We start from the raw sequence: 56,282 nt of genomic DNA on the forward strand, positions 1-56,282 counted from the left end.
AACAGCGGCTGGGTCAGTTGCGCCACCCAGGCGATGGAGGCCAGCAGGGCCAGGCGGGTCAGCAGTGCCAGCGCCAGGCCGACGCGCCGCGCGCTGTGCTGCCGTTCTGGCGGCAGCTTCGATGCCATGATCGAGATGAAGATGATGTTGTCGATGCCCAGCACGATCTCCAACGCGGTCAACGTCAGAAGGCTGGCCCAGACATTCGGGTCGGCGAGCAGGTCGAGCATGAAGGGGCGGGGCTCCGGCGGTCAAATGGGGGCAGTCGACATGGCTGCACGCCGGCACCGCGGGCGCCAGCGTGACCGCGACGACATGAGGCCGGCCGCGGCCCGCTGCAAGAGGGGCCAGTTCCATTTTTCCGCCATTCTGCCGCTTTGTTACCGCCGCTTCCCCGCCGTTCCGGGGGGTGTCCGTTTCATCTCCAGGAGGCGGCGGTCCGCTGTCCGCCCGCTGTGGCGGGGATGCGGCCGAAGGCGGCCGAATCGGTTTGCTCCCCCTCGTGCCGCTCGACGGTCCGTCGGGTTGCCGTCCTGCTGTCGGTCCGATCGCTCCAGGCACGCCGGCGGATCGCCATCTGAAGCCGGCAATCCTGGGAGCAGTAGAACGGCGCAGGGCCGCGGGCGGACGTGCGGATGAACGGCCTGCCGCAGCAGGCGCAGTAAAGCGTGGTCATGGTCGTTTCCTCCGGAACCGGCGGCCGTTTCCCGGCCTTGCCCAGGGCCTTGTGGCCGATTGCCTTGTGGCTGATCGTCCATCGGCCCTGCTGATGCTGTTGGGCGAATTGTGTCGGCTGGCTTCAGGCATCGCCAGCGATCAAAAGACATAAGCCCGACTCACTTCAAGTATTCGAGGTCGGAAATCGGAGCGGCAGCAGCAGCTTAGATGCTGAGGCGCGTCAATTCGCCGCGATGCTCTGCTGCTCTTCCGCACGGGGATTTTTCCGACCTCAGCGTCTTCCAACGAAAGCCTGACGGTGCCATCTATTCCTTTCGACCAAGAGCCCGGAAAGACGAGACACGATGACGTTGAGACGCCTCGCCACCTTCCTGAAAACCGAGAGCGCCAGCGGCGTGGTCCTGATGGTTGCGGCGGTGCTCGCCCTGCTGTGGGCGAATTCTCCGGCGGCCCCGCTGTACGACACGATCCTGGCGACGAAGGTGGCGGTGACGGCAGGTGGCGCCGGTCTGAACAAGCCGCTGATCCTGTGGATCAACGACGGGCTGATGGCGATCTTCTTCCTGCTGGTCGGGCTGGAGATCAAACGCGAGGTGCTGGAAGGCGAATTGTCCAGCCCGGCCAAGGCGATGCTGCCGGGCATCGCGGCGCTGGGCGGCATGGCGGTGCCGGCGCTGGTCTATTGCCTGTTCGCCCAGGCGGAGCCGGGCGCCCTGCAGGGCTGGGCGATCCCGGCGGCCACCGACATCGCCTTCGCGCTGGGCGTGCTGGCCCTGCTGGGCAACCGCGTGCCGGGCAGCCTGCGCGTCTTCCTGCTGGCGCTGGCGATCATGGACGATCTGGGCGCCATCGTGATCATCGCCGTCTTCTACAGCCATGGGTTGGTGCCGCTGGCGCTGGGGCTGGCGGCGGCATCGGCCGTCGGGCTGTGGCTGCTGAACCGGGCGGGGGTGCGCTCGCTGTCGCCCTATCTGCTGCTGGGGCTGGTCCTGTGGGTGTGCGTGCTGAAATCGGGCATCCACGCCACGCTGGCCGGCGTGGTGCTGGCCCTTGCCATTCCCTTGCGGGTGGAGGGCGGCGACGGCAAGCGGGCCGAAGACGCGCCGCTCTATCGCCTGGAGCATGCCCTGCATCCCTGGGTCGCCTTCCTCATCATGCCGGTCTTCGCGCTGGCCAATGCCGGCGTGCCGCTGGACGGCATCACCCCGGCCAGCCTGCTGGAACCGGTGCCGCTGGGCATCGCGCTCGGCCTGTTCCTGGGCAAGCAGACGGGCGTGTTCCTGGCCGTGTGGGTCGCCGTGCATGTCGGTGTGGTCGAGCGGCCGGCGCGCGCCAGCTGGGGGCAGATCTACGGCGTCGCCGTGCTGACCGGCATCGGCTTCACCATGAGCCTGTTCATCGGGACGCTGGCCTTCGCCGATCCGCAGCACGCGGTGGCGGTGCGGCTGGGCGTGCTGACCGGTTCGCTCGTCTCGGCGCTGGTCGGCTATGCACTGCTCCATGCGGCCGGAACCAGGCGGGCGCGGGCGGCTGTCCCTGCGGCCTGAGGGGGGCGGTGCCGGGATCATCGTCACCGGCGATGTCACGCAATATCCATCGGGCTCATGAACTTTGTGGCCGATGGCGGAACCGGCGGGGGCATCCGCGGGTTCTTTCCTTGCGGGACGTCGCGCGGCAGGCGCGGGACCGACGGATCGGGGGACATGCGATGATCGACGCCATGCGCACACGCCGGCGCGCCGTTGCCGAAGCCCCCCCGACGGAGGGAGCCGGCGGTTCCATCCCCATGGATTTCCAGCGGCTGGAGCGGCTTCGCCGCTTGGCCCGGCTGATGGACACCCGCTGGCGCATCCCCTTCACCCGCATCCCGGTCGGGCTGGACGGCATCGCCAGCCTGGTGCCGGTGGCGGGCGACACGGCGACCGCGCTGGTTTCCGCCTACATCATCGTCGAGGCGTCCCGCTTCGGCCTGCCCAAGGCGTTGGTGGCCCGCATGGTCTTCAACGTGCTGCTGGACTGGGCCGGCGGGTCGGTCCCGGTGCTGGGCACCGTGTTCGACATCGCCTTCAAGGCCAACCGGATGAACCTGAACCTGCTGCACGAGCATCTGGAGCAACGTCTGGCCGCAGCTGCGGCGAAGCGCTGAAGAGGCGGTCCCCACGGTCTTGACGTGGATCAAGGCGGGGGTAGGGGGACTGCGGCACTCTGTCGCTCATGAACGCCATCTCCGCTCTGGCCGTACAGCCGGCCCCCGCCGCCCCGTCCCTCTCCCACGGTGTCGCCCATGGCGTGGATGCCGCGCTGCTCGCCAAGTATGACGGGTTGCGGGTGCCGCGCTACACCAGCTACCCGACCGCGCCGCACTTCACGCCCGAGGTGAACGGCGACGTCTATGGCGGCTGGCTGGAAGCGATCGATCCGACGCGGTCGGGATCGCTCTATCTGCACATCCCCTTCTGCCAGAAGATGTGCTGGTACTGCGGCTGCCACACCAAGATCGTCGCGCGCTACGCCCCGATCGCCGAGTATCTCGGCCACCTGCGGCAGGAGATCGCCATGGTGGCCGACCGCATCCCCGGCCGGCTGGCGGTGCGCCACATCCATTTCGGCGGCGGCACCCCGACCATGATGGCGCCGGACGATTTCGAGGCGATGATCGCGCTGCTGCGCACCCGCTTCGACGTCGCCGCCGATGCCGAACTGGCGGTGGAGATCGACCCCCGCACCCTGACGGCGGAGATGGCGGCGGCGCTGGGCCGCGCCGGGGTCAACCGGGCCTCGCTGGGCGTGCAGGATTTCGACGAGACGGTGCAGCAGGCGATCAACCGTGTCCAGCCGCGTGCCGTCACGGAACAGGCGCTGGCCTGGCTGAAGGAGGCCGGCATTGCCAGCGTCAATCTGGACCTGATGTACGGCCTGCCGCACCAGTCGGTGGAGAGCGTCACCCGCTCCGCCGGGATCGCGCTGGAGATGGCGCCCGACCGGCTGTCGGTCTTCGGCTACGCCCATGTGCCGTGGATGAAGACCCACCAGAAGAAGATCGACGAATCGGCGCTGGCCGGCTCGCTCGGCCGGTGGGAGCAGTTCGCCGCCATTGCCGACACCCTTTCGGCCGCCGGCTACAGCGCCATCGGTCTCGACCATTTCGCCCGTCCAGGCGACGAGCTGGCGGTACAGCAGGAGGAAGGGCGGCTGGGCCGCAACTTCCAGGGCTACACCACCGACGACGCCGAGGTGCTGCTGGGTTTCGGCTCCTCCTCCATCGGCGCGCTGCCGCAGGGCTATGTTCAGAACGCCGTGCCCTTCGACCAATACGCCACGGCCATCGAGGAAGGCCGCCTGCCCACCGGCAAGGGCATCGCGCTCACCGCGGACGACACGCTGCGTCGCGACCTGATCATGCGGCTGATGTGCGACCTGTCGGTCGATACCGCCGCCATCGCCCGCGCCCATGGTCTGGCGGACTCCACCTTCGACACGGAACTGGAGGGTATGGCCGATCTGGTCGCCGACGGCGTCGCGGTGGTGGAAGGGAGGCGCGTTCATGTGCCGGAGAGCGCCCGCCCCCTGATGCGCATCGTCGCCGCCCGCTTCGACGCCCACCTGTCCAAGGGCGCCGGTCGGCACAGCCGGGCGGTCTGAGAGCAGAGCCGAAAAGTTTCGACTTTTCGGCTCTGGTACGGCCGCGACTGCGGCCGCGCGGGCACATGCCCGCGAAGCCAAGGCCCGCGGAAGCGGGCCGCCCGGCGTCTGAGGGGCCGGAAAGTGCCGCCCAAAGGTCGGAACTTTCCGGCATTGGTATGAGAGCAGGCTCTCCCCCTTTCTTGCCGAAAGGAAAAGGCGGCAAGCGACACCCGCCTGCCGCCTTTTCCCGTATTTTCCCGTAGCGCGCATCCGGACCCATGAGGCTGCGCGGCAACCTCGCTGCTCTCCGAGGGCGCCGTCGCGATGTTCGAGATGTGCGAGGCGGCCAGGACTCCGGCGCGAGACGGTGCCGGAAAAGATCGTATTTGCGCCGATTTTTCCTGATTGGGGGACGCGCCTCAAAAAGCGCATAGCGACTCCGAGTGCGCTGCGGTGGCGAAGAGGGAGCCGCGTCCTGTATGGTCGCGCCGAAGGTCCATATCCTCCCTGTCCCCCTATCCCTTCAAAGCACCGATCCATCTCAAGGTGAGCGATGTTCCGGCGTGTGCGTTCCCTTCCGCTGATGGTGGCTCTGGCCACGCTGATGGTTCCCGGCTGCATGCCGTACCAGCGGATCCCGAATCCGCCGACCGTGCGCACCGCGCCCGCTACCGGAACCGGGCTGGAGCCGATCTATGGGGAATGGCAAGTGGACAAGCCGACCCCGGCCTACGCCCAGCCGTCGGCCGGTGCCGGCGTCATCGCCACGCTGGGGACGGGGCAGGCGGTGACCACGCTGGGCCGGGTGCGCAACAGCGACTGGGTGGCGGTGAAGGCCGGCGGATCCACCGCCTATGTCCGCCTGCACCTGCTCAGCCTGAAGGGCACCACCCCGCGCGGCAGCCGCGGCACCTCCACCACCCTGGCGAAGCCGGTGGACAATGCCGGCCCGACCATCAAGGCGGCCCCGCGCGGCAAGATCGGCGCCACGCCCATCGCCAACTGAGACAGGGCCGAGAAAGCCAGGGCAATCAGTCACAGAACAAGACGGAAATCCCGGACTCCCCCTCGACATGGCTCCATGATAGAACATATCAGGAACATATGCCTGTCGAGCGGAGCCGGGTCATGCCTGTCCTGTCGCCCCTTTCCCAGCCTACGCAAGCTGAGTCACGCGACCGAGTCGGCGTGCTGGCCGATCTGCGCGCACGCATCCGCCGGATCGAGGGGGCGGGTGGCGAGGGCGGGCGGACGCTGCCGTTCGGGATCGCTTCCGTAGACGGCCATCTGCCCGACGGCGGGTTGCCGTTGGGCTGCCTGCATGCGGTGACAACGGAAGATCCGGGGGCTGGCACCGGGTTCGCCGCGGTGCTGCTGGCCCGGTTGGCGACGCCGAAGGCGCCGGCTCTGTGGATCCTGCGCGGGCGCGACCTGTATGCCCCCGGGCTGGCGGCCTATGGGCTGATGCCCGACCGGCTGGTGGCGGTGCGGGCGGTGCGGGCGGTCGATGCGCTGTGGGCGATGGAGGAAGCGCTGCGCTGCCCGGCCCTGTCGGTCGTGCTCGGCGAGGTGGAGGGGCTGGATCTCACCGCCAGCCGGCGGTTGCAGCTGGCTGCCGAGTCGTCGGGAGTGACCGGCGTGTTGCTGGAGTCGAGCGCAGGCATGCCGGGAGGCCGAATCAAGGGCGGACGGGCGGAGGGGCTCAGCGCCGCGGTCACCCGCTGGCGCCTGAACGCTGCCCACAGCCTGGATGAGGAGGATGCCGCCCCGCACCCGGCCGGAGGCCTGCCGGGGCTGGGAGCGCCACGCTGGTCCGTCGCGCTGGAGCGCTGCCGGGGCGGACGCCCGGGCAGCTGGACCCTCGCCTGGGATGGTGAGGGCTGGCGCGACGTGGGGAGCGGGAGTGGAAGCGGCCTTGGGCAAGCCGCGGATGGCGACCCGGGGCTATGGCCGGCCCGGCAATCGATGTCCGACAAGCGACAGAGTCGCCGACAGGATCGATCGTCGGATCACCGCAACCCGGCTGTCGCGCGGTGAATGCCGATCAGTAGGTGGTCGCCCAATCCGGCTCACGGCGGGCGGGCTGCTCCGCTCCGTCCGGTTCGGTCATCCAGCGCGGGTCATCCGCATCCATTGGCGCATCCAGCGGGGCGTAGAGCGGCAGCTGGCGGGCGAATTCCGCGCTGTCGGCATCGCGGCGCTGCTTCAGCAGGCGGTCGGCAAGGTGGGCGGGCAGCATGGCAGGTCTCCTTCTGAGCGCCGGATGGCACCGCGGATCAGCCTGCAAGGCCGGTCCTGGCCCACCCGTCGTCCTGTTTGCCTGGATCATAACTACGCAAGTTCCAGGCCAGCTGTTAAGCGCGTCACACGAGTTCCATGACACACGAAGAAATCTCTACAAACGGTTTATACGAAGCCACTTGAACCCACATGAACAGGGATGACACGAGGGAATCTCGGGGGGATCTGTCGTACACGCCGCGACGGCCACCGCTCTTCGACCGAGCATCGCCGCCTTCCGTGTGAGATGTGTTCCCTTCCGCAGCGTTCCAACCCATATTCGCGGTCAATCCCCTTCAAGGAATGCGTACCTCCCATGCACAGCGCCCCCGCACCCGAGTCTTGCCCGAACTGCCTAAAGCCTAATCACCTGTGCATTTGCGAGGCAGTGCAGCCGATCAAGAACGGCGTGTTCCTGCTGATCCTGCAGCACCCGCAGGAGAAGCGGGAAAATCTGGGCACCGCCCAGATCGCCCATCTGCAGTTCGCCAACTCGATGGTGAAGGTCGGACTGAGCTGGCCGGGGCTGAAGCGCATCCTGGGGCGCGAGGTCGATCCAAGGCGCTGGGGCGTGCTGTATCTCGGTCCGGTGAAGGACGGCGGCGCTCCCCGGCCGGAGGTGGGGGTGGTCGACAAGAACGGCCAGCCGCTCCGCGACAGCGCCGGGATTCTGGGCGACCTGGAAGGGGTGATCGTCCTGGACGGCACCTGGAGCCAGGCCAAGACCCTGTGGTGGCGCAATGCCTGGCTGCTGAAATGCCACCGCATCGTGCTGAATCCGCAATTCCGCTCCCTCTACGGGCAGGCGCGCAAGGAGCCGCGGCGCGACAGCGTCTCCACCCTGGAAGCCGGCGCCTTCCTGCTGTCGCGGCTGGAGGGCGACCAGACCATCATGGACACCGCGCTGAAGCCCTTCTCGCTGCTGCTGAAGAAGCTGCGCACCCGCCCCCCGCGCCCGGTGTCGCCGCCGGACGGCGAAGCCGCCGGTCCGGAGAGCGAAGAGGAGGTCGGTGGGGAGGCTTGACAGGGCGGTGGAGGAGCACCGGCGCCGATCGTGACGATCGCGTGTACGAACGGTTGGCGGGTTGACGGGGGCGGGGCGGCGGGTGCCAAATGCCGGCTCCCCGGCCCTATCGTCTTCCTACCCTGCAATCGAATGAGAGAATGATGGCCAGCGATTTCGTGCCTTTCGGCCTGACCGTCTGCGGTCTCAGCGAGCTTTGCAATTTCGGCGGCGGCAAGGTCAGCCACGTCCTGTCCATTCTCGACCCCGGGATGACGGAGCCGAGCGAGTTCGGCGCTTATGGCGAGCATGAGCGGCTGGAACTGCGTTTCCACGACGTCATCGAACCGACCCGCGGCCAGATCGCCCCGGCTCGCTCCGACGTGGAGCGCATCCTGGCCTTCGGCCGCGACCTGCTGGCCGAGCCGGCGGATTGCCGCCATCTGCTGGTTCACTGTCATGCCGGCGTGTCGCGCTCAACCGCCGCGCTGACCATGATCCTGGCCCAGGCCCGTCCCGATCTGCCGGCGGCCGACGCGGTGGGCGCCGTGGTCGCCATCCGTGCCCAGACTTGGCCCAACCTGCGCATGATCGAATTCGCCGACGACATCCTCGGCCGCAACGGCGACCTGGTCGCCGCCGTCCGCCAGCGTCATCGCACGCTCGGCAAGCAGCGCCCGGAACTGGTTCAGTTCATGATCGACAACGGCCGCATCCGCGAGGTCGAGGATCTGATCGACTGAGGGGCGCCACGGCCCCTAAGCAGGTTTTCCGAACTCCGCCCACACATGGGCGGGCTCGGAAAACCTGCAAAACCATAGAGTCCGCAGGTTTCTCCAGGCCGGGCCCGTGGCCCGATCTGGGGAAACCTGCTTAGGCCTTTCCCCGCCGATTCCGTCAATATCCCTTCGACTGGCCGCCGAAGACGCCCTTCGCCCAGGCGCCGACCCGGTGGCGCCACTGTTCGTGCCAGATATAGACGCTGCCCTTGACCCAGTTCATTTGGATCGCGCGGCGCTGGCCTTCGAAGGGGTAGTGGCCGTGCCAGGAGGTGTCGCTGCGGCGGAAGCACATCAGCGTGCCTTCCTCCGGCGGGACCTCGGCGGCATAATCCTCCAGGTTCTGGGAGCGCAGGATGCGCAGGCGGCCGCCGGCGGCCTCCCAGGGCGGGTTCATGTAGATCAGCACGGTGATGATCTTGCTGGCCGAATCCGGGTGGATCTTGCCGTCGGTCGGCCGGCACATGCCGCGCGCCGTGAACATGGTCGGGTAGGGCGACAGGTCGAGTCCGAACTTGTCGGAGAAGGCCTTGCAGACCTCCGGCCCCTTCAGTTCGTCGATCATCCGGTCGAAGCTCGGCCCCTGGGGGAAGACCCCCAGCGGGATTGAGCCGGGCCTGTCCACCTTGGGATAGTCGCGGTGCAGCTCTTCAAGGCACTCCCGCTTCACGAAGCCCGGAACGCACAGGAAATCATAGGGATCATGCTGCAGGGGGGTGGCGCGGAACTTGTCCAGATCAAGCATGGACATGGGTACAAAACTCCCAAAGAGCGTGCCGACGGTGGCTTTGCCCCCCAAAACCGGCGTCACTTAACCACGGCGGAAGTTTTATGCAACAGCTTTGTCGGGGAAGCACAATTCTTGCCGTGCTCGCCATTCGGGACCGACATAGTTCACGATGATCGATTTCCGCACGCCGTCGATCGAACGTTTCTCGAAGCCATGCCAAGTATTGCTTCCGGGGATGAAGACCAGCCCTTCATTGAAGGCGTAGGGCGCGCGGGCGACGACCGTCCGGTTCCCGTCCAGCACGTCGGTGCCCCAATGGGCGCAGTTCGGTCCCTTCGAGAGATAGATCAGCATCGTGAATTTCTTGACGCCGATGTCGGTGTGCGGCTCCAGCCAGAAGCCGTCGGTGTCCTGGCAATATTCGATGCGCAGGCTGGTGCCGGTCAGGTCGACGCTGCAGGTCTTCTGGATCGCCTCCACCACCGGGCGGCTCTGGAAGGCCTGGGCGACCGTCTCGCACACCGCGTATGTGGTGCGGTTCTCCTCGCCGAAATAGGTGCGCGATGCGTTGTTGGTCTCGCGCTTGCCGTAGGTGTCGGACACCGGGGGCGCTCCCCAGGGCAGGTCGGCGATGGCGCCGGCGGTTTCTTCCGGCAAGGCCCCGGACAGCAGCCAGTGATTATACGGCCTGTCGAACAGCCGGCTGTTCTCCAGGCAGCGCAGGAAGGAGGCGGAAACGGCGTCGGGGCTGGTCATGGCAGCGGAGGTTCCGGATGGAAGGACGGCCCGGACCGTGGTTTTGGAGACGGCCGGTCTGCCTGCGCTTATGGCATGGCGCATGCTGGAACTCCGCAGCAAACCGGTCTTGCCGGCAGAGTGCGCGCATTGGCCGCGCCGCGCCCCGCCGGCTTGTCATGCCCGCCGGCTCATCAGGACAGGCCGAAGCGCTTCCGGTGGGCCGACAGGCGGCGGCGCACCTCGTCGGCCACCACCTCCGTCTCGTTCAGCGGCGGGGAGTCCCAACGGTCCAGCGACCCGTCGAAGGGCCGGGTGATGCCGTCCTGGTACAGCCCGTCATGGAAGGCGCGGAACTTGGGCGATCCACCGTCCAGTTCGATCACATAGACCGGCTTGCCGGTGGAACAGGCTTCCGAGATCATCGACACGCTGTCGCAGGTCACCACCACCGCGTCGGCGAGACCGAGATAAGCGAAATAGGGATTCTCGCCGCTGCCGTCCCACACCTCCGCCGGCAGGCCGGACAGGCGGGCGCGCAGGATCGCCTCGTTGTCGGCGCCGGTGCGGCGCGACGGGGTGACCATCAGCCCGGCGCCATGGCTGCGCGTCAGGTTGGCCAGCCGTTCGGCCACGTCGCCCATGATGGTGGGCGTCAGCCGGTAGACGCCGTTGTCGCCGCCGATCAGCACGGCGATGCGCGGGTGCGGCAGATGCGCCAGACGGGGGCCGAAACGCTCGGCCGCGCCGGCCAGGATGGCGGGCGTCACCCGGTGCAGCGCGCCGCGCGTCACCATCACGTTGTCGCCGCGCAGCTTGTCGTGGCGCGGCACGACGATCAGGTCGAAATGACGCGGGTTCATCACCGGATCCTGGATCTGGACGGTGAAGGTCCGGCCGCCCGACTGCCGGCGCACCGCCAGCGAGACGGCGATGGACTGCCGGCCGCTGCCGATCAGCAGGTCGGGCCAGGGCGGTTCCACCGGATCGCCTTTGGGGCCGGCGGCGAAGCGGTTGCCGATGCGCCAATAGGGGGTCAACTGGCGCCACGGCGTGCGCAGGTGGACGCGCTTGACGACGGGCGTCAGGCCAAGCGACTCCGCCAGACCGATGCACTGGTTTTCCATGCCGGCCTTGCCGTCCGACACGACCCAGCAGGTCAAAGGTTGCATGAGGACTCGGATCGTTGAAGCTTCGAAGAGGGGGAATGCCCCGGGCGGAAGGGCTGCGGCGAAAAGACCGTTATCCGGGTTGCTCGCCCTTGCAGGGGTTTCCGTCTTGGCGTAGACACCATGCCCGTGTAATATCCTTTCTTCAAATCACCCCCGGAGCGACCGAGTAAACCATGCGGCGGGTCAAACTCGACCGAATTGACCGTCGGATTCTGCGCGATCTGCAGAACGACGGCCGGATGACCAATGTGGAGCTTGCCCGACGTGCCGGCATCTCCGCTCCGCCCTGCCTGCGCCGCGTCCGCGCGCTGGAGGAGGCGGGATTCATCCGTGGCTACCACGCCGACGTCAACCCCGACGCACTGGGGTTCGGCGTCACGGTGTTCGCCCAGGTCGGCCTCAGCAGCCAGGCCGAAGCGGACCTAAAGAAATTCGAGGAGCTCGTCAACAGCTGGCCGCTCGTGCGTGAGTGCAACATGCTGGCCGGCGAATATGATTTCGTCCTGAAGATCGTGGCGGAGGACTGGGACGACTACCAGCGCTTCCTGACCACCAAGCTGACGGCGGCGCCCAACGTCGCCCATGTCAAGTCGGCCCTGTCGATCCGCACCAGCAAGCACACCCCCGGCGTTCCGATAGACGTCGACTCGCCCGACATCCCGGAAGGGACCGAGGACGACGAGGACGAGGATTTCGTCGAGGACGAGACGCCCGCCCGCGCCACCCGGCGCTGACCGGGATCGGCGTTTCGCTTTGCAGCTTCGTGCGTTCACGATGGAACGCACGAAGCTGAAGCCTCTATTCGGCGATCGGATTCACGCTTCGAATCGATTCCGATTTTACGCGATCCGATCTAGAGGGAAGATGCGGCGAGCGCCTGGAGAAGGCCTGCCGCCGCTCCCCCCAGGACCACCCAGTGGATCGCCGCGTTGCGCCGTGTCAGCGCGTAAAGCGCCGCCAGCATGATCGCCCAGATCCAGATCCTGTGCCCCGCCGTCTGTCCGTCCGGCAGCAGCACCGCGATCCCCAGATAGACGCCCAGGTTCAGGATCACCCCCACCACCGCCGCGGCGATGGCGGCCAATGCCCCCGCGGCCGGACGGTTGTGGATCAGCCGCTCGACATAGGGGGCGCCGGCGAAGATGAACAGGAAGCAGGGCAGGAAGGTGACGTAGGTCGTCAGCGCCGCCCCAAGCATCCCTGCCAACCCCGGCGGCAGAACGCCCGGCCGGTTCCAGCCGGCGAAGAAACCGACATATTGCGTGACCAGGATCAGCGGCCCCGGAGTCGTCTCGGCCAGCGCCAGGCCGTCGACCATCTCCCGCGGGCTCAGCCAGCCATAGGCGTCCACCGCCTGTCTGGCGATGTAGGGCAGCACGGCATAGGCGCCGCCGAAGGTGACGAAGGCCGCCTTGGTGAACAGTGCCGCGATGCCGCGCCAGGGGTCGCTGCCGAAGGCCAGCAGCACCGCCCCGACCGGCACCGCCCACAGAACGACGAACAGGCCGGCAAGGGCGAGCAGCCGGCCAAGCCTGGGGGCCGGCTCCTCCAGGGTGGCGGCATCGCCCTCCGACAGCGGGTGCGGGTGGGCGAACCAGTGGCGGCCGGTGTGCGCCGTTACGCCGCCGACGACCGCCGCGGCGCCGATGACCAGCGGGAAGGGCAGGTGCAGCACGAACAGCGCCAGGAAGGCGGCGGCGGCCATGGCGACGGCCGCCGGCCCCTTCAGCGTGCGGCGGCCCATCCGCCATACCGCGGCGGCGATGATCGCCACCACCGCCGGCTTGATGCCGTCGAACAGGGCGCCGACCAGCCCGGTGCTGCCATGGGCGGCGGCGATCCAGGACAGAGCCAGCAGAACCAGCGCGCCCGGCAGGACGAACAGCCCGCCCGCCACCAGCCCACCCCGCACCCCATACTGCCGCCAGCCGATGTAGGTGGCGAGCTGCTGCGCCTCCGGCCCCGGCAGCAGCATGCAGAAGTTCAGCGCGTGCAGGAAGCGGGTCTGATCGATCCAGCGGCGGCGGTCGACCAGTTCGCTCTGCATCATCGCGATCTGCCCGGCCGGCCCGCCGAAGCTGGTCAGCCCCAGCCGCAGCCAATAAAGGCAGAAGGCGCCGAAGGGCGGGATGGGGGACGGCTGCGGGGGCGGGGCGGGGGCATCGGTCATGGGACCGCACCCTAGCGCAAACGCCACGGCAAGGCAGCCGTCGCCATTGAGCGGGGCGGTCCTTGGGGACAATTGCGGGCCACCCATGGCCTTCCGCATCGCGGAGGTTTAATATTGCAACCGCGAGCGCCGCCGTCCCGGCCGGCGCCGGCAGTCGGGGACGTTGCAGAATGAAGGCTTCCGCCCGCGGGCGCGCGGCTGTGTTGGGCGCGGTGCTGTGTGCCGGTGCCGGGTTGATCGGTCTTGAGGAGCTGGCCCTGACGGGGACCGCGCAGGCCGCCGTCGGCGTCCATGCCGAGGAGATCGTGCGTTTCCCCTCCATCGACGGGGATCTGACCGGGGGGGCGCCGACGATGCTGAGCGGTCGCCTGTTGCGTCCCGCCGGGAACAGCCCGCATCCGGCGGTGGTCATGCTGCATGGCTGCGGCGGCCTCTATGCTCGCAACGGCCGGGTGTCGCCACGCCATGTCTGGTGGGCCACCCACCTGCAGCGCCAGGGCTACGAGGTGCTGATGGTCGACAGCTTCGGGCCGCGCGACGTGGAGGAGGTCTGCACCACCGCGCTGAAGGACCGCACCGTCCGCGCCACGGCCGAGCGCAAGCGCGACGCCTGGGGGGCACTGGCCTTCCTGCGCAAGCGGCCGGAGGTCGATCATGACCGCATCGGCCTGATCGGCTGGTCGCAGGGGGCGAGCAGCGTGCTCGCCGCCTATGGCGCCGGCGAGGATGGCCCGGCCGGGACGGAGGAGGGCGGCTTCCGCGCCGCGGCGGCCTTCTACCCCGGCTGCAAGGCGTCGCTGAGCAACGACGACTGGCAGCCCGACGGTCCGCTGCTGCTGCTGGTCGGCGGCAAGGACGACTGGACCCCGCCGGAAAGCTGCGTCGAGCTGGCCGGCCGCGCCGGGGTCAAGGAGAAGGTCGACCTGGTGGTCTACCCCGACGCCTATCACGGCTTCGACGCCCCCGACGCCCCGGTGCGCAAGCGCAAGGATCTCGCCACCGCCCCCGGTGGCACCGCCCATGTCGGCACCGACGAAGACGCCCGCTCGGACGCGATCCGGCGGGTGATGGACTTCTTCAAGGAGAAGCTCGGGGGGTGATGGTCGCCTGATGTCCCCTCTCCGGCGTGAGGAGAGGGGACAATCCGGAGGAGTGGGTCAGAGCCTCAACGGAACTCGACCGATACGATCTCGTACAGCTTGGAGCCGCCGGGGGTGGACACTTCGACGCTGTCGCCGACGGACTTGTTGATCAGGGCGCGGGCCAGCGGTGCCTGGATCGACAGCAGGCGGTTCTTGATGTCGCTCTCGTCCTGGCCGACGATCTGATAGGTCGTCTCCTCGTCCGTGTCCTGGTCGGCCAGGGTCACGGTCGCACCGAACTTCACGGTACTGCCCGTCAGCTTGGACGGGTCGATGACCTCCGCCCGGCTGATCTTGTCCTCAAGCTCCAGCACGCGGCCTTCGATGAAGCTCTGACGTTCGCGCGCCGCGTGGTACTCGGCGTTTTCCGAAAGGTCGCCATGTTCGCGGGCTTCCGCGATGGCTTTGATGACCGCCGGGCGTTCGGTGATCTTAAGGTGCTTCAATTCCTCCTGGAGGCGGTTGAAGCCCGCCGCTGTCATCGGAACTTTTTCCATGTTCGGTCCATCACCGCTTGCAGTCGTTCGACCTGTCCAGAGAGCGACATTAGGGACGAAGACGGCGCGGAGGAGGTCCGCCGCGCCGTCGTCCGTCCTTAATACGATCCGCTAAGGTACGACTGCAACGGGGCGACTTCAAGGCTGCCGTTCCGGAGTGCGGCGATCGCTTCCACTGCCGCGCGTGCTCCCGCCACCGTGGTGTAATACGGAATGTTGTAGGTCAGTGCGGTGCGACGCAGACTGAAGCTGTCGGACAGCGCCTGGGCGCCTTCCGTGGTGTTGATGACCAGATGCACGTCGCCGTTGATCATCGAATCGACGATGTGCGGCTGGCCTTCGACCACCTTGTTGATGGTCTCCGCCGGCACGCCGGCATCCTTCAGCACCTTGGCGGTGCCGGAGGTGGCGAGCACGCGGAAGCCCATGTCGTGCAGCTTCTTGGAGATCACCGCCAGGGCCGGCTTGTCGCGGTCCTTGACCGAGACGAAGACGCTGCCCTTGACCGGCAGGGTGACGCCGGCGCCGAGCTGCGCCTTGGCGAAGGCCAGCGCGAAGTTGTGGTCGAGGCCCATCACCTCGCCCGTCGACTTCATCTCCGGGCCCAGGACGATGTCGACGCCGGGGAAGCGGGCGAAGGGGAAGACCGCTTCCTTGACCGCGGTATGCGGCGGCGTCGGGCCGTTCAGGGTGAAGGAGGACAGCTTCTCCCCCGCCATGACGCGGGCGGCGATCTTGGCGATGGCGGTGCCGGTGGCCTTGGCGACGAAGGGCACCGTGCGGCTGGCGCGCGGGTTGACCTCCAGGATGTAGACGGTGCCGTCCTTGACCGCGAACTGCACGTTCATCAGCCCGACCACCTTCAGCGCGTGGGCGAGCGCGTCGGACTGGCGGTTGATCTCGGCGATGATGTCGGCCGGCAGCGTGTAGGGCGGCAGGGCGCAGGCGCTGTCGCCGGAATGGATGCCGGCCTCCTCGATATGCTCCATCACGCCGGCGACATAGACTTGCGCGCCGTCGCAGACGACGTCGACGTCGACCTCGATGGCGTCCTGCAGGTAGCTGTCGATCAGCACCGGGTTCTTGCCCGACACCTGCACGGCGGTGCCCATGTAGCGCTGGAGCCCGGCCATGTCGTGGACGATCTCCATCGCCCGGCCGCCCAGCACATAGGACGGACGGATGACGACGGGGAAGCCGATGCGGGCGGCCACGGCCTGCGCCTCTTCCAGCGAGCGGGCCAGCCCGTTGGCCGGCTGCTTCAGGTTCAGATCGACCAGCAGCTTCTGGAAGCGCTCGCGGTCCTCGGCCAGGTCGATGGCGTCGGGCGAGGTGCCCAGGATCGGAATGCCGGCGGCCTCAAGGGCGGCGGCGAGCTTCAGCGGGGTCTGGCCGCCGAACTGCACGATGCAGCCCAGGACATTGCCCTTGCGTTGCTCGACCCGCACCAGCTCCACCACGTCCTCGGCCGTCAGCGGCTCGAAATACAGGCGGTCGGCGGTGTCGTAGTCGGTGGAGACGGTCTCCGGATTGCAGTTGACCATGATGGTCTCGATGCCGGCCTCCTGCAGGGCGTAGACGGCATGGACACAGCAATAGTCGAATTCGATGCCCTGGCCGATACGGTTCGGGCCGCCGCCGAGGATGACGACCTTCCGCGATTCGGTCGGGTCGGACTCGCATTCCGCCTCGCCGGTCCCGTCGGTCTCGTAGGTCGAGTACATGTAGGGCGTGGCTGAGGCGAATTCGGCGGCGCAGGTGTCGATGCGCTTATAGACCGGGGTGACGCCGGCCATGCGGCGGGCCGCCGCGACCGCCGCCTCGCTGGTCTTGGCCAGCTCGGACAGACGGGCGTCGGAGAAGCCCATCTGCTTCAGCTTCAGCCAGCCGGCCTTGCCGGTCGGCAGGCCGTCGGCGCGGATCGCCGCCTCGCGGTCGACGATCTCCTTGATCTGCTCCAGGAACCACGGATCGTATTTGGAGACGGCCTGCACCTCGTCCACGGTGAAGCCGTGGCGGAAGGCCTGGGCGATCACCAGCAGGCGGTCGGGCGTCGGCGTGGCGAGCGCGCCGCGGATGGCGGTGCGGTCCGGGTTCTCCTCGCCGCCGATCTTCAGCTCGTTGAAGCCGGTCAGGCCGGTCTCCATCGAGCGCAGCGCCTTCTGCACCGACTCCTGGAAGGTGCGGCCGATCGACATCGCCTCGCCCACCGACTTCATCGAGGTGGTCAGCAGCGGCTCCGACCCCTTGAACTTCTCGAAGGTGAAACGCGGCATCTTGGTGACGACATAGTCGATCGTCGGCTCGAAGCTCGCCGGCGTGGTGCCGGTGATGTCGTTGGTCAGCTCGTCCAGGCGATAGCCGACGGCCAGCTTGGCGGCGATCTTGGCGATCGGGAAGCCGGTCGCCTTGGAAGCCAGTGCCGAGGAGCGCGACACGCGCGGGTTCATCTCGATCACGATCAGGCGGCCGTTGGCCGGGTTGACCGCGAACTGGACGTTCGACCCGCCGGTGTCCACCCCGATCTCGCGCAGCACCGCGATCGAGGCGTCGCGCATGATCTGGTATTCTTTGTCGGTCAGCGTCAGCGACGGCGCCACCGTGATCGAGTCGCCGGTATGGACGCCCATCGGATCGATGTTCTCGATGGCGCAGACGATGATGCAGTTGTCGGCGCCGTCGCGCACGACCTCCATCTCGTATTCCTTCCAGCCCAGCACCGATTCCTCGATCAGCACCTCGCCGACCGGGCTGGCGCGCAGACCGCCGCGCACGATGTCCTCGAACTCCGCCCGGTTGTAGGCGATGCCGCCGCCGGTGCCGGCCAGGGTGAAGCTGGGACGGATGATCGCCGGCAGCCCGACGAGGTCGAGGGCGTCCGTCGCCTCGGTCAGGGTGCGGACCATGCGCGACTTCGGCGATTCCAGGCCCAGCTTGTCCATGGCGTCGCGGAACAGGATGCGGTCCTCGGCCTTGGCGATGACGTCGCGCTTGGCGCCGATCATCTCCACGCCGAGCCGCTCCAGCGTGCCGTCGTCGGACAGCGCCATCGCCGTGTTCAGCGCGGTCTGGCCGCCCATGGTCGGCAGCAGGGCGTCGGGACGCTCCTTCTCCAGGATCTTGGCGACGACCGCCGGGGTGATCGGCTCGATGTAGGTGGCGTCGGCCAGACCGGGATCGGTCATGATGGTGGCCGGGTTGGAGTTGACGAGGATGACCCGGTAGCCTTCCTCGCGCAGTGCCTTGCACGCCTGGACGCCGGAATAGTCGAACTCGCATGCCTGTCCGATGACGATCGGACCCGCGCCGATGATGCAGATGGATTTGATGTCGGTGCGTTTGGGCATGGGTCCGCTTCTCTGAAATGTGGTCAGCCGAAAACCCCCCGGCGCCGGGGGACCGGAGACGGAGAGCGGGATGGGCATGTCGTGCAAGGCCCCCTTATAGGGGGTTCGGGGCCGGGGGGGAAGGGGTGGCATGGATGTCACCCTCGCATGACTGAATCTCGGACAGGGCACTGCCGGGCTATGCGGCCCTTGAACCGCTGGGGAAAGGGAGGCATCAATTCCCATTCTCCCTTTTCGGATCCCCTTTGGAGATACGCCCCGATGAGCCACGCCTTCGCCAAGGACAGCCGCGCCTGCGCCGCCTGCGTGTCGTGGGGTGGCGAGCGCGCCCTGTCGGAGGACAACACCCTGGTCCATGTCGCCCGCCACGGGGTGGAGGGGGAGTGCCGCACCGCCAGCAGCCAGGACTACCGGCGCGTCACCAAGGGCTATCACACCTGCGGCGCCTGGGCGCCGCTGCCGATGCTGAAGAAGCATGGCGGCCGGATCGGCCACACGCCGGCCGGACAGGGGCATATGCTGGTCACCGCCGCGGCCTCGCGGCCGGTGACCCAGCCGGTCTCGCAACCGGTGCCGCCTGCCGCCGCCTTCGCCGCGGCGCCGGTCGCCACCCCGGTGATCGACGCCCCGCCGCCGCCCTGTCGGGCCGACGTGATCGACGCGGAGCAGACGCCGCAGGTCCGTGCCCTCTACACCCATTGGGTGAGGCTGAAGCGCAAGCGCCGCATGCCGCTGGCAACCGAGATCGACACCGCCCAGGTGCGGGAAAGCGTGCCGCGCATCGCCCTGATGGAGCCGACCGCCGAGGGTGGCGACTTCGTGTACAAGTCCTGCGGCCGGGCCCTGCAACGCCGGCTGACCGGACGGCCGACGACGCGTCGGGTGACCGACTGCCACCCGGAACAGGCGGCCAAGCGCTGGCTGTCCGACCTGCACGCCTGCCTGGAGAGCGGCGAGCCGCGTTGCCTGCTGGTGCGCGACGACCCGATGCTGCCGGGGGCGAAGTTCGTCGAGCTTCTGTTGCCGCTGGCCGATGTAGAGGGCGGTCCGGCGACGCGCGTGCTGGTCTACCGCCATGTGCCGGGCGGCTGAGGAGGCGGCGATGGGCAAGGGGAGCGATGACCCGAAAGGCGCTGAGCCAAAGGGAGAAGGCCCCGGTCCGGAGATCGTCGGCGTCTGGCCGGCTGCGGTGTGGATCATCGTCGGCGCCGGGCATTACCTGAACGATCCCGACCATTTCGCCGGCTGGAAGGGTGCCTTGTATTTCGTGCTGGGCACGGGATTGGTGGCGCTGGTGGGCGGCATCGCCAGCCTGTCGACGCGGCGCACCGTCGCCGGCATCCAGGAGCGCCTGCTGAAGGAGGTTCGCCACCGCCGCGACCTGACCACCTGGGTGATCGCGCTGGGGCTGCGCGGGTTGGTCGGGCTGGGGGAGGCGGTGCTGGTGACGCTGCTGGCGCTATCCGCGGTGGCGATGCTGGGATGAGGAGTTTCGGCTTCGACTGCCCCCACCCCGACCCTGCCCCGCTGGGCGGGGGAGGGAGATTGGCGCTTGTCCGGGAGAGCGGCGGCAGTCCCTCCCCCGCCCAGCGGGGGAGGTTAGGTGGGGGCATTCGCCAGCCGACCGTTTCCCGTGAAACGCAAACAGCCCCGCTCCTTCCGGAGACGGGGCCGATGCAGCATTGCAATCCTTACTTGGCGCTGGTCTTCATGTTCCAGCCCGGCTCGATCCCCTGCATGTCGGGCAGGTGGTGGGCGATGCCCTTGTGGCAGTCGATGCAGGTGTTCTGCCCGGTGAACAGATAGGTCTCGTGCATCTTGGCGGCGCGCGGGTTCTGCTTGGTGATGTCCATGGAATCGGCGCTGTGGCAGTTGCGGCATTCCAGGGAATTGTTGTTCTTCAGCCGCGCCCATTCGTGCTCGGCCAGTTCGCGGCGCTTGTCCAGGAACTTCTCGCGCGTGTCGATGGTGCCGAAGATCTTGCCCCAGACCTCCTTCGACGCCTGCATCTTGCGGGCGATCTTGTCGGTCCACTGGTGCGGGACGTGGCAGTCCGGGCAGCTGGCGCGCACGCCCGACCGGTTGGTGAAGTGGATGGTCTGCTTCAGCTCCTCATAGGGATTGTCGCGCATCTCGTGGCAGCTGATGCAGAAGGCCTCCTTGTTGGTGGCTTCGAGCGCGGTGTTGAAGCCGCCCCAGAACACCACGCCGGCGATGAAGCCGCCCAGCGTCAGGAAACCCAGGCCGAAATGGACGCTGGGACGGGCGAACAGCCGCCACAGGCACAGCACTGCGTCGCGGATTTTCATTTCTGGCCGCCTTGGGCATGGCCCAGGACCGAGTCGAAGTCTTGGAAGCTGTTGGGAACGATCGGCTGGGCGTCGGTCTGCGGCACATGGCACTGGGTGCAGAAGTAGCGGCGCGCTGCCACCGTGCCCAGGGTCTGGCCGTCACGGTCCTGGAAATGGGTGACCGACAGCATCGGCGCCTGCGAGCCGGCCGTGTTGCGGCGGTCGTGGCAGGTCAGGCACTTGTTGATGTTCAGGTCGATCTGGTAGTCGCGGATGGCATGCGGGATCAGCGGCGGCTGGTCGGCATAGTTGCGCACGCGCTTCTGGTCGTCGGTGATGTCGCGGTGGGTCGCCTCGGCCGGTACATCCGTGGTGATCGGATGGTTGGCGGAGGGGACCTTGATCCCCCCCACCGTGCCGGTGCCGGTCGCGGTGGCGATCGGCTTGTCGGCGGCCACGACGCCGGTGGCGACGCCGATGGTCAGGGCCGGGACGCCGGCCAGCAGGGCCAGCGCGGCAATCAGGAAACGGGTCTTCATGATGCCGGCACTCCTCAGGCGTTCGCGACGGGCGTGATCTTGACCGCGCATTTCTTGTAGTCGGTCTGCTTGCTGATGGGATCGGTGGCGTCGAGCGTCACCTTGTTGATGAGGACCGTGTGGTCGAAGAAGGGGACGAAGACCAAGCCGCGCGGCGGCTTGTTGCGTCCGCGCGTCTCGACCCGCACCCGGACCTCGCCGCGCCTGGAGGTGACGCGCACCTCCTGCCCGCGCCGGACGTTCAGCTCCTTGGCGTCGTCGGGATGCATGAACACCACGGCGTTGGGGAAGGCCTTGCGCAGTTCCGGCACGCGCAGCGTCATCGATCCGCTGTGCCAGTGCTCGATCACGCGCCCGGTCGACAGCCAGAACGGGTAGTCGGCGTCGGGGGCTTCGGCCGGCGGCTCGTAGGGCAGGGCGAAGACGTTGGCCTTGCCGTCCTTGTTGCCGTAGAAGCGCATGCCTTCGCCGGCCTTCACGTAGGGATCCGATCCCTCGCGATAGCGCCACTTGGTCTCCTTGCCGTCCACCACCGGCCAGCGCAGGCCGCGCTCCTGGTGGTACTGCTCGAAGGGCGCCAGATCGTGGCCATGGCCGCGGCCGAAGGCGGCATATTCCTCGAACAGGCCCTTCTGGACGTAGAAGCCCGCTTGGCGGGCTTCGAAGTTGTTGTAGGCCTGGTCGAGGTCGGACAGCGGGAAGCGGTCGACTTGGCCGTTGCGGAACAGCACGTCGTAAAGGGTTTTGCCGCGCAGCTCCGGCTTCTTGTTCAGCAGCTCTTCCGGCCAGACCTCTTCCACGGCGAAGCGCTTGGAGAACTCCATGATCTGCCACAGATCGGACCGCGCGCCGTCGGGCGCATCGACCAGCTGGCGCCACAGCTGGGTGCGGCGCTCGGCGTTGCCGTAACCGCCCTCCTTCTCCACCCACATGGCGGTGGGCAGGATCAGGTCGGCGGCCAGCGCCGTCACGGTGGGGTAGGGATCGGAGACGACGATGAAGTTCTCCGGGTTGCGGTAGCCGGGGAAGGTCTCCTTCGCCGTGTTCGGGGCCGTCTGCATGTTGTTGTTGCACATGACCCAGTAGGCGTTGAGCTTGCCGTCCTTGAGCATGCGGTCCTGCTGGACGGCGTGGTAACCGACCTTCTCGGGGATGGTCCCCTCCGGCAGCTTCCAGATCTCCTCGGCGTGTTTGCGGTGCTCGGGGTTGGTCACCACCATGTCGGCCGGCAGCCGGTGCGAGAAGGTGCCGACCTCGCGCGCGGTGCCGCAGGCCGAGGGCTGGCCGGTCAGCGAGAAGGGGCCGCAGCCGGGCTGCGAGATCTTGCCGGTCAGCAGATGGATGTTGTAGCAGAGGTTGTTGGCCCAGACGCCGCGGACATGCTGGTTGAAGCCCATGGTCCAGAAGGACACGACCTTCACCTTCGGGTCGGCATACAGCTCGGCCAGCGCCTCCAGCCGGTTCTTCGGCACGCCCGACAGCTCGTGCGCCTTGTCCAGGGTGTAGGGCTCGACGAACTTGGCGAACTCGTCGAAGCTGATCGGGTCGGAGTCGTTGGCCTTGTCGGCGTTCTTCGCCTTCTTCTCCAGCGGGTTGTCGGGACGCAGGCCGTAGCCGATGTCGTCGCGGCCGCGCTTGAAGTTGCAGTGCTTCTCGATGAAGTCCTTGTTCACCCGGCCGGTCTTGATGATGTGGTTGGCGATGTAGTTGAGGATCGCCAGATCGGAGCCGGGGGTGAAGACCAGGCCGATGTCGGCGAGGTCGAAGCTGCGGTGCTCGTAGGTCGAGAGGACGGCGACCTTGCAGCCGGGATGGCTGAGGCGGCGGTCGGTGACGCGTGTCCACAGGATGGGGTGCATCTCCGCCATGTTGGAGCCCCACAGCACGAAGGCGTCGGCCTGCTCCATGTCGTCGTAGCAGCCCATCGGCTCGTCCATGCCGAAGGTGCGCATGAAGCCGGCCACCGCCGACGCCATGCAGTGGCGGGCGTTCGGATCCAGGTTGTTGGAGCGCAGGCCCCCCTTCATCAGCTTGGAGGCGGCATAGCCTTCGTAGATGGTCCACTGGCCGGAGCCGAACATGCCGACGGCGGTCGGCCCCTTCTTCTTCAGGGTCTCCTTCCACTTCTCGGCCATGATGTCGAAGGCGGCGTCCCAGGTGATCGGCTCGAACTCGCCTTCCTTGTCGTATTTGCCGTCCTTCATGCGCAGCAGCGGCTGGTTCAGCCGGTCCTCGCCATACATGATCTTGGACAGGAAATAGCCCTTCACGCAGTTCAGGCCGCGGTTCACCTCGGCCTTCACGTCGCCGTGGGTGGCGACCACGCGGCCGTCCTTGACGCCGACCATCACGCCGCAGCCGGTGCCGCAGAAACGGCAGGGCGCCTTCGACCAGGTCAGCTTGGCGCCTTCGCCGGTCAGGATGTTGGCGGCGGACGCGGGCAGCGAGATTCCGGCCGCCGCGGCGGCGGCAGCGGCGGCTTGCGCCTTCAGGTAATCGCGGCGGGAGAGGAACATGGCGGGCAGACTCCAGTCTTGGAGGAAATTCATTCGGGAAAGGGCGGATGCGGCGCGCCTGGACGGGGAACCCGATGAAGGGGCGTCAGGCTGCGTCGATCGCGTCCGCGGGTTCGTAGTGGTGGTAGACCATGGTCGTGGTGTGCACGCCGGGGATGGCGTTCAGCAGGGCGATGCGGTCGACGACCTCGGCCGCGCTGGCGGTGACCAGCGTCACCACCGCCTTGCCGTTCTCCGCCGCGCACCATTCCAGCCCGGCGACGGATGCCGCCGCCTCGCGCACCGCGTCGGTGCGGTCGGGGCTGTGCTGGATGACGAGGCTGGAGATGTGGATCTCGGGGGCGCGGGGCATAGGGCGAGACTCAGTGGGTGAGGAGCTGGTACATCCAGATCGAAAAACCGTAGGCGGAGACGGTGCCAACGGCGATCACCGGCCAGACCAGCACCGCCAGCCACAGGAACATCAGCCCTTCGGCCCGGCGGGTCGGTGCCGGCGCGGAGTCGGTGGCCTTCCGGTCGGAGGGATGGGACAGGACGGGGGAGGTGATGGGCCTCATGGCGGCACTCTCGGTCGGAGCGGGAACAGTTCGAGCCGGCCGGGATGCCAGCCATTAAGGCTGGTCCTTAGGTACCGGTTTTCGACCCTTAGTATCGGTACTTTCCGACTGACTGCAATTGATACAGGTCAAGCGGGGCCGTTTGCGGCCTGTGACGGATTGGTGCCGCGCGCCACATAGGCGCTGGCGCTCCGGCTGCGCTAGACTGGCATCAGGGCCGTGGTGGGAATTTCCAGCCGGGAGTGGGATGGGTCATGGATTTGCTGCGCTCCTACTGGTCCCCGGCCGAGCTGGCGACCAACGGATTGATCCTCCTGCATCTTTTGGGAGCTTTGGCGGTCGGGCTGCTGCTGGGATACGAGCGCAGCTATCACGGGCGGGCGGCCGGGATGCGGACCTACGGGCTGGTCTGCCTGGCGTCGGCCGCGCTGACGGTGGTCAACGCCTTCCCCTCGATGTGGTATGGCGGCATCGGGACGCAGGGGGCGCCGCAGGGGGCCGCGCTGACCGGCGACCCGACGCGGGTGATCCAGGGCATCGTGACCGGCATCGGCTTCCTCGGTGCCGGAGTCATCATGCGCGAGGGGCTGTCGATTCGCGGCCTGTCCACCGCCGCGTCGATCTGGGCGACTTCCGCCATCGGCATCACCATCGGGCTCGGCTTCTACGCGGTCGCCGTCGCCGCGGCGGTGCTGACCATCCTGGTGATGAGCCTGCTGCGGCCGATCGAGCGGCTGCTGCCCCACCAGTCGGTGATCCACCTGACCCTGGTCTTTCCCCGCGACAAGGCACCGCAGCCGCAGGACTTGCGGCTGCAGGCGAAGAAGCACGGGTTCGAGGTGGTCGACTGGGCCTTCCATCTCGCAAGCGGCAGCGGCCAGTTCGAATGCCAGCTGGTGCTGCAGGGAAAGGGCGATCCCGATCCGATGGCGCTGGTCGGCGCTTTGGCCTCCACCGACGCCGTCGTGGAGTTCAAACTGTCTCCTTCGCGCATCTGACGGGTTGGGTAAGTGCGAGGACGAAAGGCATAGCCGCTTAATCTTTCCCTAAAACTTTATCTTTACCGATACGCTGCGATGACGAAGGACGTGAACAACGGCGGGGACGACGGCATGCCGGCCCGACAGAGCGGCAGCGCCCGGTACGATGCCGGTCCTGTGGTTTCACCATCCGTTCGTTTTCGCTGGACGGTTGTATTTCTCGTCCTGTTCTGGGTGATTCTGCTCCGGTCCGCCGGTGCGGCGGGCGCGGCGGAACCGGGTGCCCCGCCACTGCTGCTGGGACCATCCACCGCCAGCGCGACGCTGGCCGGCCATTTCGCCCGGTTGATCGATCCCGACCGCAAACTCGACTTCGCCGACATCCTCAATGCCGACGCCGAGGGGCGAATGGAGCCGCGGGAGGATTTCCGCGGCGCCGGCCAGACCCGCGACATCCATTGGTACCGGTTCGACCTGATGCGCGAAGCCGGCGCCCCGGCGGACTGGTTCCTGGAGATGGGCGAAGCCTATATCGACCATCTCGACCTGTTCATCCCCAAGGCGACCGCCGTCGCCGGCCGGCCTCGGGAGCCTGGCGCCTATCGGCTGGTCCGACTGGGCGATTTCGTTCCCTTCAGCCAGCGCCCGATGAAGACCCGGCTGCATGCCGTGGCGCTGACCCTGCCGGAAGGAAAGCCGGTTTCGCTCTATCTGCGCGTCGATTCGGTCAGCGCCATCCGGCTGTCGGCGCGGGTGTGGGCGCCCAGCGCCTATGCCGGCCACCAGACGACGGATTTGCTGTTCCAGGGGCTGTTCCTGGGGGTGCTGGGCATCCTGGCGCTGGGCTATGCCGCGCTGGGCCTGCTGCTGCGCGACGGGGCTTTGCTGGCCTACAGCGGCTACGCCGCCACCGTCTCCTGCTATTATCTGTTCGCCAACGGCATCGGCGCGGCCCTGCTGCCGGACATGCCGGGCTGGTTCATGAACATGATGGTGGGCAGCAGCGGTTTCCTGGGCTTCGCCGCCGGACTCATCATGTGGGTCTATATCCTCGACCTGCGGAACCGGGCACCCCGGCTGCGCCGTTGTTGCCAGGGGCTGGCGCTGCTGACCCTGCTGATGCTGCCGACGACGGTATCGCCGCTCTATGCCCTGACCAATCCGGTGGTGACGCTGTCGGCGCTGGTCGTGGTGGTGATCGCGCTGGTGCTGACCGCGCGGATGGTCTGGCTGAATCCCGACGACCTCACCCCGCGCTTCTATCTGGGCAGCACGCTGATCTCGCTCGGCGGGCTCCTGCTGGCTCAGATGTCCCTGCGCGGCATGCTGCCGGCCGATTTCGCCATCGCCGATCCCTACCAGATCTGCTCGATGCTGGCGGTGCTGGTGCTGGGCACCGGCCTTACTCTGCGCATCGGCCGGATGCAGTCGGAGCGGCTGCGCGCCCGCGAGGAATCGGCCTTCGCCACCAAGCGGGCGGAAGAGCAGCGCCGCTTCGTCGCCATGCTGTCGCACGAGTTCCGCACCCCGCTTGCCTCAATCGACAGCGCGGCCCAGATGATCGAGCTGTCGGGTGCGGTCGAGGTCCCGTCAGCCTTGACCCGCCTGGAGCGCATCCGCACCACCACCCGCAAGATGGCGGAATTGGTCGACCTGTTCCTGTCCGCCGATGCGCTGGACCAGGGGGCGCTGGCCTTGAAGCCGGAGCCGGTGGCGCTGGGCCAGCTGATGGAGGAGGTGCTGGGCGGCCTGACGGGAACGGAGGCGGAGGAGCGTCTGGACCTGTCCGTCGAGACGCCCGATCGCCCGCTGCTCGTCGATGCGCCGTTCCTGGGGGTGGCAATCGGCAATCTGGTGCAGAACGCGCTGCGCTACTCGGCTGCGGACACGCCGGTCCGGGTGACCGCCGGCGACGGCGGGGGCGGGATCTTCATCCGCGTCGCCGACCGTGGTCGCGGCATGAGCCCGGACGAGGTGGAGCGCATCGGCTCGATCTATTTCCGCGCCTCGTCCTCACGCGGGACCAAGGGGTCGGGGCTGGGCCTCTACATGGCGCAGAAGATCGTCGCCGCCCATGGCGGGAGCCTGGCGGTGGAGAGCGCGCGCGACCAGGGCTCCGTCTTCACCATCAGGATCCCGGACGGCGGCGGACAGCTTCAGATTGCCGAAAGCCTCGCCGCACAGTGATGGCGGTAGCTCAATAGAGAGTCCTCGGCAGTTGCTCCGCCGCCACCCGGTCATAGGACTCGCCGCCTTCGCGCCCGGCGCTGGCTTCCGCCAGCAACGTTCCCACCGATGGCAGACCGTTTCGCGCCACCTGTGCCGCCGGATCCCACAGGCGGGAACGCAGCAGGGCGCGGGCGCACTGGAAGAACACCGTCTCGATGGTGACCACCAGCACCGACTTCGGCGCCTTGCCGTCAACGGCGAAGCCCTCGCACAGCGCCGGGTCGGCGTCGATCACCGCGGTGCCGTTGACGCGCAGGGTCTCGTTCAGGCCCGGCACCAGGAACAGCAGTCCGACCCGCGGATCGGCCAGGATGTTGCGCAGGCTGTCGATGCGGTTGTTGCCGCGGCGGTCGGGGATCAGCAGGGTGCGGTCGTCCGCCACCCGGACGAAACCCGGCCCGTCGCCGCGCGGCGAGGCGTCCAGCCCGCCCGGACCGCTGGTGGCGAGGACGAAGAAAGGGGACGACTCGATCAGCGCGCGGTAGCCGGGGGTGAGCGCCGGCACTTCCTTGGCGATGGAGCGGGCGGCCGGCTCGCCATAGAGGGCTTCCAGAGCGGCGAGATCGGCGATCGGTCGGGTCATTGCGGATTCAGCAGGAAGTAGACGAAGTCGACGGACGGTGCATCCAGCCCGAACTGGCTCACCAGCGTGTGAGCCTGCCCACGGTGATGGGTCTGATGGTTGAAGACGTGGGTCAGGATTTGGCCGAAGGGCAGTTCGTGGGACGTGCCTGCCATGCTGCGGTAGGAAAGGGTCGAGTCGAACCGGTCCACCGGAATGGATGCCACGACGCGCAGGAGACGCTCGTCCTCCGCTTCGCGGGCGGCGCGCAGGCCGGCGAAATCGTCATGCAGGATTTCGTCGAGCGACGACGGCTTGGGTCCATACCCCTCGATCCGCTCCAGCCATACCCGGTCGGCGACCAGGATGTGGTTCAGCGTGCCGCGGAGCGAGCCGAAGAAGGCGCCGCGATCCTCGCGGAACTGCGCATCGGAGAGCGACGCCGCGGCTTCATAAAGGCGGCGGTTGGCCCAGCGGTTGTAGCGGGCGAGGGTCTCGAAATGAGGCTTCGGGTCCAAGGGGAACCTCTTGCTTGCTTGCCCTTTACCGGTCGGAGAGCCCTTTCCCTCTCCCTGGGGAAGAGGGGATCCTGGCGGATTGGTCAAACCCCCGCGCGTTTGGCCGACAGGCCGGCGTGGGACAGCAGGACTTCGCGCTTGCCCTGATGGTTGGCGGCACCGACGACGCGTTCGGTTTCCATCCGCTCCACCAGCCGGGCGGCGCGGTTGTAGCCGATCTGGAGCTGGCGCTGGATGAAGCTGACCGACACCTTGCCCTCGCGGACCACGAGGTTGACGGCCTGCATGTAGAGGTCGTCGCCGGTCGCGGCCGAACCGCCGTCCTCGTCCTCCACCGCGGCGGCCTCCTCCTCCTCCTCGGTGATGGCGGTGACGTAGTTGGGGGCACCCTGGGCCTTGACGTACTGGACGATCTCCTCGACCTCCGAATCGGAGACGAAGGGGCCGTGGACGCGGGTGATGCGGCCGCCGCCCTGCATGTAGAGCATGTCGCCCTGGCCGAGCAGTTGTTCCGCCCCGGCTTCGCCGAGGATGGTGCGGCTGTCGATCTTGCTGGTGACCTGGAAGCTGATGCGGGTCGGGAAGTTGGCCTTGATGGTGCCGGTGATGACGTCGACCGAGGGGCGCTGGGTCGCCATGATCAGGTGGATGCCGGCGGCGCGCGCCATCTGGGCAAGGCGCTGGATCGCCGCCTCGATCTCCTTGCCGGCGACCAGCATCAGGTCGGCCATCTCGTCGACGATCACGACGATGTAGGGCAGCGGCGTCGGTTCCTGCGGCGTCAGGTCGAAGACGTTCTCCGGCTCGCCGGGCGGGGTGGCGCGGCGCGGCATCTTCTCGCCGGCCGCGATCATCTCGGCCATGCGGGCGTTGTAGCCCTCGATGTTGCGGACGCCGAGCTTGGACATCGCCTCGTAGCGGCTTTCCATCTCGCGCACGGCCCAGCGCAGGGCGACCACCGCCTTCTTGGGATCGGTGACGACGGGGGTCAGCAGATGCGGGATGCCGTCATAGACCGACAGTTCCAGCATCTTGGGGTCGACCATGATGAAGCGGCAGCGCTCCGGCGGCAGCCGGTAGAGCAGCGACAGGATCATGGTGTTGATCGCCACCGACTTGCCCGAGCCCGTCGTTCCGGCGACCAGCAGATGCGGCATGCGGGCGAGGTCGGCGACCACCGGCTCGCCGCTGATGTCCTTGCCGAGGGCGATGGCGAGCTGGGCCGTCGTGTTGCGGAAGGCGTCGTGGTCGAAGCTTTCGCGCAGGTAGACCATCTCGCGCACCGGGTTGGGCAGCTCGACGCCGATCACGCTGCGGCCGGGAACGATGGCGATGCGGGCGGTCACCACGCTCATCGAGCGGGCGATGTCGTCGGTCAGGTTGATGACGGTGGCCGACTTGGTGCCGGGCGCCGGCTCGAACTCGTAGAGCGTCACCACCGGGCCGGGGCGGACATCCATGATCTCGCCGCGGACGCGGAAGTTCTTCAGGACGGTTTCCAGCATCCGCGCGTTACGCGCCAATACCGCTTCGTCATGCTGCTGCACCGGGCGCGGCGGCGGGGTCTGCAGCAGCGATACGGTGGGCAGCGAATAGAGTGCGGGATAGTCCATCGGCTCCGCCGGGGCGGCGGGCGCGCAAGGGACGGCCGGGGCGGCAACGGGCGCGCAGGGGGCAGCAGCCTCCGGCAAGGTCGCGGCGGGCTCCGGGGCAGCGTCGCACGGGGCGGAGGGAGCCGCGGCTTCCGCCGGGTCGCGCGCCTCATAGGCCCATTCGACTCCGGACAGGAAGGCGAAGCCGGCGACCACCGCCAGCGCTTCGTCCGACAGGTTGGTCGAATAGACGGTGCCGGCGCGCGGCGTGCCGGGCAGGACCTCCACGTCCCACATCACGCGGCCGTCGGGGCGCGGGTTGGGGACGAGGTTGAAGGGGCGGCCGTTCAGCGCGCACCACAGATTGAACTCGTCGGCGGTCACCACGCCCGCCTGGGTGGGCGGGGCGGCGAGATGCGGCATACGCGGGGTCATGCCGAGGCTCCCGGCTTCTGAACGGTGAGGGGGACTGGACCGGAGGAGCCGCCGCCCGGCCCCGGGGCCGGCCCGGGGGAGTGTGTCGGCGGACGGGCCGCCAGCTCACGCGGCGTCATTTCGTAGGCGGCGACCAGCAGCTTGTCGATGCTGGTCCCGTCGCTGGACATCGGCAGGACCAGACGTTCGAAGCTGCGGGTGCGCCCGCCGAAGACGGCGGTGTGGACGCGGGCGACGGGCAGCCGCTCGCGGCGCACCGTCTCGTATTCCGGTTGCAGGACGGCGCGCTGTTCCGGCGGCAGATCGTCCAGCGTGGCGCCGAGCCGCGACTGGCCGAAGGCGGCGGCCAATGCCCTGCCGTAATAGGAGTAGACGAAGGTGCCGGCTTCCTCCCCGATCACCTCGAAGACGGCGATGTTGTCCTTCCACGGCCGCAGATCGGCCGGGGCGATGCTGCTGGGGACCGGCGGACGGCCGGCGACGGATTTGGTGAGCCAGAATTCGAGCAGGCCGCTGAGATACGGCGTCGCCAGCTCGGTTCTTTCCTTGGTCATGACAATCGCAGCTGGACGGGCGGCGCTCCGACGGGATGATGCCGCCGGAGCTTTCAAGAGCCGCCGGAACCATACCCGCAAGGGCCGGTGCGGCGCAACCGCAAGGGCCAAGCCCGGCAGGAGCGCCACACTCAAGCTTTCATCGGCGCTTCATCATGCGGCGCAGGTCACGCCGGTGCCGCCAAGCCCGCAATAGCCGTTGGGATTCTTGGCGAGATACTGCTGGTGGTAGCCTTCCGCGAAGTAGAAGGGCGGGGCCTCGCGGATCTCGGTGGTGACCGGGCCGTAGCCGGCCTGGGCCAGCCGCTCCTGGTAGGCGGCCAGCGTCGCTTCCGCCGCCGCCTTCTGGGCGGGGCTGTGGGTGTAGACGGCGGACCGGTACTGGGTGCCGACATCGTTGCCCTGGCGCATGCCCTGGGTCGGGTCGTGCGACTCCCAGAAGACGCGCAGCAGATCCTCCGTCGTCACCATGGCCGGGTCGTAGACGACGCGCACCGCCTCGGTATGGCCGGTGCGGCCGGAACAGACCTCCTCATAGGTCGGGTTCGGGGTGTGGCCGCCCTGATAGCCGACGGCGGTGACCCAGACGCCGGGAACCTGCCAGAACTTGCGCTCCGCCCCCCAGAAGCAGCCGAGCCCGAGGTCGAGAACCTCCAGCCCCGGCGGATAGGGCGCGGTCAGGCGGTGGCCGTTGACATGATGCTGTTCGGGAACCGGGATCGGTTGGCTGCGGCCGGGCAGCGCCTCCTCCGGCGTCGGCAGCGTCGCCGGCTTGCGCAGAAAATGCCCCAGCATGGTCGGGTCTCCCATCAATGACGATCCGTGGGATCGATAACGGTGCGTTCGAGTGACCTCTTATGTCGGGTGGCGGCCGGGCCGCGGCAAGGTGGCGCAGGGAAGGGGAGGATGCAGGGGAAGAGGCTGGGCGCGTCCAGGTCATGGACCTTCCGGCGGTTCCGCGCGTTTGATCCTGTGACCCAGGAGGAACCTGAAAAAGGAGAGCCATCATGGCGAGCACCACCGACGACCGCCTGATCCAGTCGCTGATCGACCACGGCCGCCGCAACGGCAACCGCCTGAGCGCCGAGGCGCTGGGCGGCATCCTGCCCGTGGACACGATGACGCCGGAGGAAACCGCCGCGGTGATCGAGCGCGTCGAGGCGGCCGGCGTCGAGGTCGAACTGGACGATTCCCGTCTGATGCGGGGCCGCCCCAACCCGGCGCCGGCCCGGCAGACCGGCGATTACCACCGCGGCGACGGCGTGGTGGACATGGCGAACCCGGCAGCCCCGGCGGTGTCGGCTCCCGGTGCGGTGCCCTCGCGCCACGGCTGGGCCGACGACATCGCCAACGGCCATGCCGGTGGCCACCATGGCGACGTGCCGAGCTGGAAGCGGAACGGCGTGGAAATGCTGCCGCTCGCCTCCGTCGCCCTGGTGGCGGTGGTGATGATCGCGGCGCTCGGCTAAACGGCCTTGTCCGGCGGTCGTCAGCCGGTTGCCAGTGCGTGGATGAGGATGGCGGCGGTGGCGGCGACGTTCAGCGACTGGACGCGCCCGCTGCCGGGAATGGTCAGCACCGCCTCGCACGCCGCCAGCGTTGCCGACGGGATGCCGTTCTCCTCGTTGCCCAGCACGACGGCGGGCGGCTTGGTATCCTGCTTGCCCCGCCAGCCGGCCAGCGCGCCGGCATCGACCGTCGGCCGGGTCTGGTCCAGGGCCGTCCCGAACACCCGATGGCTGGCCCGCAGCCGTTTCAGCACGGCCGGCAGGGCCGGCGCGCGCTCCAGCACAACCCACTCGAACCCGCCCTCGGCCACGCGATAGGCGGCCTCCGACGGCAGGGCCTGGCCCGGATGGTCGGAGACCAGGACGCGGGGCAGGCCGAAGAAGGCGGCGGTGCGCAGGATGGCGCCCAGATTGTGCGGGTTGCCGACGCCGTCGAGGATCAGCAGCGGTTCCGAGGCCCGGCGCGCGGCCTCGGTGTCGAACAGCGGCAGCGTCCGTGGCGCCATCAGCGCCACCACCCCGCCATGCAGCACCGTGCCGGCGACCTTCGCCAGTTCCTCCGCCTCCACCATGCGGTAGGGTTTGCGGGATGCCGCCATCGCCTTGCAGAAGCCGCCGACCGCCGGCTTCAGCCGCTCGTCGAAGAACAGCCGCTCCACCCGCTCCGGTTCATGGGCGAAGATGGCCGAGACGGCGGCCAGGCCGGCGACGCGGAACAGCTTGCGCTGATCGACGCCGTCCGGGGCCGGAGCGGACGGGATGGCGGGGGCGGCGATCCGGGAGCGGGCGCGGCTGGGTTGGGGCGGACGTCCGCGCGGAGGCATGGAGAACCTGTCTGTCTGGAAGGGGGCGGCCTGGAAAGAGGCGGCCGCCTACAGCAGCTTCACCACCAGGAAGCCGCCGATCAGCGCCACCGCGAACACGCTGGTGACCAGGGTCAGCCGCTTCTCGATGAAGGCGCGGATCGGCGGGCCGAAGAAGTACAGCAGCGCCGCCACCAGATAGAAGCGGATCGACCGCGAGATGATCGACGCGCCGATGAACACCCACAGCGGCAGGTGCGCCACGCCGGCGGTGATGGTCAGCAGCTTGTAGGGGATGGGCGTCATGCCCTTGATGATCAGGATCTCCGCCCCGTACTCGACGAAGGTCAGGCGCAGCTGCTCGAACTTGTCGGTCAGGTGATAGAACTCGATCACCCAGCGGCCGATCGTCTCGTACAGGAAATAGCCGATCATGTAGCCGGCGATGCCGCCGACGACCGAGGCCAGCGTGCAGATCGTCGCCAGCTTCCACGCCGCCTTGCGGTTGGCGATGACCATCGGCACCAGCAGCAGGTCCGGCGGCAGCGGGAAGAAGGAGCTTTCGGCGAAGGACACCCCGGCCAGCCAGGCGGTCGAATCCTTCGACGCAGCCTTGGCCATCGTCCAGTCGTAAAGACGCTTCAGCATGAATGGGCCGTCCTTCGTCGCTGCCGTTGCGGTGCACGAGGCCTCTTTTAAGCGTGACGGTTCCGGTGCGCCAGTGCCCAATTCGATCGCCTCCGGACAGGGAACACCGTCCGGAGGCATTAGCCCGTTCCGGCAGGACGGTTCAGGCGGCGGCGAGACCGCCCTGCACGGGGCCACCCTGACCAGTGTCCGACACCGCATTGGCATTGGCCGCGGGCACCGCTTCCGGTGCCTTGCCCTTGCGGAACCCGCCGCGCAGGCGCAGCAGGTTGGCGGCGGCGCAGAAGGCGTCCGACGCCATGGCGAAGGGCGACATCACCAGCGCGTTGTGGCTGATCCAGAAGCCGCCGGCCACCAGCAGAAGCATGCGCATGCGCACGGCGTCCGATTGCCAGCGCGCGAGCGTGGAGAAGGTGATGCCCAGGCTGGACAGTGCCGACGGCAGGCCGGACCAGGTGAAGAGCGCGATGGCGGCGATGCCGGGCACCGTGGCGGCGAAGACCGCCGTCTGCCAGCGGCTCCGCCCTTCCGGCAGGGCGGCCAGGGCCTGAGCCACCACCAGCAGGCAGAGCGCCGCCGCGGTGTGGGCACCGAGCAGCACGTAGTGGGTGATGAACATCAGGTTGGTCGCGGCCTGCCCGGCCAGCAGGGCACGGCGCTTCTTCATCAGCGGCCACAGGCACGAACCGGCAAAGGCGGCTGCACCGAAGGCGTCGGCGGCGCTGATGGGCAGGGGAAAGGAGAGCATGGCGGGGTTCGGCTCGGAAGCAAGGCAAGGCGGCGCGGCGCCGCGGCTGCGGCCCGTCCGGGTGCCGGAGGAGGAGGTCGGGTCGGGAAAAGCGTTGTTGCCGTTCGATCACGCTGGAGCCGAGCGGCAACAGGGCCATATGTAAGGCGCATCGCCGCACCCCACCATCGGGCTTCCGGTTGCCCTGGGCTGCACCGCGCGCATGGAAGAAAAAACGGACGGCAATGCTTCGCTAAGTTTTGCCGGCGACTTGGATCGGCCGTGCCGGTGACTTGAGCGGCAAATCGGCTGGCAAATCAGGGGAGGGTTCAGCCGGCCGTCGGCTTCGTCCCGGCGGCCCCCGTCGCGGCTTTCGCTTCCGGCGCCTCCTCCTTCAGCACTTCGTCCAGCCAGCGCAGGTGCGGCTCCGCAACCTTGCGCGCCTCTTCCTGCGTCCGGCGGTAACGGGCGACGACCTCCTGCCCCAGCGGGGTCAGGCCGGCCCCGCCGCCCTCGCGTCCACCGACGCTGGTGCGGATCACCGGGTCGCGGAAGGCGGTGTTCATCGTCTCCACCAGGAACCAGGCGCGGCGGAAGGTCATGTCCAGCGAGCGCGCCGCGGCGGAGATCGAGCCGGTGCGGTCGATGGCTTCCAGCAGCGCGATCTTGCCGGGGCCGATGGCGCCCGTCGGGTGCAGGAAACGGACGCGGAGGTCGACAGGCATGGTGTTCCGAAGCGAATCCGAAAGGGTTGGGAACAACCATGTGCGGGCCGCCCTGCCGGTTCAAGCAGCAAGTCGGGCAATAGGGGGAAGCACCGATGGGGTGCGCGATCGGTCGCACCCCCGCCGGCCGAGCGTCACTCCGTCCCGGCAGCCTCGGCCAATCCCAGGAAGGCGGGCAGTTCGTGGGTGACGACATAGGTGGGGACCGGGGCCAGGAAGTCGCGCATCCGGCCCTTCTCCATGAAGTGCATGCGGAAGCGGGAGTGGGTGAACAGCGTTCCCAGCTTCGGCACGATGCCGCCGGCGACATAGACGCCGCCGCGCGCGCCCAGCGTCAGGGCCAGATTGCCGGCGACGGTGCCGAGCATGGCGCAGAACATCTCCACCGCCTCCACGCAATGGGGATCGCTGCCGCTCAGGGCATTGTCAGCCACCTGGGCGGGGGTGAGGGCGGCCGGCCCGCGTCCGTCCAGGGTCGACAAAGCGCCGTAGAGGTTGACGAGGCCCGGCCCGGACAGCACCCGTTCGGCCGAGACATGCTCGAAGCTCTTGCGCAGCTGGCCGAGCACGGCGCTCTCGCGGTCGCTGGTCGGCGCCATGGTGACATGGCCGCCCTCGCCCGACAGCGCGGTCCAGCGGCCGTTGGCGCCCGGTACCAGCCCCGACACGCCGAGCCCGCTTCCCGGTCCCAGCACCGCGACGACGGCCCCCGCCTGCGGCGCGCCGTCGCCGATCTGGCGCCTGTCCTCGTCGGCCAGGCGCGGCACCGACAGGGCGACGGCGGTGAAATCGTTGATGACCACCAAGCCCTCCAGCCCCAGGGCGTCCCGCACCCGGCTGACGGAGAACTGCCAGACCAGATTGGTCATGGCGATGGTGTCGCCGGTGACCGGACCGGCCACCGCAAAGGCCCCGCGCCGCGGCCGGCCGGGGCTGCCGGCCGCCGCCAGCCCGACCGCCGCCAGATAGGCGGTCGCCGCATCCTCGATCGAGGCGTAGTCGGCGCAGCGCAGCACGCGGGTGTCGCGCACGACCCGGCCGTCGATCAGGCCGAAACGGGCGTTGGTGCCGCCGATGTCGGCGACGAGAATGGGGGAGCCGGCGGTGCCGGGAGCGGCGGGGGCGAGGTCGACGGCCATGGATCCGGATCTGCGGTGTTGGTGGGCCGAGCGGATGCTCAGGTGACCGGAAAGTCATACGGTGCGCGGGTCAACGCGTCCACATAGCTTTCACGCCACCAGCCGATATCATGACGCCGCAAGGTCTGCATCAGGGCGGCGTGGCGTTCCTTGCGCTCGCCCAGCGGCATGGTCAGCGCCCGTTGCAGCGCATCGCCGACGCCCTCGATGTCGAAGGGGTTGACGATCAGCGCCTCGCCCATCTCGTGTGCGGCGCCGGCGAACTGGGACAGCACCAGCACGCCCGGATTGTCGGCGTCCTGGCAGGCGACATATTCCTTGGCGACCAGATTCATGCCGTCGCGCAACGGCGTCACCAGACCGACATTGGCCAACCGGTAGAAGCCGGCGAGAATGCGCTGACCGAAGCTGCGGTTCAGGTAGCGGATCGGCTGCCAGTCGAACTCGGCGAAGCGGCCGTTGATGCGCCCGGCCATCTCCGACAGTTCGCGGCGGATGGCGATGTATTCCGGCACGTCCTCGCGCGAGGGCGGTGCGACCTGCAGGAAGGAGACGCGGTTGCAATGCTCCGGATAGCTTTCCAAAAGCTGTTCGAAGGCGGCGAAGCGCTGCGGCAGCCCCTTTGAATAATCGAGCCGGTCGACGCCGATGATGAGGCGGCGGCCGACCAGGCTCTCGCGCAGCCGTTCGGCCTGACGCGAGCGGCCGGCGGTGCGGGCCAGGCTTTCCAGCGCCGGAGTATCGATGCTGATGGGAAACACCTTCGCCAGCAGGGTGCGGCCGAAGGCGCGGATCATGGCCGTGCCGTAGGCGCCGCGCTGCTCCACCGTGCCGTCGGTCTCGGTGCGGATATAGTCGCAGAAGCCGCGCATGTCGGTGGCGGTGTGGAAGCCGACCAGATCGTAGGCGCACAGCTCGCGGATCAGGTCGCGGTGGTTGGGCAGGGCGGTCAGCAGTTCCGGAGGCGGGAAGGGCGTGTGCAGGAAGAAGCCCATCCGCTGCGAGCAGCCGCGGCGGCGCAACTCGTCGCCGAAAGGGATCAGGTGGTAGTCGTGGACCCAGATCATGTCGTCGGGGCGCAGCAGCGGCTCCAGCTTGTCGGCGAAATAGGCGTTGACCCGCTCATACCCCTCGCGCGTGCGCCGGTTCACCGAAATCAGGCCCAACCGGTAATGGAACAGCGGCCATAAGGTCTGGTTGGCGAAACCGTTGTAATATTCCTCGTGGTCGCGGCGGCCCAGATCCAGCGTGGCGTAGGTCAGCTTGCCGGCTTCCGTCCGGGTCGGTTCCGCCTGGGACTCGCCGTCGACGACGTTGCCGCTCCACCCGAACCAGATACCGCCGGTCTTCTTCAAGGCCGCCAGGATGGCGACGGCGAGACCGCCGGCCGCCTGTTTGCCCTCTTCCATCAGGGCCACCCGGTTGGATACGACGACGAGCCTGCTCACGATCTTCTTCTCCTTATTGGCCGCCGGCAGGGCGTTCCGCAGTCCGGACGTTCGGACCGTCCTGGCGGACACCCGACATGGGACCACTACGAAACGACCATCGACGGGCTTGGTTCCGAACGCCGGCCGTCAAGCTCAAGACGATGGTCCCAAGGTCCGGCGTCTGCTGTCCTTTGGGTCATGTCTCTTCACGAAAAGTCATGGTGCGGTGCAGCAAAACTTACTAGGCGCTATCCCGTTCGCGATACCTCGCATTCCCGTTAACTTAATGTAATGAATGATGAATTCGTTTTCCCCTTGAAGTCGGGAGGGAGCGCGATCATATTGTGCAGTGCGGCAACGGTCGCGCCTCGGCGTGGACGTTGGCGTAACGCACTTCTTGGGCGTTTCCTCCCTAGACTGAGGCCGCGGGTTCGCCCGCGGCCTTTTTTTTGGCGTGAAGGCCCGGGATACGGCACGAACGCCCACCGATGCAGGCGGGCCGCGTGCTGCCAAGCCGAAGCTTGGCAATGACGTGATGGGGGAAAACTGTGGCGGGGGCGGGGCAATGCCCCCTCCGTCGGCATCCGCCGCGTCCGTCGGTCAGCGTGGTCCCAAACCATCGGGCGGCAGCAGCCCCAGCGTGTCGACCAACTCGGTCATGTGGCGGGCCAGAACGTCCAGGTAGGGCAGGCGGGTCAGCGCGGTCTCGTCCATGTAGAGGTTGCGGGCGATCTCGATCTGAAGCGTGTGGATGCCCTGGCGAGGCCGGCCGTAGTGCCTGGTGGTGTAGCCGCCGGCATAGGGATTGTTGCGGCTGACGGCGTAGCCCAGCCCCTGCAGGTAATCCTCCGCCGCATCGATCACCGCCGGGGCGCAGGCATTGCCGAAACAGTCGCCTAGAACGATATCGGGATGGCTGCCGCCGCGTCCGCTCCCCCGTCCATTGGTGGTGGCGCTGCCCGACGGCATCGAATGGCAGTCGATCAGCAGCGCGTGGCCGAAGGCGTCGCGGGTTCCGTCCACCAGCCGGCGCAACGCATCGTGATAAGGGGTGTAGCAGCGGCTGACGCGGTCCAGTGCCTCGGCGAAGCGCAGCTTGCCCCTGTAGATGTCCTCACCGTTGGCGACCACGCGGGCGATGGTGCCCAGTCCCGCAGCCACCCGGGGCGAGCGGGTGTTGACATAGGCCGGCAGCGGATCGGCGAACATCTCCGGGTCCAATTCGTACGCTTCGCGGTTGACGTCCAGATAGGCGCGGGGGAAGAGGGCGCGGATCAGCGGGACGCCGAAGCCGGGAGCGAAGGCGAAGATTTCGTCGACGAAGCAATCCTCGGACTTGCGCAATGCGCGCGCATCCAGGCGGGAAGAGGCGAGGAAGGCGGCGGAATAGGCATTCCCGCTGTGCGGCGACGCCAGCACGAGCGGCAGCCGCTGGCTCTGCGGGGCCAGGATCTCGAAGGCCGGTGCGTTGGCCAACGGAGCGGCGGCCGGATCGGTTCCGGCGCCGGAGTCGCGCTGGGCGTCGAAGGAAGCGTCCATGGTCGAATGATGTAATGGACGCTGGCCGCTGTGTCACGGGAGCGGCGGCCGCTCCGCTGCGGACGGATAAAAAAAGCGAATGGAGCAATGAAAGGGCTTGCGTGTCGGCATGGAGGTCGGTATACACCCGCCCACGCCGGACGGAACGACGCCAAGCGCTCTTCCCCCGGTCGCTACAGTGGGCGGTTAGCTCAGCGGGAGAGCACTACGTTGACATCGTAGGGGTCACTGGTTCAATCCCAGTACCGCCCACCATTCTGAAGGCCGCGAACCGGAACGGGTTCGCGGCCTTCGCCGTTTCGGGGGTTTCGGACGCTGCATATCTGAGCCCTGCGTCTCCGGCCCGCATCCCCTCGCCAGGACCCTCGCTGCGCCGTACCATCCGGTCGGCAAACAAAGCATCGGGAGGATCTTCATGCCCATCCGTACCCTGCGCTGCAGCGGCCGGAGCCTTGCCGCCGCCGTCAGCGCGGTCCTGGCCTGTGCCGCCGTCTTCTCTTCTGGCGGCGCCGTGGCGCAGACCGTCGCCCCTGTTGCGCCGGCGGCCGGCCAAGCCGGCGACGCGTCGCGGCTGGATGCCGTTCTTTCGGGCGGCGCGCTGCGTGTCGGCACCACCGGCGACTATAAGCCCTTCAGCTACCTGAACCCGCAGACCCAGAAGTTCGAGGGCATAGACATCGACCTTGCCGAAGCCATGGGCAAGGCGTTGGGCGTGAAGGTGGAGTTCGTGAAGACCAGCTGGGGCAACCTGCTGCCCGACCTGCTGGCCGACAAATACGACATCGCCGTCGGCGGCGTCTCGGTGACGCTGGAGCGGCAGAAGAAGGCGCTGTTCTCCGATGCGTTGATGCGCGACGGCAAGACGCCGATCACCCGGTGCGAGAACAAGGACCGCTTCCAGACCGTCGCCGACATCGACAAGCCCGGCGTCCGCCTGATCGTCAATCCCGGCGGCACCAACGAGAAATTCGCCCGGGCCAACATCCACAGCGCCCAGATCGAGGTGCATCCGGACAACGTCACCATCTTCGACCAGATCGTCGCCGGCAAGGCGGACCTGATGATCACCGATGCGGTGGAGACCCGGCTTCAGCAGAAGCTGCATCCGGAACTGTGCGCCATCCATCCGGACCAGCCCTTCGACTTCTCGGAGAAGGCCTTCCTGCTGCCGCGCGACATCGTGTTGAAGCTGTGGGTCGACCAGTGGCTGCACCAAGCCGTCGCCACCGGCCAGTATCGGGCGGTGTCCGATCGCTGGCTGAAGTAGATCGGATCGCCTGCGGCGCCGTGCGTTCACTATGAAACGCACGGCGCCGTGGGGGCTTTGTCCGGCGATCGGATTCACGCTTCGGACCGGTATCGATGCCACCCGATCCGATGTGAAAATCGGACCCGATCCGACAGGATGCAAAAGCACCAAGGGCCCGGCGATTGTTCGCCGAGCCCTTGGTCGATTTGGTGGAGCCAAGGAGGATCGAACTCCTGACCTCTACAATGCCATTGTAGCGCTCTCCCAGCTGAGCTATGGCCCCTTTGTCTCTGGGGGCCGGTCGTTTCCGTCCGGCCTTGGTGGAGCGGGATAATAGTCAGGACGTGGAGTGATGCAAGCGGAAAATTCGGTCTTTCGCGCTTTTCTCATCACTTCGCCGGCCTTCGCCGCCACCACCGGGAAGGGCGCCGGTCAGCGCTCCTCCTCGTCCTCGCCCTCGACGTCGACGACCTCGTCCATGTCGTCCTCGCCCAGTTCGGACGTGTCCTCGATCAGGACGTCGTCCTCGTCCTCGGTGGTGTCGTCGGCTTCCTCGATGTCCTCGACGGCCATCTCGTCCTCGACGTCCTCCAACTCCGCGGTCTCGGTTTCCGTCTCGGCCTCTTCCTCGTCCTCAGCCACGACCGCCACCTTCTTGGTGTCGTCGGCCGGGGCCGGACGGGCCTTGCGGGACTTCAGCAGAGCCTCGGGGTCGAACTGCGCGCCACAGCTCGGGCAGACCGGCGGGTCCTTGCGCATGTCGTAGTAGCGAGCGCCACAGCTCGGGCAGATGCGCTTGACGCCCCATTCGGGTTTGGCCACGCCACGTCCTCCGTCACAAAAAATCAGGGGTTCTCAAGAGGCGCCCTTTGCCATGCCCTGCGACGCTTGTCAAAAAAAAGATGAAGGAGCCGGGTGCCGGCATCGTCGCAACGGCGGCGGGAAAGAGGTATCCCTCCTGGGCAGGGATTGCCTTTACAGGGCGTTAACCATAACTGGCTAGAACGGACCTGCACACCGTGCAACTCCTCCATTTGGTTTCCTCCTTGAACTCGGGGCCGCCTGCGGGCGGCCTCTTTTCATTTGCGCCGAACGGAACTGGTCAGGCGCGCGCCGCCGCGGCCGGCAGCTTGGCCCCTCTCGCATCGGAGCGGGGGCTGTGATAGGAACGGCGGCCACAACCGCTTCCCGTTCCGATCCGAAGGACCCGTCCCATGACGCAGGCCCCCATGACGCAAGCCCCCATGACGCATGTGCGGCCGCTGCGTTCCACCGCCACCGGTGCGATCCGGGGCGGCATCCGCGTGCCCGGCGACAAGTCGATCTCGCACCGGTCGCTGATGCTGGGCGCCGTCGCCGTGGGCGAGACGGTGATCCATGGCCTGCTGGAGGGGGAGGATGTCCTGCACACCGCGGCGGCCATGCGCCTGCTGGGGGCCGAGGCGGAACGGAACGACGAGGGAGTCTGGCGCGTGCGCGGCGTCGGGCTGGGTGCCCTGGCCGAGCCGGCGCAGGTGCTGGACATGGGCAACAGCGGCACCGCCGCCCGCCTGCTGATCGGGCTGGTCGCCGGCCATCCGATCACCTGCGTGTTCACCGGCGACGCCTCGCTGAACAAGCGGCCGATGGCCCGCGTCACCAAGCCGCTGGAGGAGATGGGCGCGCGCTTCGTCGGCCGTTCCGGCGGGCGGCTGCCGCTGACCGTGGTCGGCAGCGGCGAACTGGTCCCGATCACCTACCGCCTGCCGGTGGCCTCCGCCCAGGTGAAGTCGGCGATCCTGCTGGCCGGCCTCAACACCGCCGGCGCCACCACGGTGATCGAGGCGGAGCCGACGCGCGACCACACCGAGCTGATGCTGCGCCATTTCGGCGCCACCGTGACCACCGAGCGGCTTGCGGACGGCGCGCTGGCCGTCACCGTCATCGGCCAGCCGGAGCTGACCGGCCGTACCATCCATGTGCCGGCCGATCCCAGCAGCGCCGCCTTCCCGGTGGTCGCCGCCCTGCTGCGGCCGGGGTCGGATCTGCTGCTGAACGACGTCGGCATGAATCCGCGCCGCACCGGCCTCTACGACACGCTGGTGGAGATGGGGGCCGACATCGCCTTCGAGAACCGCCGCGACCAGGCGGGTGAGCCGGTCGCCGACCTGCGGGTTCGCCACAGCGCCCTGAAGGGGATCGTGGTGCCGGCCGACCGTGCGCCCAGCATGATCGATGAATATCCGGTCCTGGCCGCCGCCGCCGCCTGCGCGGAGGGCACCACGGTGATGCTGGGCCTGAAGGAACTGCGGGTGAAGGAAAGCGATCGCCTCGCCATGGTGGCCGAAGGGCTGACCCGTTGCGGCGTGTCGGTGGAGGTCGGCGCCGACGACAGCCTGACCGTGCACGGCACCGGAAAGCCGCCGAAGGGCGGCGCCACCGTCGCCACCGCCATGGACCATCGCATCGCCATGAGCTTCCTGGTGCTGGGCATGGCGACGGAACAGCCGGTGTCGGTCGACGACGGCGCCTTCATCGACACCAGCTTCCCCGGCTTCGTCGGGTTGATGAACGGGCTCGGCGCCGCGATCGTGGAGGCGTGAGGCGATGACGCAGCCGCTATCCAATCAGGACTCTCCGGTGAAGGCGGTGGTCGTCGCCATCGACGGGCCGGCAGCCAGCGGCAAGGGCACCCTGTCGCAGCGCATCGCCGACGCCTTCGGCTTCGCCCATCTCGACACCGGCGTGCTGTACCGCGCGGTCGGCGTGTCGGTCCTGCGGGCCGGCGGCGATCCCGCCGACAATACCGCGGCTGCGCGCGCGGCCTATGAGCTGCACCCCGAACACCCGATCCTGCAGGAGGTGGCGCTGCGCACCGACGAGGCGGCGCAGGCGGCCAGCAAGGTGGCGGCGGTGCCGGAGGTGCGGGCGGCGCTGCTCGACTTCCAGCGGCGCTTCGCGACGCATCCGCCGGGCGGTGCGCCGGGGGCGGTGCTGGACGGGCGCGACATCGGCACGGTGGTCTGCCCCGATGCCCAGGCCAAACTGTTCGTTACCGCTTCGGTGGAGGTCCGGGCCGAACGGCGACTCAAGGAGTTGCAGAGACGGGGGATTCCGGCTATATCCTCCGATGTCCTGGAGGACATGAAGGCTCGTGATGCGCGTGACAGCCAGAGAGCGGTGGCCCCGCTCCGTCCGGCTGTCGACGCTTTTGTGCTTGATACTTCCGCTCTCGATGCCGATCAGGTGTTCTCGATGGCGGTCGCTCACATCGGCTCCAAGACCGGTCTGAAGCCAGCGGCGTGACGCCGCGGCTCCGGCGGTCGGAGGCGGCGCGGGCGGGTCTGACCCCCTCCACGGAAAACCATCAACCAAGTCGCCGGGCGTGGTGCCCGGCGCGGCGGTTCGGTCGAGGTCCCACCCGTTTTGCCGCGGGCGGAACCGGAACGGGGTCGCTTTCGCGCCACCTTTAGGAGTTTCAATGGCACAGTCACTGGCCCGCACGGTCGAAAAGGAAAGCTTCGCGTCTCTGCTTGAAGAGTCGCTGGGCGCGGCCGAGTCGCTCGAAGGTACGGTCGTCAAGGGACGCGTCGTCGCCGTCGAGAACGACATGGTCACCATCGACGTCGGTCTGAAGTCGGAAGGCCGCGTCGCGCTGAAGGAATTCGCCGTTGCCGGCCAGCCGCCCGAGCTGAAGGCGGGCGACACCGTCGAGGTCTACCTCGAGAGGATGGAAGACAAGAACGGCGAGGCGATGCTGAGCCGTGAGAAGGCGAAGCGCGAAGAGGCCTGGGCCCTGCTGGAGAAGTCGTTCAACGACCAGACCCGCGTCACCGGCGTCATCTTCGGCCGCGTCAAGGGCGGCTTCACGGTCGACCTGTCGGGCGCCGTGGCCTTCCTGCCGGGCAGCCAGGTCGACATCCGTCCGGTCCGCGACATCTCCCCGCTGCTGGGCACCCCGCAGCCGTTCCAGATCCTGAAGATGGACCGCTCGCGCGGCAACATCGTCGTGTCGCGCCGCGCCGTGCTCGAAGAGAGCCGCGCCGAGGCCCGTTCGGAGCTGGTGGCCAACCTCAAGGAAGGCCAGATCCTCCAGGGCGTCGTCAAGAACATCACCGACTACGGTGCGTTCGTCGACCTGGGCGGCGTCGATGGCCTGCTGCACGTCACCGACATCGCGTGGCGCCGCATCAACCATCCGTCGGAAGCCCTGCAGATCGGCCAGACCGTCACGGTCCAGGTCATCCGCTTCAACCCGGAGACCCAGCGCATCAGCCTCGGCATGAAGCAGCTGGAAGCCGATCCGTGGGAAGGCGTCGAAGCCAAGTACCCGGTCAGCGCCCGGTTCAAGGGCCGCGTCACCAACATCACCGACTACGGCGCCTTCGTGGAGCTGGAGCCGGGGATCGAGGGCCTGGTCCACGTCTCGGAAATGTCCTGGACCAAGAAGAACGTCCATCCGGGCAAGATCGTGTCGACTTCGCAGGAAGTCGAGGTCATGGTCCTGGACGTCGATCCGCAGAAGCGCCGCATCAGCCTCGGCCTGAAGCAGTGCCTGGACAACCCGTGGGAGACCTTCACCGACAAGTTCGGTCCGGGTACCGAGCTGGAAGGCGAAGTCAAGAACATCACCGAGTTCGGTCTGTTCGTCGGCCTCCCGGGCGACATCGACGGCATGGTCCACATGTCCGATCTCGACTGGAACAAGTCGGGTGAAGAGGCGATCGCCGAGTACAAGAAGGGCGACCGCGTCAAGGTCAAGGTTCTCGACGTCGACGTCGAGAAGGAGCGCATCAGCCTCGGCATCAAGCAGCTGGCCAGCGATCCGTTCGAGTCGGCCACCGCCGGCCTGAAGAAGAACGAAGTCGTGACCTGCACCGTGACGCAGGTGACGGACGGCGGCATCGAAGTGACCGTCGGCGAGGGCTACACCGGCTTCATCCGCAAGTCGGACCTGTCCCGCGACCGTTCGGAACAGCGCCCGGACCGTTTCGCCGTCGGCGAGAAGGTCGATGCCAAGGTCACCCAGATCGACCGCGCTTCCCGCCGCATCTCGCTGTCCATCAAGGCCCGCGAGATGGAGGAAGAGAAGCAGGCGATGGCCGAGTTCGGTTCGTCCGACTCGGGCGCCTCGCTGGGCGACATCCTGGGCGCCGCTCTGAAGCGCAAGCAGCAGAACGACGAGTGATCGCCTGAGGCCGTCCTCCCCTGCGGGACCGTGGGGGAGGGGGTTTCACGATCTCCCGGAAGGGTAAGAGAAAGGCCGCGTCCCGGTTGGGGCGCGGCCTTTCTCGTCGTGGGTGGTCGATGGACGGTCAGGTGCTGCGGTGTCGGGCAAGATCGACACGGATGTCACGGATTTGAGCACGGATTACACGGATTTTTATCTTGGTGAACGGACGCCCCGCCGACTGGCGAATGTAATCCAAGCCCTGCTTCTGTTGATCGACGAAGCGGCTCTTCATTCCGCAACTGCTTCGCGACGCCACATCCGTGTAATCCGTGCCTAAATCCGTGACATCCGTGTCAAACCTTGTGCCCGATCTCCCGAGCTGCCAAGGACCTGCCGCTCACCGCCGCGGTTCCGGGCTGCGGGTCAGCGAGGTGATGCTGTCGTCGTAGCGGAATTCGGGCATGTCGCGGACGCTGGCGGCGGTCACGTCGTGCAGCCGGATTGCCTCGGTACCGGTGCGGAGGTCGGCCAGCGTCAGGTCGGCCGCGATGTCCTTGCCGCCGAAGCCCAGCAGGCCGCCCGAGTGGATGACGATGTATTGGGCCTCGCCCTTGTCGTTGAGGATCACGTCGGTGACGGTGCCGATCTTCGACCCGTCGGCTCCGACGACGTTGCGGTTCATCAACTGGTCGACACTGGGACCGGTCTTGCGCTCCACGGCGGCGCCGACGGCCGGAGTCGACCCATTGATGAAGATGGTCTGGGCGGCGCTCTCCGGCGGAGTCGCCATGCCGGCCAGCAGTGTCAGCGCGGGCAGCGTGAACCATATCTTGTGGGTGATCTTCAGCATGGACGCCTCTCCTCCCCCAAGGACCAGTAGGATCCACCTTGGCTCCCTGCGTCTCAACCGGACACGCTTGAAATAGTTGCGAGGCGGTGGGCCATACCCCTCCTCCGTGTCGGTCCGCTGTCGGTCCGCTGTCGTGCCGGTGGCGACTCGGGACTGTGCCTCGGCGGCTTTTCGAGTCGCCCCTTTGAGTCCGCCAGCATCGCTTCGAGTCGCCGTTCAGCGAATCGGTGGTGTGTGCGATGGGGCACAGGCAACAAGATGTTGATTTTCGCCGCAAGGAAGCTCTGGTGGTCCGGTGCGTTTTGCGCTCTAATCGAACGGTGCCGCGCTCCTCTCCGGCTTCGGCGGCCATCCGAGTGCCGACAGTCAGTGCCTCTCGGCCGCGATGCGGCCCAATGCCGCCGCTTCAAAAAATTCCTTGGCAGGCGGGAACAGGATCCCCGGTGACGGGTTGAACACCACAAGATCAAGGTTTTGAGGGGTTCGGTGATGTCAACCACAATATCTAGCAGAGTGGGGCTTGCTTGCCCCGGTCACGCTGGCTAGGATGCCACCCACGTGACCCGGCCGTCGAAGCGGCGGCCCCGGTCCCGGCGAGGATAGCGGCGACGGCGCGCAGTCGGGCATGAGGCCCCTGCCGTACGGCGCCCTGTCCGTTGCCGGAACCGGGTGACGGCGAGAGCCGCCAGCCGCTTTTCGGGATGGGTCGCACCATATTTCATTCGAGCCCGCCGCGGCGGGCTCCAAGCAGGGGACAGTCTCATCATGCGGATCGAGCGTCGTTTCACGCACGAAGGTCAGGACGCCTACGCCAGCCTCGGCTTCCGCCAGGCGACCAGCGAGATCCGCAACCCGGATGGGACGATCGTCTTCCAGCAGACCGGCATCGAGGTGCCGGACAACTTCTCCCAGGTCGCCAGCGACATCCTGGCCCAGAAGTATTTCCGCAAGGCCGGCGTTCCCGCCGCGCTCCGCGCCGTCGAGGAGAACACCGTTCCGTCCTGGCTGTGGCGCAAGGAAGCCGACCAGGAAAAGCTCGCCGCCCTGCCGAAGGAGAAGCGCTTCGTCGGTGAGAACTCGGCGCGCCAGGTCTTCGACCGTCTGGCCGGCACCTGGACCTATTGGGGCTGGAAGGGCGGCTATTTCGACACCGAGGCCGATGCCCGCACCTTCTTCGACGAGATGCGCTTCATGCTGGCCGCCCAGATGGCGGCGCCGAACAGCCCGCAGTGGTTCAACACCGGCCTGCACTGGGCCTACGGCATCGACGGCCCGAGCCAGGGTCACTTCTACGTCGATTTCAAGACCGGCCTGCTGACCTCGTCCGCCTCGGCCTACGAGCACCCGCAGCCGCACGCCTGCTTCATCCAGTCCGTCGCCGACGACCTCGTCAACGAGGGCGGCATCATGGACCTGTGGGTGCGTGAGGCCCGCCTGTTCAAGTACGGCTCGGGCACCGGCTCCAACTTCTCCAAGCTGCGCGGCGAGGGCGAGAAGCTGGCCGGCGGCGGCAAGTCGTCGGGCCTGATGAGCTTCCTGAAGATCGGCGACCGCGCGGCCGGCGCCATCAAGTCCGGCGGCACCACCCGCCGGGCGGCCAAGATGGTCACGGTGGACATGGACCATCCGGACATCGAAGGCTACATCGACTGGAAGGTGAACGAGGAGCAGAAGGTCGCGGCGCTGGTGACCGGCTCCCGCATCTGCCAGAAGCATCTGGTCGAGGTGATGGCCGCCGCCCAGAAGGGCCTCGACCCGAAGGAGAACAAGGAGCTCAAGAAGGCGATCCTTGCCGCCCGCAAGGATCAGGTGTCGGAGAACTACATCCAGCGCGTGATCCAGTTCGCCGGCCAGGGCTTCACCTCGATCGAGTTCAAGACCTACAACACCGATTGGGATTCGGAGGCCTACCTGACGGTCTCGGGCCAGAACTCCAACAACTCGGTGCGCGTCTCCAACGAGTTCGTGCAGGCGGTTCTGGACGATGCCGACTGGAACCTGATCGGCCGCACCACCGGCAAGGTGGTGAAGACCGTCCGTGCCCGCGACCTGTGGGACAAGGTCGGCTATGCCGCCTGGGCCTGCGCCGATCCGGGCGTGCAGTTCGACAGCACCATCAACGAGTGGCACACCTGCCCGGCCTCGGGGCGCATCAACGCCTCGAACCCGTGCTCGGAATACATGTTCCTCGACGACACCGCCTGCAATCTGGCGTCGCTGAACCTGATGTCGTTCCGTCTGAAGGACGGTTCCTTCGACGTCGAGGCGTTCGAGCATGCCTGCCGGCTGTGGACCATCGTGCTGGAAATCTCCGTGCTGATGGCGCAGTTCCCGTCGAAGGAAATCGCCCAGCTCTCCTACGAGTTCCGCACGCTCGGCCTCGGCTTCGCCAATCTCGGCGGCCTGCTGATGGCGTCCGGCCTGTCCTACGACTCGGATGAGGGCCGCGCCTATTGCGCCGGCATCTCCGCCGTGATGACTGGCGTCGCCTATGCCACCTCGGCCGAGATGGCGCAGGAGCTGGGCACCTTCCCAGGCTTCGAGGCCAACCGCGACCACATGCTGCGGGTCATCCGCAACCACCGCCGCGCCGCCAACGGCGAGATGAACGGCTATGAGGGGCTGGCGGTCGAGCCGGTGCCCTTCGTCGCCGACCTCTGCCCCGACCAGGATCTGGCGCTCGCCGCCGTCCGCGTGTGGGACGAGGCGCTGGAACTGGGCGAGGCGCACGGCTTCCGCAACGCCCAGGCCACCGTGGTCGCCCCGACCGGCACCATCGGCCTGGTGATGGACTGCGACACCACCGGTATCGAGCCCGACTTCGCCCTGGTGAAGTTCAAGAAGCTGGCCGGCGGCGGCTACTTCAAGATCGTCAACCGGCTGGTGCCGGAGGCGCTGAAGACGCTCGGCTACACCCCGGACCAGATCGAGCAGATCGCGCTCTATGCGGTCGGCCACGGCACGCTGAAGACCGCCCCCGGCGTGAACCACGAGTCGCTGAAGGCCAAGGGCTTCACCGCCGAGCTGCTGGAGCGGCTCGAGGGCAACCTCGCCACCGCCTTCGACATCAAGTTCGTCTTCAACCGCTGGACCATCGGTGCCGACTTCTGCACCCAGACGCTGGGCATCCCGGCCGAGACGCTGGACGCCCCGGGCTTCGACCTGCTGAGCCACATCGGCTTCACCAAGGCGCAGATCGAGCAGGCCAACACCTTCTGCTGCGGCGCGATGACGCTGGAAGGCGCTCCCTTCCTCAAGGACGAGCACCTCTCGGTGTTCGACTGCGCCAACCCCTGCGGCCGCATCGGCAAGCGTTTCCTGTCCTGGGAATCGCACATCACGATGATGGCGGCGGCGCAGCCCTTCATCTCCGGCGCCATCTCCAAGACCATCAACATGCCGAACACGGCGACGGTCGAGGAGTGCAAGGACGCCTACCTGATGTCCTGGCGCCTGGGCCTGAAGGCCAACGCGCTCTACCGCGACGGCTCCAAGCTGAGCCAGCCGCTGCAGGCCGCCCTGCTCGACGACGAGGAGGATGGCGAGGCGATCGAGGCGGTGATCGAGGCGCCGGCCGCCGCCCGCGCCCAGATGATCACCGAACGCATCGTCGAGAAGGTGATCGAGCGGGTGGTCGAGCGGAAGAGCAGCTCGCGCGAGCGCCTGCCGCACCGCCGCAAGGGCTACACCCAGAAGGCCAATGTCGGCGGCCACAAGGTGTACCTGCGCACCGGCGAGTATGAGGACGGCCGCCTGGGCGAGATCTTCATCGACATGCACAAGGAAGGCGCCGCCTTCCGGTCGCTGATGAACAACTTCGCCATCGCGGTATCGATCGGCCTCCAGTACGGCGTGCCGCTCGAGGAGTTCGTGGAGGCCTTCACCTTCACGCGCTTCGAGCCGTCGGGCATGGTGACCGGCAACGACACCATCAAGATGGCGACCTCGGTCATCGACTACATCTTCCGCGAGATCGCCATCTCCTACCTGAACCGCACCGATCTGGCGCACGCCACGCCGGAGGATCTCGTGCCCTTCACGGTCGGCAGCGGCGACAAGCAGGGTGACCTGCCGGATACCCAGGTGCAGCCGGCCGATATCGTCCGCCGCATCGCCTCGACCGGCTATGTCCGCAACAACCTGCGCGTCCTGCATGGTGGGCAGACGGGCGGGCAGACCCAGCGCGCCAGCGCCGCGGCGGCTTTCGCCGCCACCGGCACCGACACGGCGGCGGTGAGCGTGACCGCCTCGGCCGGCACGCAGGCGTCGGCCCAGGCTGCCATGTCGGCCAGCCCGGCGGTCGCCGCCGCCACCGCCCAGGGCCATGTCGTCGTCGCCGCGGCCACCGGCACCGCCTATGGCGGCAGCACCAGCGACCAGCGTTTCGACCGCATCCGCGAGGCCCGCGCCCGTGGCTACGAGGGCGATCCCTGCGGCGAATGCGGCAACATGACCCTGGTCCGCAACGGCACCTGCCTGAAGTGCGACAGCTGCGGGTCGACCACCGGCTGCAGCTGAGCCCTCGGACGGCTCGCCGCCTGGGAATGTCTCGACGGGGTTGAGGGGAGGGAGCGGGAAACTGCTTCCTCCCTTTTGCTTGCGTACGAACGGTTTTCTCAACGGCCGATTAGAACCGTTCTCGTCTGGCTGCACCAGGATGGCTGGAGCGTGACGGCTCTTGACCGTGCCGCGTGTGCTCATGTTAGCTGACTCTCCCGGGGTGCCGGTTCGGCGTTCCCGAAGCATGTCCGGAGGGACCAGGGTCATGGATTCGGCCGGGACCGCACTGGACGACCGTCTGCCGTCCGATCGCCTGTTGCGGGCGACCGCAGTGCAATGGAACGGGGCCCTGGTCTGGACCTCGCCCGACGGCACCATCGTCGGCGCCAATCCCGGCTTCGCCCGGCTGGCCGACAGTCCCCTGGATGCGATGATCGGCCGCTCGCTGCCGGCCCTGCTCGACCTCGGCGGGCGCGACTGGCAGGCGGTGCGGGAGGGCGTACAGGGCGGTTGTCCGCCGCCCGGCACCGGTGCCCTGCGTGTTCCCCGCCATGATCCGGTCCCGGTCGCCCTGCAATGGCAGCATCTGACCGACGGCGACGACGTCCTGCTGCTGTGCGAGATGCGCGATTTCGACGAGCGCGAACGGGCGGAGGCGGTGGCGCGGCTGCAGCAGGACGTGTTGGAACTGGTGGCCGGCGGCCGGTCGCTGCGTCTGGTGCTGGACTTCCTGTGCCGGCAGGTGGAGGCCTGTGCGCCCGAGGTCGCCTGCTCGGTGATGCTGCGCGACGATGAGGACCGCATGCGGGTGGCCGCGGCGCCGTCGCTGCCCGCCGCCTACACCGCCGCCATCGACGGGCTGGCCATCGAGCCGGACGTCGGCAGCTGCGGCAGTGCGATGACCGCGGGCGAGGCGGTGATGTCCGCCGACATCGCCGGCGATCCGCGCTGGGCCAAGCGCCGGGACCTCGCGCTGGCGCATGGGCTGGCCGCCTGCTGGTCCAATCCGATCAAGGATCGCGAGGCCCGCGCGCTGGGCAGCTTCGCCCTCTATTACCGCAAGCCGCGCGACATGGCCGCGCCCTTCCACCGCCGGCTGGTGGAGGCCTGCGTGCATCTGTGCGCGCTCGCCATCGAGCATGACCGGGCGCGGGCGGAGATCAATCGGCTGGCTTATTTCGACACGCTGACCGGGCTGCCCAACCGCCAACTCCTGGCCGACCGCGCCACCGCGGCGCTGGCGCTGGCCGGACGGACGCGCCAGCCGGTGACGCTGATGTTCCTGGACGTCGATCGCTTCAAGACCGTCAACGATTCGCTGGGTCATGCGGCTGGCGACGAACTGCTGGTGGAGGTGGCGAACCGGCTGCGGCGCCTGTTCATCGAAGGCGACACGCTGGCCCGGCTGGGCGGCGACGAGTTCGTCGCCCTGCTGCCGGGCTGCGACGCCGCCCATGCCACGCTGCTGGCCGAGCGCGTGCTCGCCGCCCTGTCGGTTCCCTTGCGCGTGGCGGACCTGACCGTGACGCCGACCGCCAGCATCGGCATCGCCGTGCATCCCGACGACGGGATGGATTTCGACACGCTGCTGCGCCAAGCCGATGCGGCGATGTACCGGGCCAAGCAGGCCGGCCGCAACCGCTGCCATTTCTTCCGCCGCGACATGAACGAGCAGGCGGTGCGCCGGCTGGAGATGGAAGCGGCGCTGCGCGAGGCGCTGGATCGCCAGGAGGCCGGCGGCCCGGAGGGCGAGGCGCCGTTCGACCTGCATTACCAGCCGCAGGTCCGGTTGAGGCCGCGCTGCCTGCACCGGGTGGAGGCGCTGATCCGCTGGACCCACCCGCGCTGGGGCGCGGTGTCGCCGGTGGAGTTCGTGCCGCTGGCCGAGGAATGCGGACTGATCGACCGGCTGGACGGCTGGGTCCTGCAGACCGCCGTGGCGCAGCTGGGGCGCTGGCGGGCGGCGGGGGTGCCGGTGCCGGGACTGGCGGTGAACGTCTCCGCCGTCCGCTTCGCCCGCGGCGACCTGCCGGATCAGGTCCGCGCCGCGCTCGCCGTCAACGGCATCCCGGCGAACGACCTGACGCTGGAGATCACCGAACGGCTGATGATGACGGAGGAGGGCGGCGTCCATGACGCGCTGGATGCCCTGCACGCGCTGGGCGTGACTCTGTCGATCGACGATTTCGGCACCGGCTATTCGTCCTTGAGCTACCTGAAGCGCTTTCCGGTCGGCGAGCTGAAGATCGACCGCAGCTTCGTCAAGGAGCTGGACATCGACGCCGCCAACCGGCCGCTGGTCCGCGCCATCATCCAGATCGGCGAAGCGCTGGGCCTGACCGTGGTGGCGGAAGGGGTGGAGCGCGAGGCCCAGCACCGCATGCTGGAGGCCGAGGGTTGCGCCATCGGCCAGGGCTACCGCTTCGCCCGGCCGATGCCGGCGGCGGCGCTGGCGGACTGGCTGGCCGGGGAAGGCAAGCACTGGGTCGAATGTCCGGGCGAGGATTGCATCAGCATCTGAAACATTTGCGGAGGAAACGGTCGCGTTCTTCTTCGGATTTACGGGGTACTTCGGCTGAAATTCACCATTCGAATCGGTCTTATGCGGATCCGCTGGAGTAAAGGGGATCCGGCCAATCCGGTATAGTCGCAACGCTCCTTTGCCGATGAAGCGCGGGTCATCCCGTTCTAGACCACGCGACTGTCTTGTGTCCCAACGTTTGGGGCGATAGAAGGTCCACTCAGCGGCATGTGCGGTCAAGCAAACTGACCACGGTGTTCCGCCTTGCGGATTTCCGCCGGGTGGAATGCCCGGGGGACACAAGGGGAGCACCCGCACGCCGGACGACCATGGGGCGAGAGGAAATCCGCGATGGCGAGCCAGGGTGAATCCAAGTGGGTCTACAGCTTCGGGGCCGGTGCCACCGAAGGACGGGCCGAGATGAAGAACCTGCTGGGCGGCAAGGGCGCCAATCTGGCCGAGATGGCCAATCTTGGCTTGCCCGTTCCGCCGGGCTTCACGATCACCACCGAGCTGTGCACCTATTTCTACGCCAACGGCCGTTCCTATCCGCCGGAGCTGACGGCGCAGGTGAAGGCCGCCATCGAGCGGCTGGAAACGGCGATGGACGCCAGTTTCGGCGACCCGGTCAACCCGCTGCTGGTGTCGGTGCGCTCCGGCGCCCGCGCCTCGATGCCGGGCATGATGGACACCGTCCTGAACCTGGGCCTGAACGACGCGACCGCCGCCGGCCTCGCCAAGCGGTCGGGCGACGGCCGCTTCGCCTACGACAGCTACCGCCGCTTCATCCAGATGTACTCCAACGTCGTGCTCGACGTTGAGCATCACCATTTCGAGGACATCCTCGACAACCACAAGCGCGACAAGTCCTACAACCTCGACACCGACCTGTCGGCCGAGGATTGGCAGGCGGTGATCGAGGACTACAAGAAGGCGGTCGAGCGCGAGCTGGGCCGGCCCTTCCCGCAGGACGTCCAGGAGCAGCTGTGGGGCGCCATCGGCGCCGTGTTCGGCTCGTGGATGAACGCCCGTGCCATCACCTACCGCAAGCTGCACGACATCCCGGCCGACTGGGGCACCGCGGTCAACGTGCAGTGCATGGTCTTCGGCAACATGGGCAACGACTGCGCCACCGGCGTGGCCTTCACCCGCAACCCGTCGACCGGCGAGAACGCCTTCTACGGCGAGTATCTGGTCAATGCCCAGGGCGAGGACGTCGTCGCCGGCATCCGCACGCCGCAGCACCTGACCATCGCCGGCAAGCTCGCCAACAAGTCCGACCTCCCCGCCATGGAGGAGGTGATGCCGGAGGTGTTCAACCAGCTGAACGAGGTCCGCCTCAAGCTGGAGGGCCACTACCGCGACATGCAGGACATCGAGTTCACCGTCCAGCAGAACAAGCTGTTCATGCTGCAGACCCGCAACGGCAAGCGCACCGCGCCTGCGGCGCTGAAGATCGCCGTCGATCTGGCGAACGAGGGCGTCATCGACCAGAACGAGGCGGTCCGCCGCATCGATCCGGCCTCGCTCGACCAGCTCCTCCACCCGACGCTCGACCCCAAGGCCGATCGCAAGATCATCGCCAAGGGCCTGCCGGCGTCGCCCGGCGCCGCGTCGGGCAAGGTGGTGTTCACCGCCGATGAGGCCGAGCAGATGGCCGGCAAGGGCGAGTCGGTGATCCTCTGCCGCATCGAGACCTCGCCCGAGGACATCCACGGCATGCATGCCGCCCGCGGCATCCTGACCAGCCGCGGCGGCATGACCAGCCACGCGGCGGTGGTGGCCCGCGGCATGGGCCGCGCCTGCGTCTCGGGTGCCGGCGACTTGCGCATCGACTACAAGACCAAGCAGATGTCGGTCCGCGGCGTCGCCGTGAAGGAAGGCGACATCCTGACCATCGACGGCTCCACCGGCGAGGTGATGCTGGGCGAGGTGCCGACGATCCAGCCGGAGCTGTCGGGCGACTTCGCCACCCTGATGGGCTGGGCCGACAAGATCCGCCGGATGAAGGTCCGCGCCAACGCCGAGACCCCGCTGGACGCCCGCACCGCGCGGAAGTTCGGCGCCGAGGGCATCGGCCTGTCGCGCACCGAGCACATGTTCTTCGACCCGGAGCGCATCCTGGCCGTCCGCGAGATGATCCTGGCGGAGGACGAGACCGGCCGCCGCAAGGCGCTCGCCAAGCTGGAGCCCTTCCAGAAGAAGGACTTCGTCGATCTGTTCACGATCATGGCCGGCCTGCCGGTGACGATCCGCCTGCTCGACCCGCCGCTGCACGAGTTCCTGCCGAACACCGAAGAGGACATGGCGGAGGTCGCGGCGGCCACCGGCACCGATCCGCTGCGGGTGCGCCACCGCACCATCCAGCTGCATGAAGCGAACCCGATGCTGGGCCATCGCGGCTGCCGTCTGGGCATCTCGTACCCCGAGATCTACGAGATGCAGGCCCGCGCCATCTTCGCCGCCGCCGCCGAGGTCGCCAAGACCACCGGCGAGGCCGTCATTCCCGAAGTGATGATCCCGCTGATCATCACCCGCAAGGAGTTCGACATCCTCAAGGC

General features: G+C 67.9%; 50 protein-coding genes and 2 tRNA genes (2 of these 52 only partly in view). 22 read left to right on the forward strand and 30 right to left on the reverse strand.

Annotation, left to right across the window (positions count from 1 at the left end):
- Window positions 1-230, reverse strand: partial view of a TerC family protein gene (locus tag JHL17_RS34240; protein WP_200199129.1) — the 5' portion only. It extends 490 nt beyond the left edge of the window; 230 of the gene's 720 nt are visible here — the first part of the coding sequence; its start codon is at window positions 228-230; its stop codon lies off the left edge, out of view.
- Between the two features lie 188 nt (window positions 231-418).
- Window positions 419-676 (reverse strand): hypothetical protein, encoded by a 258-nt coding sequence (locus tag JHL17_RS34245; RefSeq protein ID WP_200199130.1) that lies wholly within the window; start codon window positions 674-676, stop codon window positions 419-421.
- A 346-nt stretch (window positions 677-1,022) separates the two neighbouring features.
- Between JHL17_RS34245 and nhaA the strand changes: the two genes are divergently transcribed.
- The 5 genes from nhaA (at window position 1,023) to JHL17_RS37815 (ending at window position 6,339) form a co-directional block, all read left to right on the forward strand.
- Entirely contained in the window at window positions 1,023-2,225 is a 1,203-nt protein-coding gene (nhaA, locus tag JHL17_RS34250) for a Na+/H+ antiporter NhaA (protein WP_200199131.1), read from the forward strand.
- A 161-nt stretch (window positions 2,226-2,386) separates the two neighbouring features.
- Entirely contained in the window at window positions 2,387-2,824 is a 438-nt protein-coding gene (locus tag JHL17_RS34255) for a DUF4112 domain-containing protein (RefSeq protein ID WP_200199132.1), read from the forward strand.
- A gap of 68 nt (window positions 2,825-2,892) precedes the next feature.
- Window positions 2,893-4,320, forward strand: a complete 1,428-nt coding sequence (gene hemN, locus JHL17_RS34260; RefSeq protein ID WP_200199133.1) for an oxygen-independent coproporphyrinogen III oxidase — start codon at window positions 2,893-2,895, stop codon at window positions 4,318-4,320.
- A 547-nt stretch (window positions 4,321-4,867) separates the two neighbouring features.
- A complete protein-coding gene (locus tag JHL17_RS34265; protein WP_345773937.1) occupies window positions 4,868-5,308 on the forward strand; it encodes an SH3 domain-containing protein in 441 nt (146 codons plus the stop codon).
- Between the two features lie 122 nt (window positions 5,309-5,430).
- On the forward strand, window positions 5,431-6,339 hold the full coding sequence (locus JHL17_RS37815; protein ID WP_200199135.1) for an ImuA family protein: 909 nt from the start codon (window positions 5,431-5,433) through the stop codon (window positions 6,337-6,339).
- Between the two features lie 7 nt (window positions 6,340-6,346).
- Here JHL17_RS37815 and JHL17_RS34275 read toward each other — a convergent pair whose 3' ends face one another.
- Complete coding sequence (locus tag JHL17_RS34275; protein ID WP_200199136.1) at window positions 6,347-6,541, reverse strand: hypothetical protein; 195 nt, start codon at window positions 6,539-6,541, stop codon at window positions 6,347-6,349.
- A gap of 357 nt (window positions 6,542-6,898) precedes the next feature.
- Here JHL17_RS34275 and JHL17_RS34280 point away from each other — a divergent pair, with 357 nt between their 5' ends.
- Together JHL17_RS34280 and JHL17_RS34285 are read left to right on the forward strand one after the other, a co-directional pair.
- Complete coding sequence (locus JHL17_RS34280; RefSeq protein WP_247894023.1) at window positions 6,899-7,606, forward strand: tRNA-uridine aminocarboxypropyltransferase; 708 nt, start codon at window positions 6,899-6,901, stop codon at window positions 7,604-7,606.
- A 140-nt stretch (window positions 7,607-7,746) separates the two neighbouring features.
- On the forward strand, window positions 7,747-8,328 hold the full coding sequence (locus tag JHL17_RS34285; protein WP_247894024.1) for a tyrosine phosphatase family protein: 582 nt from the start codon (window positions 7,747-7,749) through the stop codon (window positions 8,326-8,328).
- 154 nt (window positions 8,329-8,482) lie between these two features.
- Here the strand turns inward: JHL17_RS34285 and JHL17_RS34290 are convergent, their stop codons facing one another.
- The 3 genes from JHL17_RS34290 to JHL17_RS34300 all read right to left on the reverse strand — a co-directional run bounded on the left by JHL17_RS34290 (window position 8,483) and on the right by JHL17_RS34300 (window position 11,001).
- Complete coding sequence (locus JHL17_RS34290) at window positions 8,483-9,115, reverse strand: 2OG-Fe(II) oxygenase (RefSeq protein ID WP_200199138.1); 633 nt, start codon at window positions 9,113-9,115, stop codon at window positions 8,483-8,485.
- 78 nt (window positions 9,116-9,193) lie between these two features.
- Window positions 9,194-9,850, reverse strand: coding sequence for a 2OG-Fe(II) oxygenase (locus tag JHL17_RS34295; RefSeq protein WP_200199139.1), 657 nt, complete (start codon window positions 9,848-9,850; stop codon window positions 9,194-9,196).
- A gap of 173 nt (window positions 9,851-10,023) precedes the next feature.
- Window positions 10,024-11,001, reverse strand: coding sequence for a mitochondrial fission ELM1 family protein (locus JHL17_RS34300; protein WP_200199140.1), 978 nt, complete (start codon window positions 10,999-11,001; stop codon window positions 10,024-10,026).
- 173 nt (window positions 11,002-11,174) lie between these two features.
- Here JHL17_RS34300 and JHL17_RS34305 point away from each other — a divergent pair, with 173 nt between their 5' ends.
- A complete protein-coding gene (locus JHL17_RS34305) occupies window positions 11,175-11,735 on the forward strand; it encodes an Lrp/AsnC family transcriptional regulator (protein ID WP_200199141.1) in 561 nt (186 codons plus the stop codon).
- Between the two features lie 119 nt (window positions 11,736-11,854).
- On the opposite strand, the gene chrA is transcribed toward JHL17_RS34305, so the two are convergent.
- Window positions 11,855-13,171: a chromate efflux transporter gene (chrA, locus tag JHL17_RS34310; RefSeq protein ID WP_200199142.1), complete on the reverse strand. Its 1,317-nt coding sequence runs from the start codon at window positions 13,169-13,171 to the stop codon at window positions 11,855-11,857.
- A 170-nt stretch (window positions 13,172-13,341) separates the two neighbouring features.
- Between chrA and JHL17_RS34315 the strand changes: the two genes are divergently transcribed.
- Window positions 13,342-14,271, forward strand: coding sequence for a dienelactone hydrolase family protein (locus tag JHL17_RS34315; RefSeq protein ID WP_200199143.1), 930 nt, complete (start codon window positions 13,342-13,344; stop codon window positions 14,269-14,271).
- 65 nt (window positions 14,272-14,336) lie between these two features.
- Here JHL17_RS34315 and greA read toward each other — a convergent pair whose 3' ends face one another.
- Window positions 14,337-14,810: a transcription elongation factor GreA gene (greA, locus tag JHL17_RS34320; protein WP_200199144.1), complete on the reverse strand. Its 474-nt coding sequence runs from the start codon at window positions 14,808-14,810 to the stop codon at window positions 14,337-14,339.
- 98 nt (window positions 14,811-14,908) lie between these two features.
- Window positions 14,909-18,157: a carbamoyl-phosphate synthase large subunit gene (gene carB, locus JHL17_RS34325; RefSeq protein WP_200199145.1), complete on the reverse strand. Its 3,249-nt coding sequence runs from the start codon at window positions 18,155-18,157 to the stop codon at window positions 14,909-14,911.
- 261 nt (window positions 18,158-18,418) lie between these two features.
- Between carB and JHL17_RS34330 the strand changes: the two genes are divergently transcribed.
- Together JHL17_RS34330 and JHL17_RS34335 are read left to right on the forward strand one after the other, a co-directional pair.
- Window positions 18,419-19,249, forward strand: a complete 831-nt coding sequence (locus tag JHL17_RS34330) for a PAS domain-containing protein (RefSeq protein ID WP_200199146.1) — start codon at window positions 18,419-18,421, stop codon at window positions 19,247-19,249.
- A 10-nt stretch (window positions 19,250-19,259) separates the two neighbouring features.
- Window positions 19,260-19,643 (forward strand): hypothetical protein, encoded by a 384-nt coding sequence (locus JHL17_RS34335; protein WP_200199147.1) that lies wholly within the window; start codon window positions 19,260-19,262, stop codon window positions 19,641-19,643.
- 205 nt (window positions 19,644-19,848) lie between these two features.
- Here the strand turns inward: JHL17_RS34335 and JHL17_RS34340 are convergent, their stop codons facing one another.
- The 5 genes from JHL17_RS34340 to JHL17_RS34360 form a co-directional block, all read right to left on the reverse strand.
- Window positions 19,849-20,466, reverse strand: coding sequence for a NapC/NirT family cytochrome c (locus tag JHL17_RS34340; RefSeq protein WP_200199148.1), 618 nt, complete (start codon window positions 20,464-20,466; stop codon window positions 19,849-19,851).
- Entirely contained in the window at window positions 20,463-20,987 is a 525-nt protein-coding gene (locus JHL17_RS34345) for a nitrate reductase cytochrome c-type subunit (RefSeq protein WP_200199149.1), read from the reverse strand. Before JHL17_RS34345 ends, JHL17_RS34340 begins: the two co-directional genes overlap by 4 nt.
- Window positions 20,988-21,001: 14 nt before the next feature.
- Window positions 21,002-23,503 carry a nitrate reductase catalytic subunit NapA gene (gene napA, locus JHL17_RS34350; protein WP_200199150.1) on the reverse strand — a complete coding sequence of 834 codons (2,502 nt, stop codon included), beginning with the start codon at window positions 23,501-23,503 and terminating at the stop codon, window positions 21,002-21,004.
- 85 nt (window positions 23,504-23,588) lie between these two features.
- Window positions 23,589-23,855 (reverse strand): chaperone NapD, encoded by a 267-nt coding sequence (locus JHL17_RS34355; protein ID WP_200199151.1) that lies wholly within the window; start codon window positions 23,853-23,855, stop codon window positions 23,589-23,591.
- A gap of 10 nt (window positions 23,856-23,865) precedes the next feature.
- Complete coding sequence (locus JHL17_RS34360; RefSeq protein WP_200199152.1) at window positions 23,866-24,060, reverse strand: periplasmic nitrate reductase, NapE protein; 195 nt, start codon at window positions 24,058-24,060, stop codon at window positions 23,866-23,868.
- 254 nt (window positions 24,061-24,314) lie between these two features.
- Here JHL17_RS34360 and JHL17_RS34365 point away from each other — a divergent pair, with 254 nt between their 5' ends.
- Both JHL17_RS34365 and JHL17_RS34370 read left to right on the forward strand, forming a co-directional pair.
- Window positions 24,315-25,058, forward strand: a complete 744-nt coding sequence (locus JHL17_RS34365) for an MgtC/SapB family protein (RefSeq protein ID WP_200199153.1) — start codon at window positions 24,315-24,317, stop codon at window positions 25,056-25,058.
- A 78-nt stretch (window positions 25,059-25,136) separates the two neighbouring features.
- The gene (locus JHL17_RS34370) at window positions 25,137-27,227 is read left to right on the forward strand and encodes a sensor histidine kinase (protein ID WP_200199154.1); all 2,091 of its coding nucleotides are present in this window, start codon (window positions 25,137-25,139) and stop codon (window positions 27,225-27,227) included.
- A 10-nt stretch (window positions 27,228-27,237) separates the two neighbouring features.
- Here JHL17_RS34370 and JHL17_RS34375 read toward each other — a convergent pair whose 3' ends face one another.
- The 5 genes from JHL17_RS34375 to msrA form a co-directional block, all read right to left on the reverse strand.
- On the reverse strand, window positions 27,238-27,852 hold the full coding sequence (locus tag JHL17_RS34375) for a pyridoxamine 5'-phosphate oxidase family protein (RefSeq protein WP_200199155.1): 615 nt from the start codon (window positions 27,850-27,852) through the stop codon (window positions 27,238-27,240).
- A complete protein-coding gene (locus JHL17_RS34380) occupies window positions 27,849-28,349 on the reverse strand; it encodes a DinB family protein (RefSeq protein ID WP_200199156.1) in 501 nt (166 codons plus the stop codon). Before JHL17_RS34380 ends, JHL17_RS34375 begins: the two co-directional genes overlap by 4 nt.
- Window positions 28,350-28,432: 83 nt before the next feature.
- On the reverse strand, window positions 28,433-30,376 hold the full coding sequence (locus JHL17_RS34385; RefSeq protein ID WP_200199157.1) for a DNA translocase FtsK: 1,944 nt from the start codon (window positions 30,374-30,376) through the stop codon (window positions 28,433-28,435).
- Entirely contained in the window at window positions 30,373-30,930 is a 558-nt protein-coding gene (locus JHL17_RS34390; protein WP_200199158.1) for a PAS domain-containing protein, read from the reverse strand. The genes JHL17_RS34385 and JHL17_RS34390 overlap by 4 nt, the downstream gene beginning before the upstream one ends.
- A 153-nt stretch (window positions 30,931-31,083) precedes the next feature.
- Window positions 31,084-31,725, reverse strand: a complete 642-nt coding sequence (msrA, locus tag JHL17_RS34395) for a peptide-methionine (S)-S-oxide reductase MsrA (RefSeq protein WP_200199182.1) — start codon at window positions 31,723-31,725, stop codon at window positions 31,084-31,086.
- Between the two features lie 212 nt (window positions 31,726-31,937).
- Between msrA and JHL17_RS34400 the strand changes: the two genes are divergently transcribed.
- Complete coding sequence (locus JHL17_RS34400; protein ID WP_200199159.1) at window positions 31,938-32,399, forward strand: hypothetical protein; 462 nt, start codon at window positions 31,938-31,940, stop codon at window positions 32,397-32,399.
- A gap of 20 nt (window positions 32,400-32,419) precedes the next feature.
- Here the strand turns inward: JHL17_RS34400 and JHL17_RS34405 are convergent, their stop codons facing one another.
- The 7 genes from JHL17_RS34405 to JHL17_RS34435 form a co-directional block, all read right to left on the reverse strand.
- Entirely contained in the window at window positions 32,420-33,262 is an 843-nt protein-coding gene (locus tag JHL17_RS34405; protein ID WP_200199160.1) for a TrmH family RNA methyltransferase, read from the reverse strand.
- A gap of 48 nt (window positions 33,263-33,310) precedes the next feature.
- Window positions 33,311-33,889: a YqaA family protein gene (locus tag JHL17_RS34410; protein ID WP_042704661.1), complete on the reverse strand. Its 579-nt coding sequence runs from the start codon at window positions 33,887-33,889 to the stop codon at window positions 33,311-33,313.
- A 142-nt stretch (window positions 33,890-34,031) separates the two neighbouring features.
- Window positions 34,032-34,637 (reverse strand): YgjV family protein, encoded by a 606-nt coding sequence (locus JHL17_RS34415; RefSeq protein ID WP_200199161.1) that lies wholly within the window; start codon window positions 34,635-34,637, stop codon window positions 34,032-34,034.
- A gap of 308 nt (window positions 34,638-34,945) precedes the next feature.
- Window positions 34,946-35,341, reverse strand: coding sequence for a winged helix-turn-helix domain-containing protein (locus tag JHL17_RS34420; protein WP_200199162.1), 396 nt, complete (start codon window positions 35,339-35,341; stop codon window positions 34,946-34,948).
- 134 nt (window positions 35,342-35,475) lie between these two features.
- Complete coding sequence (locus JHL17_RS34425) at window positions 35,476-36,480, reverse strand: glucokinase (protein WP_200199163.1); 1,005 nt, start codon at window positions 36,478-36,480, stop codon at window positions 35,476-35,478.
- Window positions 36,481-36,518: 38 nt separating this feature from the next.
- Window positions 36,519-37,928 carry an alpha,alpha-trehalose-phosphate synthase (UDP-forming) gene (otsA, locus tag JHL17_RS34430; RefSeq protein WP_200199164.1) on the reverse strand — a complete coding sequence of 470 codons (1,410 nt, stop codon included), beginning with the start codon at window positions 37,926-37,928 and terminating at the stop codon, window positions 36,519-36,521.
- A 582-nt stretch (window positions 37,929-38,510) separates the two neighbouring features.
- Window positions 38,511-39,449, reverse strand: coding sequence for an N-formylglutamate amidohydrolase (locus JHL17_RS34435; protein WP_200199165.1), 939 nt, complete (start codon window positions 39,447-39,449; stop codon window positions 38,511-38,513).
- Window positions 39,450-39,629: 180 nt separating this feature from the next.
- Between JHL17_RS34435 and JHL17_RS34440 the strand changes: the two genes are divergently transcribed.
- Together JHL17_RS34440 and JHL17_RS34445 are read left to right on the forward strand one after the other, a co-directional pair.
- Window positions 39,630-39,704 (forward strand) — tRNA-Val (locus tag JHL17_RS34440).
- 160 nt (window positions 39,705-39,864) lie between these two features.
- Window positions 39,865-40,716, forward strand: coding sequence for a transporter substrate-binding domain-containing protein (locus tag JHL17_RS34445; protein ID WP_200199166.1), 852 nt, complete (start codon window positions 39,865-39,867; stop codon window positions 40,714-40,716).
- Between the two features lie 189 nt (window positions 40,717-40,905).
- On the opposite strand, the gene JHL17_RS34450 is transcribed toward JHL17_RS34445, so the two are convergent.
- Together JHL17_RS34450 and JHL17_RS34455 are read right to left on the reverse strand one after the other, a co-directional pair.
- Window positions 40,906-40,981, reverse strand: a tRNA-Ala gene (locus tag JHL17_RS34450).
- A gap of 149 nt (window positions 40,982-41,130) precedes the next feature.
- Entirely contained in the window at window positions 41,131-41,520 is a 390-nt protein-coding gene (locus JHL17_RS34455; RefSeq protein WP_200199167.1) for a TIGR02300 family protein, read from the reverse strand.
- A gap of 422 nt (window positions 41,521-41,942) precedes the next feature.
- Between JHL17_RS34455 and aroA the strand changes: the two genes are divergently transcribed.
- The 3 genes from aroA to rpsA all read left to right on the forward strand — a co-directional run bounded on the left by aroA (window position 41,943) and on the right by rpsA (window position 45,865).
- Entirely contained in the window at window positions 41,943-43,280 is a 1,338-nt protein-coding gene (aroA, locus tag JHL17_RS34460; protein WP_200199183.1) for a 3-phosphoshikimate 1-carboxyvinyltransferase, read from the forward strand.
- 46 nt (window positions 43,281-43,326) lie between these two features.
- Window positions 43,327-43,983: a (d)CMP kinase gene (gene cmk / locus JHL17_RS34465; protein WP_200199184.1), complete on the forward strand. Its 657-nt coding sequence runs from the start codon at window positions 43,327-43,329 to the stop codon at window positions 43,981-43,983.
- A 175-nt stretch (window positions 43,984-44,158) separates the two neighbouring features.
- Entirely contained in the window at window positions 44,159-45,865 is a 1,707-nt protein-coding gene (rpsA, locus tag JHL17_RS34470; protein WP_200199168.1) for a 30S ribosomal protein S1, read from the forward strand.
- A gap of 127 nt (window positions 45,866-45,992) precedes the next feature.
- On the opposite strand, the gene JHL17_RS34475 is transcribed toward rpsA, so the two are convergent.
- Both JHL17_RS34475 and JHL17_RS34480 read right to left on the reverse strand, forming a co-directional pair.
- The gene (locus tag JHL17_RS34475; protein ID WP_200199169.1) at window positions 45,993-46,142 is read right to left on the reverse strand and encodes a hypothetical protein; all 150 of its coding nucleotides are present in this window, start codon (window positions 46,140-46,142) and stop codon (window positions 45,993-45,995) included.
- A gap of 105 nt (window positions 46,143-46,247) precedes the next feature.
- The gene (locus JHL17_RS34480; protein WP_200199170.1) at window positions 46,248-46,700 is read right to left on the reverse strand and encodes a PRC-barrel domain-containing protein; all 453 of its coding nucleotides are present in this window, start codon (window positions 46,698-46,700) and stop codon (window positions 46,248-46,250) included.
- A gap of 765 nt (window positions 46,701-47,465) precedes the next feature.
- On the opposite strand from JHL17_RS34480, the gene JHL17_RS34485 reads away from it, so the two are divergent.
- The 3 genes from JHL17_RS34485 to ppdK form a co-directional block, all read left to right on the forward strand.
- Window positions 47,466-51,218 carry a vitamin B12-dependent ribonucleotide reductase gene (locus JHL17_RS34485; protein WP_200199171.1) on the forward strand — a complete coding sequence of 1,251 codons (3,753 nt, stop codon included), beginning with the start codon at window positions 47,466-47,468 and terminating at the stop codon, window positions 51,216-51,218.
- 247 nt (window positions 51,219-51,465) lie between these two features.
- Window positions 51,466-53,721, forward strand: coding sequence for a putative bifunctional diguanylate cyclase/phosphodiesterase (locus JHL17_RS34490; RefSeq protein ID WP_200199172.1), 2,256 nt, complete (start codon window positions 51,466-51,468; stop codon window positions 53,719-53,721).
- 351 nt (window positions 53,722-54,072) lie between these two features.
- Window positions 54,073-56,282: the 5' portion of a pyruvate, phosphate dikinase gene (gene ppdK, locus JHL17_RS34495; RefSeq protein WP_200199173.1), read on the forward strand. The gene runs 484 nt beyond the window's last position; 2,210 of the gene's 2,694 nt are visible here — the first part of the coding sequence; it begins with the start codon at window positions 54,073-54,075; its stop codon lies beyond the right edge, outside the window.

It is taken from the genome of Azospirillum endophyticum (genome assembly GCF_016595245.1).
GTDB classification, from domain to species: domain Bacteria; phylum Pseudomonadota; class Alphaproteobacteria; order Azospirillales; family Azospirillaceae; genus Azospirillum; species Azospirillum endophyticum.

Bases quoted from the DNA above. Each gene is read 5' to 3' on its own strand.
- JHL17_RS34245 (WP_200199130.1), bottom strand. From the start codon at position 676: ATGACCACGCTTTACTGCGCCTGCTGCGGCAGGCCGTTCATCCGCACG.
- nhaA (WP_200199131.1), top strand. From the start codon at position 1,023: ATGACGTTGAGACGCCTCGCCACCTTCCTGAAAACCGAGAGCGCCAGC.
- JHL17_RS34255 (WP_200199132.1), top strand. From the start codon at position 2,387: ATGATCGACGCCATGCGCACACGCCGGCGCGCCGTTGCCGAAGCCCCC.
- hemN (WP_200199133.1), top strand. From the start codon at position 2,893: ATGAACGCCATCTCCGCTCTGGCCGTACAGCCGGCCCCCGCCGCCCCG.
- JHL17_RS37815 (WP_200199135.1), top strand. From the start codon at position 5,431: ATGCCTGTCCTGTCGCCCCTTTCCCAGCCTACGCAAGCTGAGTCACGC.
- JHL17_RS34275 (WP_200199136.1), bottom strand. From the start codon at position 6,541: ATGCTGCCCGCCCACCTTGCCGACCGCCTGCTGAAGCAGCGCCGCGAT.
- JHL17_RS34280 (WP_247894023.1), top strand. From the start codon at position 6,899: ATGCACAGCGCCCCCGCACCCGAGTCTTGCCCGAACTGCCTAAAGCCT.
- JHL17_RS34285 (WP_247894024.1), top strand. From the start codon at position 7,747: ATGATGGCCAGCGATTTCGTGCCTTTCGGCCTGACCGTCTGCGGTCTC.
- JHL17_RS34290 (WP_200199138.1), bottom strand. From the start codon at position 9,115: ATGTCCATGCTTGATCTGGACAAGTTCCGCGCCACCCCCCTGCAGCAT.
- JHL17_RS34295 (WP_200199139.1), bottom strand. From the start codon at position 9,850: ATGACCAGCCCCGACGCCGTTTCCGCCTCCTTCCTGCGCTGCCTGGAG.
- JHL17_RS34300 (WP_200199140.1), bottom strand. From the start codon at position 11,001: ATGCAACCTTTGACCTGCTGGGTCGTGTCGGACGGCAAGGCCGGCATG.
- JHL17_RS34305 (WP_200199141.1), top strand. From the start codon at position 11,175: ATGCGGCGGGTCAAACTCGACCGAATTGACCGTCGGATTCTGCGCGAT.
- chrA (WP_200199142.1), bottom strand. From the start codon at position 13,171: ATGACCGATGCCCCCGCCCCGCCCCCGCAGCCGTCCCCCATCCCGCCC.
- JHL17_RS34315 (WP_200199143.1), top strand. From the start codon at position 13,342: ATGAAGGCTTCCGCCCGCGGGCGCGCGGCTGTGTTGGGCGCGGTGCTG.
- greA (WP_200199144.1), bottom strand. From the start codon at position 14,810: ATGGAAAAAGTTCCGATGACAGCGGCGGGCTTCAACCGCCTCCAGGAG.
- carB (WP_200199145.1), bottom strand. From the start codon at position 18,157: ATGCCCAAACGCACCGACATCAAATCCATCTGCATCATCGGCGCGGGT.
- JHL17_RS34330 (WP_200199146.1), top strand. From the start codon at position 18,419: ATGAGCCACGCCTTCGCCAAGGACAGCCGCGCCTGCGCCGCCTGCGTG.
- JHL17_RS34335 (WP_200199147.1), top strand. From the start codon at position 19,260: ATGGGCAAGGGGAGCGATGACCCGAAAGGCGCTGAGCCAAAGGGAGAA.
- JHL17_RS34340 (WP_200199148.1), bottom strand. From the start codon at position 20,466: ATGAAAATCCGCGACGCAGTGCTGTGCCTGTGGCGGCTGTTCGCCCGT.
- JHL17_RS34345 (WP_200199149.1), bottom strand. From the start codon at position 20,987: ATGAAGACCCGTTTCCTGATTGCCGCGCTGGCCCTGCTGGCCGGCGTC.
- napA (WP_200199150.1), bottom strand. From the start codon at position 23,503: ATGTTCCTCTCCCGCCGCGATTACCTGAAGGCGCAAGCCGCCGCTGCC.
- JHL17_RS34355 (WP_200199151.1), bottom strand. From the start codon at position 23,855: ATGCCCCGCGCCCCCGAGATCCACATCTCCAGCCTCGTCATCCAGCAC.
- JHL17_RS34360 (WP_200199152.1), bottom strand. From the start codon at position 24,060: ATGAGGCCCATCACCTCCCCCGTCCTGTCCCATCCCTCCGACCGGAAG.
- JHL17_RS34365 (WP_200199153.1), top strand. From the start codon at position 24,315: ATGGATTTGCTGCGCTCCTACTGGTCCCCGGCCGAGCTGGCGACCAAC.
- JHL17_RS34370 (WP_200199154.1), top strand. From the start codon at position 25,137: ATGACGAAGGACGTGAACAACGGCGGGGACGACGGCATGCCGGCCCGA.
- JHL17_RS34375 (WP_200199155.1), bottom strand. From the start codon at position 27,852: ATGACCCGACCGATCGCCGATCTCGCCGCTCTGGAAGCCCTCTATGGC.
- JHL17_RS34385 (WP_200199157.1), bottom strand. From the start codon at position 30,376: ATGACCCCGCGTATGCCGCATCTCGCCGCCCCGCCCACCCAGGCGGGC.
- JHL17_RS34390 (WP_200199158.1), bottom strand. From the start codon at position 30,930: ATGACCAAGGAAAGAACCGAGCTGGCGACGCCGTATCTCAGCGGCCTG.
- msrA (WP_200199182.1), bottom strand. From the start codon at position 31,725: ATGCTGGGGCATTTTCTGCGCAAGCCGGCGACGCTGCCGACGCCGGAG.
- JHL17_RS34400 (WP_200199159.1), top strand. From the start codon at position 31,938: ATGGCGAGCACCACCGACGACCGCCTGATCCAGTCGCTGATCGACCAC.
- JHL17_RS34405 (WP_200199160.1), bottom strand. From the start codon at position 33,262: ATGCCTCCGCGCGGACGTCCGCCCCAACCCAGCCGCGCCCGCTCCCGG.
- JHL17_RS34410 (WP_042704661.1), bottom strand. From the start codon at position 33,889: ATGCTGAAGCGTCTTTACGACTGGACGATGGCCAAGGCTGCGTCGAAG.
- JHL17_RS34415 (WP_200199161.1), bottom strand. From the start codon at position 34,637: ATGCTCTCCTTTCCCCTGCCCATCAGCGCCGCCGACGCCTTCGGTGCA.
- JHL17_RS34420 (WP_200199162.1), bottom strand. From the start codon at position 35,341: ATGCCTGTCGACCTCCGCGTCCGTTTCCTGCACCCGACGGGCGCCATC.
- JHL17_RS34425 (WP_200199163.1), bottom strand. From the start codon at position 36,480: ATGGCCGTCGACCTCGCCCCCGCCGCTCCCGGCACCGCCGGCTCCCCC.
- JHL17_RS34435 (WP_200199165.1), bottom strand. From the start codon at position 39,449: ATGGACGCTTCCTTCGACGCCCAGCGCGACTCCGGCGCCGGAACCGAT.
- JHL17_RS34445 (WP_200199166.1), top strand. From the start codon at position 39,865: ATGCCCATCCGTACCCTGCGCTGCAGCGGCCGGAGCCTTGCCGCCGCC.
- aroA (WP_200199183.1), top strand. From the start codon at position 41,943: ATGACGCATGTGCGGCCGCTGCGTTCCACCGCCACCGGTGCGATCCGG.
- rpsA (WP_200199168.1), top strand. From the start codon at position 44,159: ATGGCACAGTCACTGGCCCGCACGGTCGAAAAGGAAAGCTTCGCGTCT.
- JHL17_RS34475 (WP_200199169.1), bottom strand. From the start codon at position 46,142: ATGAAGAGCCGCTTCGTCGATCAACAGAAGCAGGGCTTGGATTACATT.
- JHL17_RS34480 (WP_200199170.1), bottom strand. From the start codon at position 46,700: ATGCTGAAGATCACCCACAAGATATGGTTCACGCTGCCCGCGCTGACA.
- JHL17_RS34485 (WP_200199171.1), top strand. From the start codon at position 47,466: ATGCGGATCGAGCGTCGTTTCACGCACGAAGGTCAGGACGCCTACGCC.
- JHL17_RS34490 (WP_200199172.1), top strand. From the start codon at position 51,466: ATGGATTCGGCCGGGACCGCACTGGACGACCGTCTGCCGTCCGATCGC.